Below are 55756 nucleotides of genomic sequence, written 5' to 3'. Positions count from 1 at the left end.
AATACCAGGTAACAACCCACAAAAACCAATGACCACGCACAGCATAAACCGATATTGCTGCCGAATGTGGGATCACCTATTTACTAAGTATAAAATGCCCAAGTTCCTGCCACATGATGCCCGCCGATCACTATCAACATTACTAAGTGAAAATGGTGTCGCACCACACGTAACCGAAAAAATGTTAGGTCATACCATGCGCGGAGTAATGGCCGTATACAATAAGCACGACTGGATAAAAGAACAGGCGCAAGCTTACGACCAATACTGTCAGCTGATTGAAGATGCAATTAAAAGTGAACTTAATAAAGCTGTATAAATCCCCAGCTTGTTAAAACCTGAACGAAAAATTAATCTATACCTTTGTAACATTATGGAAAATATAAGGATAAGGCATGTCAAGAGAGTCAAAGCACGTAGTTAAATTTAAAGAGTCGCACCTTAAGCAAAATGAAAAAGTAATTGCATGGAGTGAAGGTTATATTGGCAGCGCAATGGGAAACGGTAGTGATAGGCAGCACAATGGTGTTTTGCTAGTAACACCAGAGCGAGTAGTATTTTACCGAAAAGGCATAATGGGTGAAGTGATAGAATCAGTACCATTAAAAAACATTAATTCATTAGAGCGCCAATCAGGATTAATGAAACACACAATATTTATTTACAGCTCAGGTAATAAAATAGAATTCAAGAGCGTGAATAAAGCAGATAATGAAAAACTAGTAACAGAAATTGAAAAAGCACAAGAAAACGCAGGCAGCGTACCAACAAAGCCTATAGCAAGCGCAGAAACAGCAGAGCCAAAAGAAGACGTATATGAGCAGCTTAAAAAACTCGGAGAACTAAAAGAGCTAGGAATATTAAGCGAACAAGAGTTTAACGATAAAAAAGCAGTGTTAATGCAAAGAATATAATAACTAAAAAGCCCGCATTTAGCGGGCTTTTTTTGTGTCTGTTTTTTATCAGTAATTAGCTAAACATATAGCGTGCGGCAGTAAGGCCAATACCAACGGCAGAAAACACAATACCAACGCCCCAAATAAGCATTTTAACTTGTAGTTGTGGGATCATGACCTTGATATCAGTTAAGTCTTTTTTTATGTCTTTAATATCAGCTTTAACATCAGTCATATCACGTTTAATATATTCAACGTCTGATTCAAGTTTTGCAATTCTGCTTTCCATATCTCCACCGCCACCGTTGCCTGACCTGTTTTTTATACTATCACTAATTTCAGATAAATGCGTAACATTAGCTTTCATTATCACTTCCTTCAAAATCCATTTTCTTAATAAGGAAAGCTGCATTTATAGTCTGCTGACTAGAGCAATTCTCACAAATAAGTGTATAAACAGGGAATGAGTAGCTTTCTAGTGCATTACTGGTATTGATATACATAGCATCCTGCAAACTAATTGATGGAAAGTTATCCTCTGTAGCTAGAAATGTAAGCTTGCCTGTTTTGCAAATAGGGCATAAGGCGTTGTTAGTTCGCTTGTTGTAAAACTCACTTATCTCGTCAACAGGGACTTCAGCATAAAGTTTAATTTTAGTTGGTAGATTATCCATTGTTAAAGCGCCTTTCCTGTAAATATAACTTTTCCAACTAACGTGCAATTACCATTAATTGGTATAAGTTGTTCAGGCCAATTGGGGTTGGCGGCTTTTAAAAACTTTTGGCCGCTTTCAATTATTAGCTGCTTAAAGGTTGCTTCGTTATTATCGTCTAAACGAGCGACCACATAAGAACCGTGTATGCACTCAGCTTCAGGGTCTACAAATATTAAATCACCGTCATAAAATTTAGGTTCCATGCTTACGCCTTGCACCTTCAGCGCAAAGGTTTTATCACTGCATTTTACGGGGCATAAGTAACGGTCGGCTTCAAACTCGCGTATCTCGTTTATTTCAGACCACGCACCTGCTTGCACCCAACTGATTAATGGCACCGACGCTTTAAGTGTTGGCCCTGGTGCAACGTTACTGTTTTCGTTTTCACCAATTCCAAACAGTAAAAACTCTGGAGCACAATCCAAAGCATTGGCTAATGCCTGTATGTTTCGTGGGTTTTTTGTAGTGCCGTTTTCAATTTTTTGAAGTGACTGCTGAATGATCCCTGCTTTCTCAGCAAGCTGAACTTGAGTTAAGTTTAATTCTTTTCTTCTTTTTTTAATTCTTTTTCCAATACACATAAATATCCTTATTACTTATAAAACAATGAAATACATAAACTAAATAGTACAAACGTTACTATTTAGGACAGTATTACTGTTTTTAACGGTGTTGACAAACTGTTATTGTCAGTATTTAATACTGTTATAAACAGTTTGGAGCTTGGAAATGAAAGATTCTCACATCAAAAAAGCAGTAAAAATTATTGGAGGGCAAACAAAGCTCGGTAAAGAGCTTGGTGTGTCTCAAGGTTCTGTTTGGGATTGGATTAATAAATTTGGCCAAGCCCCAGCGAAATACATACCGCGTATTTCAGAACTAACAAACGGTGAAGTAACGGTACATGAATTACTGGCCGATCATCAAAAAGCAAACAAGGACGATGCAGCATGAGCACAGAGCAACAAATAATCTTGCTAGACATTCACCCAGACGCAAAAGCCGTGTTGTTTGCACTACTGCAAGAAAACAACCAGCTACGCGCTGAGCTTGAAGAGCAAAAAGACCGCCTAGTAAAAACCGACGAAGCCTGCGAAGTGCTTGGGTGTGGCCGTGCAAAAATGTGGAAACTTGCCAAGCGCGAAGACTTCCCAAAGCCAGTGCAGTTTGGCAAAACCAACTACTACCGCATTAACGAGCTAATCGCGTTTAGAAAAAGCTACCAACAGCAAGTTAATAACTAGGAGCAAAGGCAATGAGCACATACAAAATATTTAACCAAGCCACGTATAACGCATTACCTAACTTAGCCGCCAAAGCTGAGTATTTACTTACGTGCCAAATAAGCACCAAAGAAGCCGTTAATTGTCAATCAGTTGAATTTGAACCGTGCTTACAAGCCGTTGTTGGCGAGTTGCCATTACCTATTTACTGCCACGGCAACGAAAACCAAACCATACAAAAAGCCGTGTACTGGTTAAAAACGCAAGCCCTATCTAAACCACAACATGCACAAGGAGTATAACCATGGCTAATGCACTTGTTAAACACACCAATAACGCACAACCAGCGCCATTAAAAGCAGTAGAAGGGCGCCACATACCAAAAGGCCTTGCCGAAATAAAAGCGCTAATGGGTAGCGAACGCCACACACCAGAGTACGTATATACTAAAGTGTTGAGCGAGCAAGAGCGAACAATAGTGTGTTTTGCTGCAGGCCTAAAACGCCATGATCTTGAAAAAGGCTTTGCCAATTTTAACGCCGATACTCGCTTAAAAATTCACAAAGCCATTTTGCAGTTACAAGAACTGGTTAAAGCATTCACCGATGCCAACGCCATGGCTCCGGCTAAGTTTTTGCAAAACGCCCCGCGTGAAAATACCAGCACCGACTATTCACACTTAACCGTTAGTTCACACTAAGGATTGATCATGAGCTCAACTAATCGCGGAACCCAGCGCAATGCAGATGATTACTACGTAACACCGCATTGGCTAATTGAAGATTTTTTAGCAGCATTTAGTGAAAACTGCCGCTTTAACTTTGACGAACAAACATACCCAAGAATACTCGACCCAAGTGCGGGCGGGTGTGAGCAATATCCAATGAGCTACCCAACCGTATTAGAAAAGCACGGCTTTACTATTGTTGATAGCTGGGATATTCGCGAAGACTCACGTGCTCTTATTAGAGGTTGTGATTTTTTGAAAACGAATCCAACGCCAAATTATCACGACGTAATTATCACTAACCCACCGTTTAACGTAGCGCAAGCGTTTACAGAACATGCCCTTGAAATGGTTCCTAATGGCGGTTTGGTCATTATGCTGCAACGCCTTAATTGGTTAGGTAGTCAGAAGCGCAAACCCATGTGGCAAAATCTGCCATTAGCGGCGGTTTATGTGCATAGCAAACGCCCAGGCTTTGACCCGCAAAAGCCAAGTAAAACCGATTCAACCGAATACGCCCACTTTGTATTTTGCAAAGGCTACGAGCTAGCCCCCGAACTTTTTGTAATTTAACCCCAAGGACACTAAAAAATGAACACAATCAAAGACCAAGATCTATCTAAAAAACAGTTAATACTAAATATTGTTTTACACACTATTGAGCAAGTAAATTTTACAATTCGCCTTTTAAACAAGCGTAGCACTGTACACATGCTAATGCAGTGCGAAGACACGCTAACCGACTTGCTACCAATCGTAAAAATGATTGCTGACGACGACGTTAATTTTGAAAGCGTTTATAGCCAAATGAGCATTGCATTAAATGCTGTGCAAATTGGTGGCGAGCCAATGGAAATAGAGCTGTCAAAATGAGCATATGGCCCATTGTAAACTTTGATGTATGTAAAGCGGCTTTAACATTGGTTAAGGCCGTTGACGACATTGACCACCGCACAACATTAGTAAACGGCCTTGGCCGTTTTACTGCGTACAGCCAATATAAAATGGTTAAGCAGTACCTTGCTAAAATTACCCCACCGAGTGATGCCTGGTATAAAAACGAGCCCATAAACCCAAGCGAAAAAGCAAACGCTTGGCTTTATGATGAGCTTAAAAGTATTGAACACCGCATTGATGTAACAAACTTAAAAATAAGTGCAGCCGCTAAAGCCGCGCTTAAAAAAGTGCATAACAATAATATTCATAATTACATTGTAAAAGACATTATTGAAAGCGGCCGCGCACCTAGCATACAAGCCAGCTTTGTGCGCCAAACAGCCCGCAATATGGAATTTGCACACAAACAACGCAACGTAAAAAAGCCACAACCTGCCCCAAGCCAGCATTTACAGCAGCAGGTTGGCGAGCAGGTGTCTAAATCGGCTATGTCGGTTATTAATGCAATTGATGACGCAGAAGAGGTCGAGTTTGTTTACGACTGTTTAAGCAAAGTGCCTAAACCGCTGCAAATGCGTGTAGCTAAGCGCTTTATTGATAAATACAGCGCCAACCTTAAAAACGCAGGCCAAACACAAAACGAAACAAACGCGCAATATAACGAGCGGCTCATTAATGCCAGCCGTAAACATTACGACTTTACAGGCAACAACACAGCACAAAGCAAAGCACAACTTACCGTAACGGCAATTCGCAAACAGCAAAAAGCAAACAGCTGGTTACGTCGTACAGTAAAAACATTAGCGCCACGCTTAAAAATACTTAAGCACATTACCGACACCATGCCATTACCTTGGCACATATTAGCCAATGCCGATAAAACCAAAAAACATGCAAATGTATTGGCAATGCAAGTGGCCGAAATTATCGCCGACCTTGCAAAAGAGCAACCCTCGTGGGATGCAACCGATATACACGCAAGCGTTAACGAATACGCCGCACAATTTACGGTGCAATTACAGTTTGCCGAAAAGGGCGATTACTTAACCGTACCCGATGCCGAAGTAGCGCTTTTAAAAGCGCAAGATCATAAATGGTGGGCGCGTAAGCTTAAAACTATTCGTAGCCGTTACCTTGAGCACCTAGAAATTGCCACCGGTGAAGTGGGCCGCGATTTATTTACCAGTACCGATAAAAAAGGCGCTAAAACCACCAAGCGCCGTGGCATAAGTGCGTACTGCTCTAAACAAGCCGTGGCCGAATACACCACAAACCGCGAACGCGGCCAGCGCTACCTAGAAAGCCTAGAATTAGTAAACGAACAAAGCGATGTTATATCGCTAATGAAAGCGGTTGAAGCAGGCGTTGCCAACCCAGAAAACATGCGTAACGAGCTAATGCTACGCATACGCGAAACCGAAGAACTCGCCGATGAAATGGGTTACACAGGTGGTTTTTATAACATTACAGCGCCTAGCCGTTTTCATGCAAATTCACGTAATTGGGATGGCTCAACCCCAAAAGATGCAAGTAATTATTTAAATAAACTTTACTCACAAGCACGCGCTAAATTAGACCGCGAAGAAATACCGTACTTTGGTATTCGTGTAGCTGAGCCGCATGCAGACGGTTGCACTCACTGGCACATGCTTTTATGGATGCCAGCACGTTACTACGACAAAGTTAACCACATACTACGCCGCTACTTTACCCGCGACGACCGTGAGGTATTTTTTCAGCGTTTTAAAAACCGCAAAGCATTACGCGCACGCTATACAAAAGCGCGCCGTATTTGGGGTTTAAATAAATCAAAAGGTATTTACACCCGCGAACCTAAAAAAGACTACACACCAAGCGGGCCACGTTATACCGCCATTAAAATGTTACCTGCTACCGTAGATAAAGACGGCAAAAAAACAGGCGGGGCAGCGGCTTATGTTGCTAAGTATGTAAGTAAAAATATAGATGGCTTTGCACTGGCAAATGAATACGACGCCGAAACAGGCGAAAAGCTAACCCAAGCGGTTAACCCGGTTAAAGCATGGGCCAGCACGTGGGGCATTAGGCAATTCCAGTTTCAAAAATCACCTTCTATTACCATTTGGCGCGAGTTGCGCCGAGTGCGCGAAGAGGTACAAGGCAACGAGCAATTAGAACAAGTACGCCAAGCCGCCGACAAAGGCGACTTTAAAACTTTTGTTACTTTAATGGGTGGCTTTGGTATTGGTCGCGATGCGCGCTTTAAACCTGCCTACCAGCATACCGAATACGGCAACCAATACGCCGAATTTACTAAAACCCTAAAAGGCGTTGAAGACACCTTTGGGCTTTGTACGTTAGTGACTCGAGTTCATACCTGGTCTAAGCAAACCATAGGCACCGCAGCTAATAACAACACCACCGTAATTGGTGGGCAGGATGCTAACAACGTCGGCACAGCCGACCTATCTTGGACTAGTGGGAATAATCGTACGCCTTTAGCTGTAGGGCATACAGACGAATTATTGCTAGATATGATCGGTTTTACAAAAAAACAGATCGCAAGCGTTAAGAAGGATCTGTTAGCAGGTAAGCGGGTTAAAAATAACGGCCTTATTTACCTAATAAAAGACGGCCATTTAGTCACATTAGACGAAAAAGCGCAGCGCCAAGAGCAGCGCCGCCTAGCTATTGACGAAATAGCCCGCACCGAAGCCAAAAAAGCCACCCCAGCAGACGAGCAAACATCAGTACCGTGTAAAAATAAGATCAGTGACTTTACCCCTGCACAAATAAGCACCCTTAACCAAGGCGGTATTGTGGTTATTGGTAACCGCGTTTACCACCTGCAAGAGCGCGAACTGCACAGCTTTGAAAAGCTCGATATGGAAAAACCTAAAAAGCAAATAACGCTAAACCCAACAGAGCAACAAATTGCATATGCCCGTGAGCTATACGACTTAGCAACAATGTATGCCGAACTTGATGGCCGAACCGCGCCATCAAGCACCCAATTTAAACACGGTCACGCTGATGTAATTGGCGACCTTGAAATGGCTAGGCTTGTTCTAGCTGGTGAAGCATCAGCAATCAGCGATAACGATTGGTGGTCAATCGACTTAATGGCGTAGGAGAAAATATGACTATTCAAATTTCAAAAGTACTCATGCCAAAGGCATGTATTAGTTGCCAGGCGTTTTGCCCAAAAGGGTATGCAGAGGATCAGCACAGCCCATTTATTACTAAATTCGATAAGCCCGCGCCTAAAACCCAATACGGCCAATGCGGTAAAACCGATAACAGCGTATTTGCCACCGAAATTTGCACCGGCTATCGGCAAGAACCTAACGCCGATGTGTTTGCAGTAACCAACAGACCACAACCAAAACAAAAGGAGAACAGCCATGGCCACAGGTAAAGTAAAAGCGGGTGACGTTTTCAACAACTGGACAGTATTAAACGAAGATCGCCGCAACCGCGGGGTGCAGCATTTTATGTGTAAATGCGTATGCGGTACCACTCGCGTAGTACGAAAAGATAACTTAGGCCTAGTTCAAGGTTGTGGCTGTGAACGTAAAATCTATAAAGCTCGCACTGGTGAAACTAAACCACGCACTAAAAAAGCGCGCATTGTGTCACCTAAAACAGTGAGCGCCCCTGCAAAAATACCGCACCACGAAAACCAAGAACCACGCCCACAATATCAGCAGCGCAGCAAATCAACCCGCGAGCTGTTAGAAGAGCGCTTAGCACAAAAGCAGTTAGAAAAAGAATTAAGCGAATTATGGTGAACCATGAAACCAACCGTTAAGCGCCGCAACTGGGTATTTCACTCAGTTGTTAAACCAAAGCAAAGCGAGCAGAAAAATGTCAAATAATCAACTAACCCAAAAGCAAGAACTTGAAGTAGCAGCAGACGTAATTGAGTACTTAAAAGGCCGAGGAGTTGAAGGTATTCAAGCTGCATGCATTTTAAAAACATCAGCTACACATATTGAAAACAGGATAGCAGCTCAAGCATTTTTCAACGCGCTGCAAAAATCATTAACTTAACGATGCAATTAGTTATTGAATAAACTTGCAAACCTATCAAATCCAGCTAAGTTTAAAAGTGCCGAAAGGCAAATAGATTTTCATTTGTAAACCCACATTTGTGGGTTTTTTCATGCCTGTAATAAAGTAAGGGCTAAAGGCCAATAAGTTCTAATTGTTCTTCACGCGGTAATGTTTTAATTAATGAAGCGGCTAATTGTGCGGTGGTTTTACAAGGCGGGTTTAAGAAGTGATCAAACGATTGGGTAATACGAAACGTAGCCCCGCATTCTTTAGTATTAGTACACGAACAATATAAATTAACAACATGGGCGCTTTGCTTTTCGCGTGATGTAACTGTTGCTTTAGCTTCGCAATTTGGACAAGTAACCCGCGCCATAATATTCACCAATCGTTAATAAAAACACACTGTTATTATATACAGTGCTTTTATGCATAACAAATAAGCATTTACAAATAGTGGGTATAATTCTAAAATAAATTAATTATCACTTAAGTGATAAATAATTTAAGGGTTTTACATGCAATATTTATATAAAGGATCACAAACACAAGAGCGATTAAACTTGTTATTTGCTATGTGTAAAATTAAAAGCGACGACATAAAAGCCGCAGCAAGTGATCATCTAGTAAAAGGGCTAAGTAAAAACAACGCTGCACTGTTAAATAACGTGCCCGCGCCAAATTTATCGCGGGCATTAAAAACCTTAAATACCTATGCCGAATTAGTCGAAAAAATTAAAGAACACGACGCCTCACCAATCCAATATTAAGCACTCGGCTCTAAATCAAAATTAAGCTGCAACTTACTGCCTATTTCAGGGTCGCGCGCTACTTCATCCATCATTAATTTAATAAGCGGTTTTGTCTCGTTTTTAAAATACATAGCATCGTATTTGGTCGGGTCGCCAAGGCCTGCATTGTTAGCTGGAATAATTCCCGCTAAGCCCGGCGGGAAACGGTGAGCATTTAATATATCTTGCGCCGATACGTTTTTAACGTTCATGAATTCATCTTTACTTTCAAAATTACCCACGGGTATTATTTGTAAGCCTTTTTCTTTACCGTTGGGTATGTTTACAAACAGCGAGCGGAAGTTACCCACGCCTTTACTGTCTTGTATTTTTTCTTTTATATCGTCTTCAATGTCAGGGTCTAAGTTAGGATCAGTCGCGTACATAATAAAGCCCATGTGCGCGCCGTTTAAAAAGTATTTACGGCGGAACAAGGTCGCGTCTTCATTTAATAACGTAGCCTGTAAACCACCTAAGTAATCGGCTAAGCCGTACACTTGTTGCACTGGGTCGTACTGGCGAACCCAAATAATGTCGCGCTTTTTATATTTTTTAACTTGGCTATTGCGCTCAAGCACCACTGCGCCACCATCACCGCCAACGCGGGTACGATAACTAGGCAGCGGAAACAGCCTTACAATTTGCCCAAAACCATTGCGTATTTTAAGTAGTGCCACATCACCAAATTGCACCAGGTTTAAAAAGCCTGCTTGCACTTGCTGCGCACTCATACCACCACTAATAAAACGACTTGCTGCCATATTGGCACGGCTTTGCACTATGCCGCCGTGCTGGGCATTTCGGCGGGTTAAGTTGGCTAATAAATGGCGGTCTACAGGTGGTTCCCAATACTGGTCGGTATCGTTATAAAATAGTGAGTCATAATCGGTTAGCCACATGTCGGGCATTACTTGCTCAGGCAAGCCAAACACAACGGGCGCATTTTGTTTTGTTGATTGCTGGGTTAACTGCTCAGCGTTTTGGTCTAATTCTGCATGGTCCATCGTGATTTTCTCTTATGTGCATGGTTAAGGGGTTCGTTAATAACAGCGTGGCTAATAGCAAAAAATACGTCTGCATGGCCTATGGTGTTATCGCGGCTGGCTTTAAAGGTTATGGCGCCGCCCGAGTCGGTACTGGTGCGGCGTATTGAAAGGCAGCTCATAGCAATGTCTTTATGGGATGCATCCCATTCAAGTCGGCCACCTTCAATAAGGTCTATCATTTTAAGTACTAAGCGGGTTTTACTGCCCACGCTGTAATGTATGGCGGTGGCTTCACGTGGGTACAGCGTGCTTATTGAGTCAAACACCCCCGCGCCAATGCCTGTGGTATCTACACCAATATAAGTAACGCGGTATTTGGCATAAATTTTTTGAATTTCACTCACATGGTGCGAAAAGTTCATACCGCGCCAATAGTGTTTTTCAAGTATTCTGAATTTTTCACCGGCTTTTTCAGGTGGGGCAACCACCACTAAAGCGGCGTTATCGCGGGTGCGCGAGGGGTCGTAACCCAGCCATACCTCACGGTTACCAAATGGTTGTGCGGCATTGGGTTTGTGATCTTGCCAGCGGGTGGCATCCACCATGGCTTTTTCAAGGTCGCTGAATTTAAATATACTGTCGGCATCGTCCACAAAAATGCACATAAACAGGTTATTAAAATCATCAGCGTTGTATTCGTCGCGCAACTCGTCAATGTCGAACAACTCACAGCCGCCGCGCAAAGCATCTTCAATGGTAACTACAAAGCGCCATTGTTTATCGGGGCACAGCCTGCCGTTATCGCGTAATTCATCAAAGCTGGGAAACTCAATCTCTTCGCGTTCGGCGCGGCCTTGTCGCCAATGATCACCCGTCCAAAACGTATAAGCAGGGTGCGCTTTAGTCGATGGGGTTGAAAAATACGTTTTACGCCACTTTTTGTGCGTGGCCATTGCGCTGGCTAATTTGTTTAGCTCGTTAAACTTACCAATCCAAAAGTACTCATCTACATATACATGGCCGTGGTAACTTTGTGCGGTTTTGCTGTTAGTACTTAAAAAGCGTAATTCGGCATCGCCATGGGCGGTGTGTAAAGTAATGGGGTTACCGGTTAGCTCTATTTCAAAAAACTCTTGCGCAATGGCAATGATATAACTGCGGAATACCTCAGCTTGAGCGCGACTCGCTGAGAGGAATATTTGTGGGTCGCCATTTAATACAGAATCTTTAAACGCTTCACCCGCTGCGTAATATGTAAAACCAACTTGGCGGCTTTTTAAAATATTACGAATACGCTGATGCAAATTTTCGTGCATCGTTTTTTGGTATTCAAATAACGAGTCGTACCAGGTGCCAAAATCCTCAGCGGTTAAATGACTAACATCATTTTTACGCTTACGGCCTTTGCTTTTTTTACTGTCGGTACCGCCGCGATTATTGTTTTTATTACTGGGTTGGTTTGTGCCGTGGGGTTGCTCTGCCTGCGCTGCTTTTTCTTGCTGGGCGCGTTGCTTTTTAAGCTTCACATGCTTTTCTATTAGCATGTCGAGCTCTTTTATTTGGTTGCCTGTTTTATCGCTTACATCGGTAAGTATTAAAATGCGGCGTGCAATAGCTTCGTCTACGTCTTCCTCGCGCAGCATATCGCGCCAATTGTATTTATCGGCCCAATAGTAAATAACACGGTTATTTGGTAACCCCAGTTCCGCGCGTATTTCGTCGGGGGTATGGTGGCGCAAATAAAGCCGTTTTGCTGCTTCGCGTATTTCAGATGAATAAGCCATTGCTTAATATAAGTGCTCATATAATTGATAAGTGAGCACAGTGTATTGGTTTACAATAAGCTTATAACCGCTTAAAAACCCTCATGTTTCCTAAAACCTCAATCTAGGAATTTGTAAAAAGCTAACCAATGTATTCAGCCTTTTTTTATGGCTATGCTGCGTTTAAATATTAAGTAACGCGGTAAGCAAGTAATGGCAAAGCAATCAGGTTGGGTAATTGCAGCAACAGAAGGCGCAACGGTAGACGGTCGAACCATTTCAAAAGAATGGATTAATCAAATGGCCGCATCGTATTCACCTGACGAATACACCGCGCTTATTTGGCCTGAGCATTTTCGTTCAAGCTGGGGCCCAAGCGAGGGTAAAAACTGGGGCACCGTTGACGAAGTAAAAGCTGCTAAACAAGGTGGCAAATTACGCCTGTTTGTAAAAATCACCGCTAACGACTACCTACTAGCTGCCAACAAAGACGGCCAAAAGCTGTTTATGTCGATTGAGCCAAACCCCGATTACAAAAGCGAAGGGCGCTGCTACTTACAAGGCCTTGCCGTTACCGACTCGCCAGCCAGTTCAGGCACCAGCCGCTTAAAATTCTCTATTGGTGATAATGAAGCTGATCACGAATATAGCCAACTCGAAACGCTACAACACAGTGACTTTATTACCACCGATAGCGAACCAAGCAACCCCACGCCAAGCGATAAACAATCAAAATTTATGAATTTGTTTGCCCAAATGGCAAGTCTATTTTCTAGTGATCAGCAGCCAGCCGATCAGCAAGATGAAATCACCGAGGAAGACACCATGAAACAAGAACAGTTTGACGCCCTAATAGGCAAGTTTGAAGGAATAGAAGCCAAGGTGACTGACCTTGAAACTAAATTCAGCAAGCCTGAAGGCGAAGAAACCCCGCCAGTTGAAGAGCCAGAAGACGAGCCAGAAGGTGATACACCCGCAGCAGGCGTAACCGCTGAGCAATTTAGCCAGTTAATGGAAAAAATGGACGGCTTTAGTAAAAAGGTAGACGGCATAGAAAACAAATTTAACGCCCTTAGCCAAGAGCAAAGCGGCCAAGAGCCTGACCCAGCAGGCGGCGAAACCGTAGACCTGGTTTAACCAAACGCATAACCACGTTTACCTTTATTAATGCATAACAGAGCGAGATAACGCATGCAATTAAATCAAATAGCCGCTGGGTTTTTAAAACAATACTCAGCGCAACTAGCTAAATCATTTGGTGTTGAAGACGTAACTAAACAGTTTGCAGTAACAGCACCAATGGAAACCAAACTACGTTCCGCGCTTTTAGAGTCGGTCGAGTTCCTGCGCATGATCAGCACTATCCCAGTCGATCAGCTAAGTGGCCAAGTAGTAAAAGTAGGTAACTACGGTATTGCGACAGGCCGTAAAGCCGGTGGCCGTTTTACATCGGAACAAGGCGTTGGCGGCTTTAAATACCAGCTTACAGAAACCGATTCATGTTCAGCGCTTCCATGGGCGCTTTTGTCTGCATGGGGTAATGCCGGTAACCAAAATGAGTTCATGAAAAAAATGAATGACAACGCAACGCACCGCTTTGCACTCGATATGCTGCGCGTTGGTTTTAATGGTACATCAATCGCCGCTACATCAGACCCAGTTGCAAACCCATTGGGCGAAGATGTAAACAAAGGCTGGCATCAAATTGTTAAAGAAGAATCGCCTGATCAAATCATGACAGACCCAATTTACTTTAACCCAGATGCAACACAAGCGCTTAAAGATGGCGAATACAAAACGCTAGACGCCATTGTTACCGAGCTTAAAAATACATTTATTCACCCATCATTACGTAACGACCCGCGCCTAGTGGTGCTAGTTGGTAGCGACCTTACGGCCACTGCCCAAACCAAGTTAATGAACCAAGCTGACAAGCCAAGCGAACGCGTGGCCGCACAGCAAATGGATAAAAACATTGGCGGCATGCGCGCCTACACGCCGCCGTTCTTCCCGGGTAAACGCATTGTAGTAACGATGCTAAGCAACTTGCATATTTATACGCAGCGCGGCACATCACACCGTAAGTCTGAAAATGTTGAAGACCGCAAGCAGTACGAAGACAAGTACTGGCGTAACGAAGGCTACGCACTCGAAGAGTTTGAAGCGTATGCAGCCGTTGACGAAAGCGCCATGAACATTGGTGCAGCACCAGACGCTTAAGCGCGATTGGAAAACGCATTGCTAGGCCTAACCGCCTAGCAATTAACTCATTCATTAAAAGGTAAACGCCATGAGTGCCATTGCTAATTTTAAAAAACGCCGCCTAGCTTCAAAAGCCAAAGGCGGAACCAAAGCAACAACGGGTAATGCGCAAATCACCATTACCCAACAAAACACCGCGCTTAAATTGCTCGCGCAGTTGCTAGGTTGCGACGAATCAAAAGCCATTGAAACCGCCCAACAATACGTTGACCAAAACATTAAATTTTTTGATTTAGGTTTTGATCCCGCCGCTGAAAGCGAAGGCAAAACCGCCTTTGCAGACGTCACCCTTGATGAAAAAGGCAGCATTGAAGACATTGATGTTTTCCCCGTTATAGATGCAACCGACGAGCTAAACGAAAGCATTAACAGTGCAAGCAATGCCGCAGGCGACATTGAAAGCGCCGCAGATAAAGCAAGCGATGCTGCCAGCGATTTAGCCTACCAAGCCGATGATATTAACGCCGCAAATAGCGCCTTGGCCGATACGGTTGAAGAGCTAAAAAAGCCGTCGGCGGCGCCAAAATCCTCCAATTCAAAGAGCAAAACCAAGCCAAAAAACAGCTCGAAAAAGTAAGCTTAACAGGCAAAGGGCAATACGCCCCAAGCCTGCACTTACAGCTCATTGAATTAGAAGACGACTTAAAGCGCTTAAAAAGCTTTGTAACTCGCGCCGACAAAATAGCCCACAAACGTGATGTGTTATTGCCAAAGTGGTTGCCAATAGTTGACGAATACTTGAATAAAAAGGGTAAACAAAATGAAGACAATCCTATTTTTGCTTATTGCACTGTGTGGTTATTTGATATTGGCGACCTCAGCCGTGGCATTGAGTTTGGCTTTAGAGCCATTGAACTCAATCAGCCCATGGCTAGCAGCATACGCCGCCAGTGGCCTGGTTTTATTGCCGACACTGTTTTTGATTGGGCAGACACCCAAGCTGAAAAAGGCAACAGCATTGAACCGTATTTTGGCCAAGTGTTTAAGTGCGTTGCGAACACGTGGAAATTACCTGAGCAACTTACCGCTAAGTACTACAAGTTTGCGGGCCTTGCGTTACTGCGCAGCAAAAACGGCGATGTTTCGCCATCGCATGTCGGCGACGTGCAAAGGCTCCAACAAGCAGATGGCTACTTAGCCAAAGCCGCAGAGCTACATAAACACGCAGGCGTTAAAACAGTACGAAACAAAATAGCCATGAGATTAAGAGCCATTGCCGAGCTAAATGCTCAGTAATAGCCATTACTCCCAACCCTCCAGTGCACTAGCCGAGCGTTTAACGGGCGATCGTTAATAACCGCGTCGACGCTAACTGCACTGAACCTAATTTATTGAACAAGGTATGCGGTATGTCATTTGGATTTGAAGCAACAGCACAAAACAGCATTGAAATAGATGCTGCAAGCGGCTGGCCAGCGCTAAGCACTGGCGAGTTTCGCGATCATCGACGCATACCAGAGTTTTACGAAGAAACGGTAATAGCCGACTCATTAAACCGCAGCGCACTAGAAGTACAACAGCAAATACTTAAATACATTATGAAAGACAACACGGACGTTGCTTTCACCCAAACAAACGGCGTACCTAACTTTAACGATAAACAGCAAAGCGTTTACCGTGGCGCAGTGTACGCCCGTTCGCATAGCGATTTAATGGGGTACTTTTCAGCGGTTGACCAAAAAGACGCAGGCAACAACAAAGCCGATAGCGTTGATCAGCAAGACGCCATATTAGCGCAATCAAACCGTAGCATTCGTTTACTGCTTGGCCTTGGCCGCGCAGGAGTGCACACGTTATGAGCCAAACCATTACCCAATTGCAGCAATTAACCGACTTTTTAAACTTAAGTTTAAAAGGCGCTATTCACACCAACAACATAGACGCCTGGCAAGAACGCGGCACACTAATTATAAGCGGCGAAGACAAAGGCCAAGACGGCTACGCAGTTGCTAAATGGAAACACACCGCCGTAATCGCAATAGAAAAATTCCCGCACCGTAAAGTAAACCCTTACAACTTACTTGCCATGGTGGGCGCATTTTTAATCGATAGCAGTTGGCCACGTGACGAATACGGCCTAGACGACCCCGAAATAGACATAGACGTAGTAAGTAAAGATAACGCCACCGTATTAATTGACGTGCAACTAATTGACGACATAGAGCTAATACCCGCCGACAACGGCCCTGTTTTATTTAACGGCGCGCGCTATTACGTATCGCTTGCGCCAATCAGTGTGGCCGAAGACGTAGACGTAAATATTAAGGGGCAATCGTGAGCGGCTTATATTCACCAATATTAGCCCAAGCAGGGTTTGCAAAGCGCAAAGCAGCTGTTGTTGTTGAGCAATGGGTAGCGCAGTTAGATAGTGCGACTCAGTATTGGCAGCTAACACCACCCATAGCACTCGAGATCGGTGATGAAATTTCATTTCACACAGCAAAAGATGCTGGAGCAGCCACATCTAAGCAGTGGTTTGCAAGTGGTTCAGGGCTTAGAATAAACGTTCAAGCAAACAATGCAATAGAAGAGGTCGGTGGAGATTTGTATCTTGACGGTGAGTTTGTAACTAATTACGTCACAAACTTTCCGACAGGCGGTATTGAACATAATCTTAGTTATATAATTACCAGCACTGATAGAACGCTGTCTACTTTAGGCGCTAGTGAGTCGGGGTTTGAAAAGCTCAGTGGTTACATTAAAAAATTAATCATAAAACGCAATGGCATTGTAATTCATGAAATCCCCCTAACTAACAAGGCCCAAGGAGCAACACAGCTTGCCACAGTCGGCAACGTCAACGCATTTATGCCAAATTACACAGATGCAGTGTGGAGGAAGCCATGAGAAACCTATACCAATTATACGCCTTTGTAACCGCTGCTGGCTGGGAACAGTCATTGTCAGTTCGTTGGCCCGACGCGCCATTAGTAGGCAACTATCGCTTACTCGTTTTTACAAACGAAGACTTACCCAAGCTTAAAACCGAATACTCAAGCGCAACATTTAAAACGCTAACGGCAGAGCAAACACTAAGCGCCATGCAAAGCAATGCAGTAGGCCCGTTTATTTGCGACCTAAAAACAGCCAAAGCAATAATAAACACCTTAAACCCACAGGAAGAACAGCATGCAATATAGGCCAAACATAAAACTGCAGCCAAACGTTGAAAACAATGTTTTTGAACTGTTAAACCAGCAAGCAGGGTTCGACCCGTTAACGCCAGGTGTTGCACTGCGCATTCAAAACAAAGCAGGTGTGCCTATTTTTGTACACGAAACCGACGGTCCAACAAGCTCGTTCGACGGTGGCGAAGGTATTTACTACACAGGTTGGACAACCGACACCGACGAAAACGCACCCGGTGTAAAAATTACCTTTAAAGGCACAAGCGAAATAACCGTAGGTGTAAAGGTACTTTAATGAGCCAAACAATAAGCAAGCTACAGCAATTATGTGACTACCTTTTCCAAGGTATGAACCCATACGTAAAAACTAACGATATTGATGGGTGGCAAGGTGGTGGGCAGTTAATGATCAACACCGAAGATTTAGGTCTTGATGGTTGCTTGTTAGCAAAATGGAAGTACGACGCAGTTATAGAAATTGAAAGATTCCCACACCGAAAAGTTAACCCTTATAACCTACTTGGCATGATAGCAGTTTGGCTAATTGAGGAAGATTCAGACCGTGATGACTACAGCTTATCAGACCCAGACTTGGACATTACGATTATCAGCAAAGATCACGCACAAGTAACCATCGAATTAGAACTGATTGACGATATTGAATTAGTGCCAGACGAACAGGGGCCGATTAGATATTTTGGTGAGCGTTACCGTATTTCATTAGTACCAATAAATATAGCGGAAAGCGCAGAGCTTCAAACCAAGGACGCTGATTAATGAGTATCAGCATTGAAGTCAAGGGCATCGAAAGTATAGACATGCAATTGGCAATGGCATGTATGCCAGCTAAAAAGCGGAAACGCTTCATGATAAGAGTCGGTAATGAAATAAGAACAAAATCAAGAGCCAATGCTAGAAAACAAGAGAGCCCTAAAGGAGAAAAATGGGCACCAAAGAAAAGTAAAAAAGGCGGGAAAAAAATGTTTAAAAAGCTGCCGCAGACGATAGCGGTAGATGGACAGCCTAATTATGTAAATGTGTATTTTTCCAGAAGGTACAAAGGGAGAAGCAATTTCCACTCGGGTGTTATAGCAAAAATGCACAATGAAGGAAGAACCATTACTAGAGATAAAGCAAGGCATAAAATGGCTATGCAGAATTATCAGGAAAGAAATGGAATCGACCAGAAATCACCTGCAACGGATGCCCAAGCTAAATTTATAGTAAAAATGAAAGCTACCAGATTTTATTCGCTTAAAGAGCAAAAAGAAGGAAATTTGGAAAAAGGTAAAACGCTGAGAATCACAAAAAAATGGGCGTTGAAACACCTTACGTTTGCCAAAGCTGGCGCAATAATTAGCTCATTACAAGGAAAAAAAACAAGTGGTTCGGGAACTTGGCAAATAAAGCTACCGCACCGTGAGTTTTTAGGTGCAACACCTGTAGATCAAAAGAAAATATTTGAACGTGTATTACAAGGTATCAACTACGGTTGGACAGTCAAAAAACAAGATATGAGAGGATAAACCCATGTCACTAGGTAAAGTGCAAGTTAACAATCTGAATTTAGGGCAAGGCGACATCCAAGGTGTTGAACGACACTTCTTGTTTGTTGGCCGTGCAGGTTCAGTAGATGAAGAAAGCCAATTATTCAGCGTAGGCGCGCAAACCGATCTTGAAGATTCATTTGCCGACAGCCCACTACGTGAACAGCTCATTGCCGCGCAATTAAACGCAGGCCAAAACTGGACGGCAGCAGTTTACCCACTGGCTGACGATGAAACAATTATTGATGCCATTGACCGCGCAAACGAAGTACAAAGCTTTGAAATGATAGTTGTATGTGATGAGCAAACAACTAGCGGTGGCTTAACAGATATTCATGATCATTTAACGTCATTGCAAGCCACATTAGGCCGTTTTGTATCGGCATTGGTTGCTGTGCCAGGTATTGATGTAGCCACACAAACATGGTCGCAATATGAAGCCGCAACCATTGCACTACAAGCCGATATTGCCGCGCACTTAGTCGTACCCGTACCGCAATTACACGCCAATAACGTAGGCATATTAGCAGGGCGACTATGTAACCGCAGCGTAAGCATTGCCGACAGCCCAATGCGCGTAGCAACAGGCAGCGTATTAGGGTTAGGCGAAGCACCGGTTGATACGAACGGCGACCCGCTATCACTTGCCACATTAGAAACGCTAGCCAATGCCCGCATGAGCGTGCCGCAGTGGTACAGCGACTTTGAAGGCACCTATTGGAGCGACGCCCAAACGCTAGACGCAACAGGCGGCGACTACCAATACCTTGAGCACCTACGCCCAGTGCACAAAGCCAGTCGCGAAGTGCGCGTACTTGCCATTCGCCGTGTTGCCAATCGCGCCCTTAACTCAACGCCAAACAGTATTGAGCTAAACAAAGCGTATTTTATGCGCCCACTACGCGCCATGAGCAAAAGCACCACTATTTTAGGCACGCAGTTCCCAGGTGAAATACAGCCACCGGTAGAAGGCGACATAACCATTGAATGGACCAGCAATAAAAGCGTGGTTATTTACATGGTGCTGCGTCCGTACAACAGCCCAAAAGAAATTACCGTAAACATTTTGCTTGATTTAAGCAGCAACTAGGAGCACTCACCATGCGTTTATCAGGAATGAATTTTAACGTGAACTTGGGCGACATTATGGTCCAAGTTGACACCGCATCACTGGCTATTACCGACAACAGCGCCGTAAGCCAAACCAGTGGCGTACCCGACGGCTTTGTTGATGGCGACGTAGCAGCAAGCGGCGAGCTATCGGTTAACGCAAGTAACTTTGCGCTTATATCGGATGCTGCAAAAAGCGCCGGTTCGTGGCGTGGTATGGAACCGTTCGACATTATGTTTTACGCCAAAACCAGCCAAGACGAAATGAAAGTAGAAGCCTTTGGTTGCCGTATTAAGCTCAGCGATATTTTAGACATAGACAAAAAAGGCGGCAGCGCCAGCCTGTTTAAAATTCCGTTTGATGTAACCGACCCCGACTTTGTAAAAATTAACGGTGTGCCATACCTGCGCAGCGAAGAAATAGAAAACATAGTGCAATAAGGTAGTTAGTAAATGGACTTTATAGACCACCTAACCATTGCACAGGAACGTGCTGAACAACGCTTTGTTGATCAGCGCCTAAAAGGACTTAAAAACAGCCGCGTTATCAGTGCAACGGAGTGCATTGAGTGCGGCGACCCAATACCCAAAGCACGGCAACAAGCCATAAAAGGTGTACAACGTTGTGTACCGTGCCAATCGTTAAGCGAGTAATTATGAACAATATCAAAGTGAATTTTAAGTTTATCGCCGCACTGGAAGGTGGCCCACAGCTAACCGGCTATGTGCCCGATGCTAAACATTCTAATTCGGGGGTTACTATTGCCACCGGCTTTGATATTGGCCAATGCGATGAAGCCGCACTTAAATACTTATTACCCGACTTTATCGCTAACAAATTAAAGCGCTTTTGCTTATTAAAAGGCGAGCAAGCACTAAAAGCCTGCAACCAAAACCCGCTTAACATTAACGAAAACGAAGCAACCATCATTGATTTATGTGTAAAGCAGCAATCAACTGATTACCTAGTTGCTACTTACAACCAGCACTCAACGGTTGAATTTGCACAGCTAAGCGAACCTATGCAAACCGTTATTGCATCGGTGGCGTTTCAGTATGGCAATTTAGCAAAGCGTTGCCCTAACTTTTGGCGCACGGCCATAACGCAAAACACGCAAGCCATGATCAGAGAACTTGTTGATTTTGGCGACCGATACACTACGCGCCGCTGGCGTGAAGCAAGTTACTTAAAACAGGCAGGGCACTAGTTATGGGCTGGTTATCAAACTTAGTGGGTGGCAACCCAATAGAAGCGATTGGCAAAGCGGGTGATGCGTTATTTACATCAGACGAAGAACGCCAGCAGCTAAGCAACGATTTAGCAGAAATTAAGCAAAAGCCAATGCTAATGCAAGCACTGGCTAATACCCATGCAGCACAACACCGCTCAACATTTGTAGCGGGCGCTCGCCCATTTTTACTGTGGGTATGTGGTTTTGGCTTTCTGTTCACGTTTTTAATTAACCCTATTCTGCAATGGATTATGCCAGACGCTGGCACACCAGAGCTGCCAACCGATGTAATGATGGAATTAACCCTCGCATTACTTGGCCTAGCAAGTTTAAGGACAGTCGAAAAAATTAAAGGAGTAGCAAAATGACGCAGTGGATAATGGTTGCAATATCAACAGCCACCTTAATTTTGAGCGTGTTAGTGCCCATTATTGTGTCGCTAAGCCGAGCTAATAAAGATACAGCCAAAGAGCTAAGCGATCATAAAACCCATGTGGCCGAAACCTACGCCACTAAAACCGATTTTGACAAATTAACCGAACGCATGGAGCGCCAATTACAAAACGGATTTGAAACACTCGAAAAACTATTAACCAAATCTAAGGATTAACCATGAAACAAGCAATTGTACTAACCATCGCCGCGACAGATTTTACGTTTAACATGACAGTGCAAGATCACAGCGACTTTGTAGACCTTGTTGCCCGCGGTGGCTCAATGACAGCAGCGTCACACAATATGGTAATGCGCACCATCGACGACAAACAAAAAGCCGATCTTAAAAAAGTACTTGAAAGCTCACCAGGTTCTGAGCTGCAAATTGCGTCAACGCTTAAAGCTGAGTTTTCGCCTGTGCTGGAAATTGCCGTAAAAAAATAGAAGGGCTGATTGATTCAATCGACTCGAATCAGCTTGAACAACTGTTTATTTTACGCCGTCACTTTTTGCCACATGAGCAAGACGACGAGCAAAACCTAGCCCGCGCTGGTTGGTTGTATAAAAACCAGCGCGAAAACCTAGAAAACATAATAACCAATGCTGTGTGCAAGGCCTTTGGGGGCAAGTAAATGAGTTTACCGCAACCGCTAATGTTTACCGTTGGCATGATTGACCAAATAACAAAGCCTATTGCCAAAATAAGCAATAGCTTAAATGGGTTAACCAACGACTACCAACGCGGCACCATGAAAATGGCGTCGGGCGTTGCGGGTATTGCCGCCAGCGGCTATGCACTACAAAACGCACTCATGCCAGCCATAGAAATGGACCGCGCACTAGGCGAGGTTAGTTCGTTAGGTGTACGCGAATCAGCATTAAAACAACTAAGTGATACCTCTTACGAATTCGCCCTTAAATACGGTAAATCGTCTACCGAATTTGTTAAATCAAGCTACGACATACAAAGCGCCATAGCAGGGTTAAACGATGCCGACCTATCAGCGTTTACCATGTCGAGTAACGTATTAGCTGCAGCCACCAAAGCCGACGCAGGCACTATTACCAATTATATGGGCACCATGTATGGCATATTTAAAAACCAAGCCAATGACATGGGTAAAAGCGAGTGGGTTGAGCAGCTAACAGGGATGACGGCCACCGCCGTACAAGCATTTAAAACTACGGGTAGCGAAATGTCATCGGCGTTTACATCAATTGGTGCTGAAGCAACAAGCGCCGGCATTGGTATGAACGAGCAAATGGCCATACTCGGTACATTGCAAGCGACTATGTCAGGCAGTGAAGCCGGTACAAAATATAAATCGTTTTTAGCAGGTGTAGGTAAAGCCCAAGATGCGCTTAATTTAAGCTTTACCGACAGCCAAGGCGCTATGTTGCCAATGGTTGACATACTAAACCAAATTAAAGGCAAGTACGGCGAAACCATAGACGTAGCCGAAGGCGACGAACTTAAAAAAGCATTCGGCTCAAGTGAGGCCGTCGGCACTATAAAATTACTCATGAGTGACATTGACGGCCTAGGAAAATCAATAAATGACCTAGGCGACGTTACCGGCATGCAACAAGCCGAAAAAATGGCAATGAGCATGACCGACCAAAGCGAGCGACTAAGCCAAAGCTGGTTTGTTATTCGCGCTGCGTTTGGTTCAGCAATACTCCCAGCCTTTAATGACTTTGTTGGTTTAATTGCGGACATGGGTTCAGGCGTTTTAAGTTTTACAGAAGAGTTTCCAACATTAACAAAATGGCTTGGTTATGCCGCTGTTGGTTTGTTGGCATTCGTAGCCGCAGGCGGTTTAATTTCGGTCGTCATGGGAGCTTCAATAATGGCCATGACTGCATGGAATACGGTAACAATGATTGGCCGAGGAATAACCACAGCGTGGAATGCATCATTAGCATTTTTAAGAGGAACTATGTTAGCGCTTAATATTGTGATGTACGCAAACCCTATTTTATTAATTGTTGCGGGAATTACTTTAGCAATAGCGGCCGTGGGCGCTTTGATTTATTACTGGGATGACCTAAAAGCCACCTTTGCAGATATTAGCTGGGTAAGCGTTTTGCTTACGGGCCTTGAATACGCATGGAAAGCCGTTGAACTGCTATTTGCGCCAATACTATGGGCCATTGAACAGCTGGCCGACTTAGCAGGCATTGAAATAGATACCAGCTTTGAGGGTATAAAAGGCTCGTTAGGTATTGAAGCGCCCGAGCAGAGTAATTCAGCATCAACCTTACCTAGCATTGCCGCAATAGAACCCGTTAAAAGCAGAGTTGAGCGCGGCGGTATCACTCAGCAAATAAGCAACGCGAATCAGCAAAAGTCGACCAGCGTTGGCACGGTTAACGTGTACCCAGCCAAAGGGGAAACCAACTACATGAACTTTGTTGAGATGCACTCATGAGTATTTACCGCGACTTACAAATATTAAATGGCGATGTGGTATTAGATGCCGGTAACAATCCAACGTATTTAACCGATCGTGACGTAATAGCTCAAGACATTGTGCACGCCATTTTAGACACCGGCCTTGCAAACTTATTAGTGAGCGACCGAGGAACCAGCGTTACTAACGATACCCAAACAAAAATAAAACTATTGGTAGAAGACGACGTTCGCATTATGCCAGGCACGGTTCAAGTTCAGCAAAGCGACATTAACAAAGGCCAGTGGTGGGTGTACGCACAAACAATAGACTTCGGTGAAATTTCATCGTTATTAGTAGAGGCACAGTAAATGGCTGATGAATCCCCAATAATTGATTTTACCCGCATTGTAAAAAACGCAGGCATACCAACAACCGAAGACGGGTGGAAAACCCTATTTAAGCAAGAGGTAGATGCACAAGGCAGCATTATAGCCAACGACTCGCCGTACTCACCTTTTTGGCGATTGATTAGCGCCATTGTGGCAAAGCCTGCAACGTGGATAGTCAACAAAGTATTAATTGAAAAAATACTCCCTAACTTATTTTTGCAAACCGCCACCGACAGCGACTTTATTGAAGCTAAAGCATGGGAGCACGACCTAACACGCAAAAGCGAAGAGCGCACACAAGGCAAAGTACGCTTTAACCGCGCAGCTAATACAGGCCCAAGCTTACTAATTAGTGCAGGCACAATAATACAAAGCGATGCCATAAACGGCACGGTTTACCGTGTACTTACGGTTGACGATGTAATCCTGCCAGAAAACCAAGCCAGCGTATTAGTAGATGTGATAGCTGAAACCGCAGGTGCTGCACATAACTTAGGCGCGGGTTATTATCATATTTTACCTGAATCGGTGACCGGAATTAGTAGCGCAATAAACGATAGCGACTGGATTGACGTACTTGGCGCAGACGCCGAAACAAACCAAGATTTAAAACTACGCACCCGCAATGCATTTACCGCTGCAGCACCTTGGCACATTGACGCTGTTTACCGCGCAATGCTTACCGAACGCAGCGGCCTAAATACCGATAATATATTTTTTGAACACGATGCACCGCGTGGACCAGGTACGGCTGATGCATATATTTTGTTAGATACAGGCGAGCCAAGCCAAAGCCTAATTAACGATTTAAACGAATACGTTATGGCAAAAGGCTACCACGGCCTCGGCGACGATTTACTTGTACTTACTATGCCAAGTGTTGATGTAAGCGTAGGCCTTACGGTTTACCCACATGTTTACTTACTTGATGATGAAGTAACCGCATTAATTAGCAATATAGAAAACTTTATACGCAGCGCATTTAGAGAAAACACAGACTACGTGGTAACACGAACTGAGCCGCAAACACGCTTTAGCTTTAGCCGCTTAGGTCAAGAGCTTCATAAAGAATTTAACGGTATCGACTCATTAAGCTGGCATCAAACCGACATTACTAACCAAAATAACGTACCGCGCTTAACTGCCTTAACCATTGAAAACGGTAACGATGTATGAACATTGACTGGGAAGCCCTAACAAAAATGCCGTACTGGTTGGCGCGCCCAGCCAGTGAGCTAGACAAACTACGAAAAGGCACGGTGAGTTTTTGGCAGCGCCTAAGTGACATGCTTGCATGGCCCGCTAAACAGCTTGACCCAATGACTGCAGAGCTAGAAATTTTGCACCTGTTGGCATGGGAACGCGACATAACCCAAATACCAAACGAAACCGAACACACTTACCGCATACGCGTTAAGTATGCACTGCAATTTGCCAAAGGCGCAGGCAGTAAAAGCGGCTGGTATTACATGTTCGAAAAACTAGGCACGCCATGGATAACCATTGACGAACGGGTAAGCGAAACAGATTGGGATGTAGTGAGCTTGCAATTACTTGACTCAGATTTAGCTGAGCGAAACAAACTTATAGACAATATTTGCAGGCAATACGGGCGAACAACACGCCGCTACCAATACGACACTATTGCCAGCATGCCATTAATTGCACCACCAAGCGATTTTGCATTAGACAGCCTAACCGGCTTTGCAAAACTCAGCGACGACATGAGCCCAAAACTAGGCTTAGCGGTTATGGACAACGAATCACATTTTATTATTGCAACAAATAAACAGCTTATTAGCTAAGAAGAGGAATTAACATGGCTTCAGTAATTACAATCGCAGGTGAAAAACTTTTTGCTGCTAAAGCGCAAGCTAATGAGCAACTAGACATCGACACGTTTATTTTTGCAAACGTACCCGATCAAGACGCAACAGCTCCAATAAACCGAGAAGAGGGTTTACCAATCGATCACGTAGTGCACCAACAAATAGTGCAACAAGTTGGCCGCATAAACGACAACGTAGTTGTTTACTCAACCGTACTCGACAGCATTACAGGCCCGTTTGAATTTAACTGGGTAGGTTTGTATTCATCAATTAATAATACCTTGGTAGCAATTAACCACATACCAACCACACCAAAAACAAAAACTGAAGCAGGTGTTGCAGGTAACACCCTAAACCGTAACTTTGGTATTGAGTACTCAGGCATTGCCGACCTAACAGGTATTGATGTAGCCCCCGAAACATGGCAACTAGACTTTACCGCTCGCTTGCAAGGCATGGATAAACTAACTCAACAATTGGCTAAAGATTTAAACGGAAAAGACAGTTTCATTGATGATGGATTTAAAGTAGTTCCGCGTGAAACTTTGAATACATTTGCCATTTCACCAGGTGTAGGATATGTCGGTGGTTTAAGGATTGAATTTAAACATGAGCATATAATTGCTATAGAAGATTATGAAAAAGCGATATTTGTTGATGTTTGGTTTGATGGAGATGCAAGTAGTAAATGGTCTCCAAGCTTCACTTTCCATATAAGGGACGATGAGCTAGAGGATTATGTAGATGGAGCAGGGAAAAGCCATTTTGTAACAAAACTAGCATTAATCAAATCAAACGATGATGTGGAAGACTTTAGAGTATCTTTCACAGAGAAGTTCGATAAAAGCACAATAAATTATAAAAATGTTGAAGAATATAAAAACAGTGATGAAATATTCAAAGAAGGAAAGAGAATTTTCATAGAAGACCGAGCAGCTCACTTTATTGTAAAAAATGGTATTGGTGAAAATGATGGTTTTCATATTATAGGAAGTGAGGTATTTGAACAGTATATAGAGCTCGAATTTAACGGAAATTCAGTGACTGCTAAATCATTTGGTGCAGTCAATATGGCTGAATGCACAGAAGCAATTCAGGCATGGGTTAACTATGCAAAACAATACAATGTTGATGCCTATAATTCATTAGAGCTGCACTTTACAAGTTTAACAATTCCAAATGAAGTAAACTTCTCAGGTGCTGGTTTATTAAAAGGATCTGTAAGTGGTGAGAAACCTAATGCAGCCGATTTAACTAATACAAACTCTTTAGGAAGGCTAAGCCTTTTAAAAGAGTATTATCAGTCGGAAATTAATATAGAAGATCAGGCGACAATTAGTGGCTCTTTGAAAATAGTTGATGCCTTAACTTTGTCTGGTAGCAATACAAAAGTTTTAGGTGTATTAGAAATGGAAAACTGTGCAGCCTATGGAGCTGGTTTTTCTACTAGTTTGGGAGGAACGATATCGGCACCTAATTTAATAGTTTGTGATAGTAAAGGTACTGGTGCACACACCATTAATGGAGGATTAATTGAAATCCCTGATTCAATTATTATTGGCAGTGCGTCAAGGGGGTTGTTTACGCAAAATGGGGGGACTATAACTGCTCCAAATTCTTTTATTGTAGATGGAGCCGATGAAGGTGTTTTCACATTATATGGTGGTGTAATAAATATTCCTAACTCTATGATTTCAAGAAATGAAAGAAACGGTCTACTAGTCAATTATGGTGGAAACATTAATGCTTTTAAAAGTGTAGTGAGTGCTAATGGTAGATCTGGTGCGACATGTGAAAGCAATGGGGCGATTTACTTAAAAGAAGGTACTATTGAAAACAATGGGACACAAGGTGTACAAACTGTTTTTGGGGGATTCATTCAAGCGCTAGACAGTAAAATTTTAAATAACGGTACATTCGGAGTTCAAGGTAATGATTCTGGATTAATTCAGATATCTGGTGCTTTGATAGATGATTCTAATAATAGTGGCAAAACAGTCATCAGGGCTAACGGAATAGCTGGGATTCTAGATGATGAGGGGCCAGGCGGGATAGGGAAAGAAAGCTTGACGAATGAGCATTATTCACCAGGTTATAACAGAACAGGAAACGGAAACGCATATATTGGCTCAGGTTCACAAGATAACGCGCAGGTAGGTACTCCAGTCCATATATTATCTAACCCAAATACGCTAACAATTAAAGACGGCAGTGTGCAGGCCAATAGATCATTACATTATATCGATACAGAAGGAAATAATGCCACCGATGATTTAGTCGAAATACGAGGTGGAGTTATTGGCAAAAGACTTATTCTTATGGCTGAGCACTCGGCTAGAACAATAGTTTTAAAAGATGGTGTTAATAACTTAGCATTAAGTAATGGCGATTTTATGCTTGAGCATGAGAATGATGCCATTGAACTAATCTATAATAGATTGGGTATGTGGGCAGAGTTATCAAGAACCAATAATAACCAGCCTAATGAAGTATCTTAACTGATGGGTAAAATAGTAATTTATATAAGGTAGTTTATGCTTATACTTAATTCGTCTGCCATCATTCTTAAATCACTTCGCATTACGGCAAGCCTTGAGCTTGCCAGCGAAGATGCAAGCGGCCAATCATCCAGCACCGACCAAGCTGAAACGGGCACCAAGGCTAAAAAGCTTACAGTGAGTGGTTTATTGCCATTCACTAAGGCTGATCATTTAGCTGAACTATTTACTTTAGCTGAAGCAACTGAAAGCGGTGCGCGCTCTATTTATCGAATAAGTAACCACACGGCCAGTGCGCTGGGTGTTAAGCAAGTTCGCTTTAGTAGTAAAATTGAAGCGGTGGAGCAAGAAGCCACACGCCAATGGGCTGTTAGTTTTACGCTGAGTGAATACCGATCAGTGCCGCAAAAGGTTGAAGAACGTACGCCCGATGCAACGGCCAATGTGCAAGGCGGTGATACGGGTGTTCAATATGCAAATATTAGCCAGCATCTAAACGAAAACTTTGCCGCACTGAGAACAACATAATGACGACGGCTAACGCGCGTTTTATATCACGTGCTTATGTCAACGATTCAAAAGTTGATATGAAAGAGCACTGGATAGTATTGCAATCATCAACGCCTGGTACATGCCAAATTACGGTTAATCAAAAGGCTGATAAGCTGGCACCGGTTGCGGTTGATCTAGGCTGGGGTGATATGGTTGACCGTGTATTTAGTGGCTATGTTGAACGTGTAATGCCTGCAGTAAATGGCTGGTATACATTGTTTTGCCGTGAGTGGGCGGCATCACTTGCTTATAACTTGAGTGTAATGCTGCGCCACCCAACCATGCGCCAGGTACTTGACGAAATCACTAATCAAACAGGTATAGAGTATGTCATACCAAACGCTGCTTATGTGGATACGGCTATCCCGTGTTTTTACTCTGATTGCTCAGGCTATGCCATGTTAAATAACATAGGCCGCGCATTTAAGATTGATGATTTTGTGTGGTATCAGCAAGGCAACGGTAAAGTTTATGTGGGCAGTTATACCGATTCGTTTTGGTATGATAAACCAATTACCATAGCGAATGGCCTAATGACTGATCATCAAGCAGGAAAAACCGCCACTATGCCAGCCGCGCCAATGATACGCCCAAACGTAACTGCCAATGATGAACGTATAACAGCGGTTGAGTTTAAAGGCACTAACATGCAAATAAGTTGGTGAATATGGATAAATCAATTCAAAGAATAGTGAGCAGGTTGTTTCCAGAACTAACTGGACAATTACATTTACCGCGCTGGGGTAGAGTAGTTGCATTGCCTGAACTGCCAAGTGATGATGGCGAGCGCGGTAGCGATGCATTCTATCCACGCTATGCTGTTAACGTTCAACTTATTGACGAAAACGGAACTGATACCAAATCAAAACCACTTCAAGCCGTGCCGTTACCATTACCAGGTGCGGGTGATAAAGCTGGCCGATTAGAACCGCCGGCTATTAATTCTATTGTAGAAATTGGCTTCGCCTACGGCCGAGCAGATAAACCATTCATTAGAACAGTATTGCCTTTTGGCTGGGACTTACCTGCAATCAAAGAAGGGGAAACCCGTACCCAAGTACGTGAAGGGGTTTATCAACACATTGATGACGCTGGTAACTTTGAAAACAAAACCGACGAATCATTAAAAGACATCATCGGAAAACTAGCCGACCTACAATGTGAAACCCGCAAAGTAATAGCAACCAAAGAGCAAGACCACCGCAGTCCTAAAACATGGATAGGCAGCGAAGGCGAAAACGTACTTAAACTGCTATCAGAACTAATGGCAACAGTAAGCGCATTAGCAAACACATGCGCAAGCCACACACACCCGGGCGTTGCTGCAGGAACAGCAAAAACCCAAGCGCCAGAACAAGCCGGAGACTTTAGCGGGCAAGCATCCCAAGCCGACAACCAAAAAGGCAGGCTCGACCCAATAACAAAGTAACACACAAGCCCCACAGTCAAACCCAGCCACCCGCTGGGTTTTTTATTGCCCACCACTCACTGCAGTAAAGTTATCGCCGTCTATGTTGGCCAGTGTAGTTTCACCCACGGAAAACAGACCCACACAGAATGTATGCCACGAAATCCGCACTCTTCCTCACCCTCCTGCGCGCTCTTTATCGTTAAATTTTTACAGTTTTAAAGTACTTCATTTAAAGCGCCATCCAGCGCCCTATATAAGGTTCTTAGCAGATCAAAGATCTGAAAAGATCGTGATTAATTTCACTGTTTTACAGTTTAACCGCCTGTAATTTATAAGAAATAAAACAAAATAGAATTGCTAAACAATAACTTAGCTTGTTTACGTGAGGTTTCAAAGATCAAAAGCGTTTTTAAGGGTTATTAAAAGGTATTATAAAACAGCAACTTAAACAAAAACAAAACTGAAATTTAAAAACGGTACTTCTAAAGTAGGATTGGCAGCGCCAAAGGTGGAGTAAGTGAATTGATTACGAAACGGTTTGAAATGGTTGTGTGTATAAATGTGTGTATAAATTATTTTAACTGGTCAATTTAAATAATTTAAAACAATAATTTAATTAGATTTGAGTATAGTCGTGCCAGTAGATTGTTGCTTGATTTTGCTCTTGATATGCCATGCTGAAAACCCTGAGTAGTTAACTTAAAGGCGCCTAAATACACGCCAAGTTACTAAAATAATGAATTATTTAGATTATGGCATATGGGCGAGGGAGTTTATAGGTTTGGGTGATAAATGTGTTCGCGGAACTTTGGAATAAGATCCACGGCTAGAGCTTAAGTTTATGCGATACAATGCCAAGGGTTTACCCACAATGACAGGTATTGCAGCAAAGTGGCTAGATAAAAAGTACCTAGCATAAAAAACCAAACGTTATACACAAATCAAGTCAGAAAATAGATTGTTACAATACTAAATGATTGGTTTTAATTTCATCTCGTTAGGGTTCTCAGTATGAGTAAGCGATATCATAAGCTGTTAACGCAATTTTATTTGAGCAAGCATGTTATAGGGCGCGTTCGCTTAACACCGTTGTTAAAGGTTTTATGGCAGCTTGAAATATGATTGCTTATTAAAAGTTGCTCTGCTTATAAGAATCAGTTACCCATAGAATATGAAAACTTTCTAAGATAAGGTGTCCAGCTAGAGTGCAGCAGTTCAATTTGATATCACAGCTTATGACAAAGCCAAATCACCCGCCCCATGATAGGCTGGTGATTTTCTGTGTAGTGTTAGTATTAAGTTCCACTGCCAGTAACTACGGTTTTAGTGTTTGATTGCTCACTAAAAGTAAGTGCCTCATTAAGTTTTTCAAATGGAAATACTTTAGGTGGATCAGTGATTAGGGTTTGGTTATCTAACAGGTTTATTAATGCTTCACCCTCTTTTATGAGTTCAGCCCAGTCTTGCTCATCGCCATAACTGTGCAACGCGCCAAGAGCAACTTCATGATAAGAGATTGAGTTGGTAAATGCAGGAAACAGCGGTTCCTCAATTCTATCTTGAATACAGACTAAGTGGCCGTTAACTTTAAGGTAGCTTGCAAATTTAGTAGCACTTTGCTGGCCTTTAGCATCAAATACGGCGTGGTATTGTTGCTGGCATTGGCTTTGCTCCCTCAGCACTTTATTTACACCAAGTGATAAGGCCTCTATTTTATTCGCACTTGGGCTGAGTAAATCGATTTTAACGCCATTTTTATGAAGCAGCTGTATAAGAATTTTGGTGACTGCACCAAAACCAGAGACCAACACCTTTTTATTTTGCATGCTTGGCACTTTATTAAATGCCTGTATTGCAGTGAGCATGGGGCACGGTAAGCTTGCAGCCATAGATAAAGAAAAGCTTTGCGGGAGTCTCATTACTCGTTGAAATTTTAACACTGTGTATGTTGCAAAACTGCCAGGTAAAAGCAGCGATTGATGATAACAAACCGAGCTGCCTATAAACTCTTTTGGTACGCTTGCGCCTATTTGAATAACAATTCCTGCGCCATCCACACCGGGTGTAAAACCGGGCGGCCAAACTAGTGGATTGGCTTTTATAAATTTCCAATCAACAGGGTTTATACCCATTGCTTTATTTAAAACAACAATTTCATTTTCGTTTATGTTTAAAGGTGGCGCAATTGAAGATAGAAGCAGGGGGGAGCCTGCCTCTTCAAACTGCCACGCTAAATCGCAGCTGTTCATTTTAGTTATCCCACAGTGGAGAAAAGTCAGGTGATGCTTGGCGATCGTTTTTATTTAATTGATCAATCGCGGTTATTTCTTTAGCACTAAGTGTTAAATCAGGGCCAGCTAAATTTGTAATCAGATTACTTCTTTTAGTTGATGAAGGAATCGTTGTTAATCCATTCGCAAGTGCCCACGCAATAACAACCTCAGAAGGCGCCTTATTATGACTATTGGCAATCTCAATAATGGTTTCATCTTTGAGAACTTTACCAACAGCAAATGGCATATAACCTGTCACATGAATGTTATTTTCACTGCAAAATTCGCGTAATGACTCGTTTGTTAAGTAAGGGTGTACTTCTACTTGGTTAGTAAAAATTTCACAGTTAGGTAAAATAGCCATAGCTTGTTTAAGCAAATCAATACTGAAATTTGATACGCCAATATTTTTAGCAAGGCCTAGCTCTTTAGCTTTAACTAGCTCACCTAAATATTCTTCCATCGGTTCATTGTTCTCTGGAGATGGCCAGTGTATCAATAACAAATCTACATAATTAGTTTGCAGTTTACTTAGGCTTTCTTTAACACTATCAATGAATGATGCTTTATTTAAGTTAGCATTCCATACTTTTGTAGTAATAAAAATATCGGCTCTATGTATGCCACTGTCGCTAATAGCTTGGCCTACTTGCGCTTCGTTGCCATAAATTTGTGCAGTATCTATATGCTTATACCCAACTTCTAACGCCATTTTTACAGAGTTGTAAGCTACTTCGTCTTCTAAGCGAAAAGTACCCATACCTAATTTTGGCATTGTGTTTAAATTTATGTTCATTAGTTGTCCTTTATTTATGAAAAACGGGTAAGACATTTTTTGCTATGTCTTCCATGCTTTGTTCGATATTTATTTCATTGCGTCTAAAATGAAGACCAATATGATCTACGCCAGCAGCCTTCATGCTGTTTAGCTCTTTTATTAAGCCATTGACTCCGGTTCTAACCCCAAAGTGGTGTCTCTCAATTGGTGCGTCTGGGTTGTCTACAAAATCTAAATGAATAAAGCTTACATAAGGTTTGTCACCTGCAACGCTTCGCCATAGAGCTACACGTTTTACATGATCGTCAGGTGTACCTGGATACGCTAACCATCCATCGAGGTTTTCACCTATAAATTGCGGCGATTGTTGTGCAAGGCCTGCGGCGTAAATAGGGTATTGCGCTACTTGAGGGTATATTTTTTGCCCCGGTTGTAATTGAGAGTCAGACTCATCCTTTAACACCTCAATAGCTTCTCTAAAAAGCTGGCCACGAGCGGCGTAATCAACATTAAATAAAGGATATTCTGAGGGTCTATCACCACTTGCTACACCTAAAATTAAGCGGTTGTTGCTTAGCTCAGCCATTGTGTTCGCTGATTTTTTCACAAGCCAAGGCTGTCTTAATGGCAGAACAACAGCCGCAGTACCTAGTAAAATATTGTTTGTAATACCCGCTAAGTAGCCTAAGTATGTAAATGCTTCAAATACTTGTGCAGCATCGCCAAAGTTAGGGTCGTACAGTGGCACGTCTCTTACCCATGCAGTACTAAAGCCAAGCTCATCGGCTAATATAATGCGCTCTTTATGCTGTGACATATCAGGCACACCAAAAGGCTTGCCTTCTTTAATGCGTTTTTCTTGGCCATCTCTTGACCAGTCATTGTCTAATGGCAGTTCAACACCAATTGAAAAGCCCAAGTTTTTTAATTTATCAATAGTCATAATCAGTCTCTTTCGAAGAAAAAATTCGGGATTAAATTTAAATAGCTTTCACTTGTTCGCGTGAATCTAGAAAACCCGATAGTCGTGTTAATACAATGGCAAATATAACAATTGATGCGCCCACCCAAGGGGTGTCCATTAACTCCATGTCTTCTACAACAACACCGCCAATGATTGAGCCAATTGCAATACCGACATTAAAGGCCGCTATATTTAAACCTGATGCAACATCTACAGCATTAGGCGTATGTTTTTGTGCTAGCTGCACAACATAGACTTGCAGACCTGGTACGTTACCAAAAGCGAAGGCGCCCCAAATAAGTAGTGTTAAAACAGCGCCAATTTGATTGCCTGCCGTAAATGTAAATACAAAAAGAATGATAGCGAGTGCGCTAAAAATACCTGTTAACGCTTTTACTGGTCCCATGCGGTCAGCTAGTTTTCCACCCCAAATATTGCCTATTGCAACTGAAATTCCGTAAACAAGCATAATTAAGCCAATTGAACTGGATTCAAAACCAGAAACCTGTTCTAAAATTGGGGCTAAATAGGTAAAGGCCACAAACGTGCCGCCGTAGCCGACAGCTGTAATGGCGTACACTAAAAGTAATCTAGGCTGTGTTAGCACTTTTAGTTGCTCTGAGATTTTTGCGGTTACCGCTTTTTTTAAGTTTGATGGTACAAGAATTGCGCTACCAATAAGCGCGATTAAGCCCAATATAGAAACGATTAAAAATGTTGCTCTCCAGCCCAGCTCTTGCCCAATCCACGTACCTAAAGGTACACCGGTTACTAGGGCTACAGTTAAGCCAGTAAACATGATTGCGATTGCGCTGGCTTCTTTTTCTTTGGCAACTAAGCTCGTTGCAATAGTTGAACCAATAGAGAAAAACACACCATGAGCCAACCCCGTTAGGATCCGGGCCACTATCAAGGTTTCATAACTTGGTGCTTGCCAAGCAAGTAGGTTACCTGCGACAAATAAAGCCATTAAAACCAATAAAACAGATTTACGATTCCAACGACCGGTTAATGCTGTTAGCACTGGCGCACCAATAGCTACACCGAGTGCGTATAAGCTGACTAATAAGCCTGCTGATGGTAGTGAAACACCTAAATCTGCTGCAATAGTTGGTACTAGACCAACTATTACAAACTCAGTTGTTCCTATAGCGAATGCGCTGAGTGTAAGCGCCAATAATGCTAAAGGCATTTGTAGTTCCTCAAATAATTAATGTGGGGTAATTTTCATCTAATTTAAGGAGAAGAAACACAGCGTATTTCTCAAAACAATTTTGTTAAAAATGCAAAAGTAAAAATAATGGCTTGTTATCTTTAATAAAATAAGGGGCCCAGTAGTGGGTTTAATAAAGCTGTTAAAGCGGCAGATTTCATACAGGTTCAGAGTATGGGGTATTGGCTAGTATAAATGGGGGAGGGAAGCCACAAAAAAACGGCAAACAAGGTGTGGTTGCATCTCGTTTGCCGTTAAATAACTATGTCTAAATGGGTTTTACAAAATAGCGACAGGATTAATTTGTACCTGAGTAGAGCCTTCGTATAGAGGGTGGCCAAGTACGAACATAAATTCCCATGCTTGATCTTTTGCTAGGTCGTCACACAAAATGTTTTCAAGCACGTGCACGCCGTAATTAGTGGCCATCATTTGGTTTACAGGAAATGAAAGACTAGGGTCTTCATGCGGAACGGCTTCAGATGACCAGTTATCGGCACCTACTGCAATAACGCCTTTTTCGGCAAGGTACTTACCACCTTCAACGCCAATACCTGGGCCGCCCGCAAGGTAACGTTCGTTATCTTTACCCATTAAGTCAGACCAACCGGTACAAAATAAAACAACATCGCCTTTTTGAATATCTACGCCTTGTTGTTTGGCTACTGCGTCAATTTCTTTTTTATTAAAGGTGGTGCCTTCGCTCACTATATCTTGGTTAAAATAAGGACGCATGTCTAATAATACACCACGAGAAACCATTGGTGGGACTTTCTCTAGACCAAGTTTTTTAACGCCTGTTACAGTCATAAAATCAGATACTTTATGGCCGTTATAATGAACGTTGTCGCGACCATAGTGGGCAAGGCCATTAATTTGAGAGCCTACACCGGTCCAGCCAATAATTTGGTCATCAACATAGGTAAATTTATTTGTACCAAACGTTTTCTGTTCAGGCTGCGACGTATGAACTTCAAAGTAACGGTGACGAAACGCTGGGGTATCTTTATTTACCGCCATGCCTAAACCGTACACTTTACCTTGTTTTATTAATTTTGATGCTGTTAATACAGAGCTTGGAGTAATGTAATTCATTGCGCCAATTTCATCATCTGCCCCCCACTTTGAAGTAGGTACTTGATCGGCCGCGTTAACACCAGCCGAAAGTGTAAGTATTGCACTTAGAGCAGTGGCTATTTTCAATTTTTTATGTGCTTTCATATTGCTATTACCTTGTATTTAATTTTAGAGGTGCAAAGCATATTTGCTATGACGTGGCCTACTATATTTAAAACAACGTGAATAATTGATAGTTGAAAACACAAAACTCTTTTTCACTTTTTGCAATTAACGAGCATATTAAAATAATAGTGAATACACCTAATAAAAGCTTATGCAATCACTATAAATAAAAATCAGTTTAATTTTATTATTTCATTTTTAACAAAATAGATTTAACAACAATAGCGTTTTTAACATTTCTAAACCCTCACATAATCTCCCTGCTTTAAAACAAGAGGGCTCACAATAGAGCTTTCTAAATAATTAATTTAGGAGATACACAATGAAAATGAAAAAACACGTACTTGCTATTGCTGCAATCGTTTCAGCCTCACTTAGCTCAGCATCTGTAATGGCAGCAGATTTAGAGTTAGTTGCTAAATTTGAAGACGCTCGCCCAGGTAACCCAACACTTACTGTAGATGGCAAATTAATAGTGACTATGTCTGCACTAGTGAACCCAGATATACATGTGCGAGAAGTGCTGGCTGATGGCTCAACCAAACCCTACCCAAATTTAGAATGGGCCGGAAAAGCGGGAGATCATGGTAAAGGCATCGCATCTACTATAGGTATAAAAGCCGATACAAATGGTATTTTGTGGGTGCTAGATATGGGCAACAAGCTACATACACCAAAACTAATCGGTTGGGATACGTATGCTAATAAGCTACATCGTTCTATTGTTTTTCCAAGTGGTGTAGTAGATAAACACTCGTTTATTCAAGATATTGCTATAGATACTAAACGTAATCGTGCTTATTTGGCCGATATGACACTTGATAAAAAAACAGGCACTACACCAGCTCCCGCTATTTTAGTCGTGGACCTAGAAACAGGTGAAGTGCGTCGCACATTAGAAAACCATGAGTCTTTCCAATCAGATGGTAAACCTATTTTTGTAGAGGGCAGAATTGTTGCTCATTCAGATAGTAAAGGTGACGCTGTTTATCATCAATACGGCTTAAACCCTATCGCTATCGACCCTCAACAAGAGTGGGTATATTTTGGCCCAATGGGGGGCACCACTATTCACCGTATTCCGGCAGATGCCTTGGCTGATGACTCACTAAACTACGACCAACTCAGTGGCTTTATTGAGTTCTACAGAAATAAACCACGTACAGACGGCTTTACTGTTGATGCGCATGGTGATGTTTACGTCACTGACGTTGAAAATAGCGCCATTGGCGTTGTAAAAGAAGATGGCTATCACGTGGTGGTACAAGATGAAAAGCTTTCGTGGCCTGATGGCGTTGCCTTAAGCCAAGATGGTTGGCTATATGTGGTAGCTAACCAGCTTCATAATTTACCGGGCTTAAACCAAGGGAAAGACGCTAGTAAGCCTCCGTTTACTATTTACAAAATCAATGTAAATGACGTTGAGTAAATACGCTTAAACCGTCGATTAATCAATTCACCCCTTTTATTAATTATCAGCGCTTAACCTAAGCGCTGTCCTTATTAACGACAAAGTCACTTAATAAGTCTCTTTGTCGCGGTATTTATGAACTATTTAAAAATCAAACCAACACTGTTAGCTACACTTACTGCATTAGTTACTTCAAATGCTTATGCATCATCACTTAACCAAACAGACATTACGATTGGTGGTTATATAAAAGCAGATTTAATGCTTAGTCATTATAGTAATGGCGCGCCAGATACTAATTCGATTTCTAGGCAATCATATATTCCAGGCACCATTTCAGGTGATTCAAACAATGGTAAAAATGTTTTAGATTTTCATGCGAGAGAAAGTCGTTTCAATATCGCAGCGCAAAATGATATTGATGGCGTAAAAGTCAGCGGCTTTATAGAGCTAGACTTTATGACGCACTTTGATGGAAGTGAAAGAATTGATAATGGCTACTCTCCACGGCTGAGACTCGCTTATTTAAATTATGATAAATGGACCATAGGGCAAAATTGGTCAACGTTCCAAAATCCATCAGTTTTACCTGATAATTTAGATTTTTCTAGCGCAGCAGATGGCTCGCCATTTATACGCCAAGGGCAAGTACGTTATACCAATGGTAAGTTTCAAGTGTCATTAGAAAACCCTGAAAGCACGTTCACGAGTGTAGAGACTGAATCAAGGGTAACATCGGGCTCTGGCTGGTTACCTGATGTTGTATTGAGATACAATTTTCTTAATGAAAATAATACTCAACTTAACCTAACATCTATTCTTAGAAAAGTTTCTTTGGACTCTAAAGTTAACCAAGACAAAATTAAAGCAGATGAATTCGGTTATGGGGTGAGTTTGGCCGGTAAGTTACCCGTAGGCAATATGGATGACTTTCGATTTACTATTACAGCGGGTGAAGGGCTAGGTCGCTACGCAGCATTAAATTACATTAATGCGGCAACATTAAACGCAGAAGGGGATACCAAACGCATTAGAACGGTGTCTGGTTTTATGGCTTATAGGCATTTTTGGAATGAAAAACTTCGCTCTAGTTTAACTTTATCGGGTATTACGGCAGATAATCCAACGGTGATTGCTAATAAAGCGATTAATAAATCAAGCTATTCTAGTTATGTAAATTTACTTTATTCACCGACTGTAAATACAACCTTTGGCGTTGAGTTAATGCATGCAAACAATAAACAAGAAAATGGGTCTGATGTAGAGCTGACTCGATTAATGTTTTCGGCTAAATATAGTTTTTAATAGAAAAATGGGGCAAAGCCCCATTTTTTATAGGCTTATTTTTGTAGAGAAAAAATCAATAAAAGCGCTGATTCTGGACGAGAGAACTGAGTTTTTATTATAAACAGCATGGACATCTTCTCGGGGGTTAGGGCTTAAAATAGAATTAGGCAGTATTTCAACTAAAACTTGTTTTTCAATATCTTTTTTAACCATAAAATCTGACAACACTGCTATACCATTTCCATTTATACACAATTGCCTAATTGCTTCTCCACTGCTGGCAGTAATTGAAGGTTTTAAACTAATAGGATCTTTTAAGAACCAGTTATTCAGTTTTGGGGAGTCTGCAAAGCCAATAATTTGGTGTTCTTTTAAATCATCAATACAAGTAGGCGCCTCTTTTTTGTTCAAGTAGCGAGGGCTTGCAACAATACGAAGTTTGCTTAGTCCGAGTTTTTTAGCGTACAGGTTAGAATCACTCAGTTTTCCTATTCTAATCGCTATGTCTGTCTTTTTTTCGATGAGATCAACAATACTTTCATTAGACAATAGCTCAAGTGTAATACCAGGGTAAGCTAGTTGAAAATCTTCTATATACGGAATAAGCTGGTGATATAAAAATGGGCTTGCGGCATCGACTCTCAACTTACCAGCGGGGTTACTTTGTAAGTTATTAAGAGCTTCTTCCCCTCTACTAATTATATCCAACCCTTCTGTTACATATTCTAAAAACAGCTGTCCTTCTTCAGTTAAGTCAATTCGCCGAGTACTTCGATTAAATAAAGTGACCTTTAAATCACACTCTAACCGTGTAATGGCACGAGAAACTTTTGCGACTTGTGTATCTAACTGATTGGCTGCACTTGTAAAGCTACCTGTATTAGCAATAGTGATAAATGTTTCAAGATCTTCGTTTTTTGATTTGATAAGCATAATTAACATACAAAAATGTAAATGTTTGGCTAGTTTAGTTTACTGATTTATTAATAAATAGAGGTTATTGTTGTTGTTTTTACAAAACAGTTTTGTAATTTTTGTGCTCGATAATGTCTTAATTCATGCTATGTGTATAAGCAATACTTACTGCACGTTAGGTGCAACTTAATGCGGGTTTAAGAGTTTATTTAGCCACTGTACTACTAAAGATTTATTAACCCTGTAGGTATAGTTGCGTATTAGACTAAAGTCTATAAGTTAATTTTCTTCACTTATTGGTTTTGTTTTAATCGTTTGTCGTTTTTATGGTAATTCTCTAAAGTTCAGTTGTCGGCAACAAGCACGACTAACTCAACAGGAATATAATCATGAAAAGCTCACTAATCAAAACCATCGCTCTTGGCTCTTTATTAACTTGCTCAGCTGCTGTAATGGCTGATACAAGTGACTATAAATTAATGGTTATTGAACAAGCCACTGCACCACAGCCACTAGAGCAGTCATTTAACAGCTGTGCTCTTAATGTTAAATCTAAGAATTATGCTGAGGCTGAAGCAATTTGTACAAAAGCAATTGCACTTTTAAAAGATGCAGACGGCCCTAAATTTAAAGTACGCCAACTTACGTCATTCGCGTTAAGCAACCGCGGTGTTGCTCGCTTAAAATCAAATAATGACACAGCAGCTATTGCTGATTTGTACGAGGCAGCGCAAATGTCTAACAGTACAATGGTATCGCATAATTTAACACTTGCTAAAGAAGAGCTTGCGCTATAAAAAGCATTAAACATGCTTTAATTAAGCCAGTGTATAAAAAGCCCATGTTAGGTTTATTCTTAACGTGGGCTTTTTGCGTTGCATGGTTAAAAAGTGCAAATCATAAAAGTGGAAACTACCTATAAGGCTTTAAATTTAAGAGAGCTAGATTATGGATGTCACGAACACGTTGAGTATATTTGAAATTAGCGTCGCGCCGAGGGGCTTACTAGTTTTAATTTATGCGATGGTGTTTTTTCAATTTTAGAGCAAGGCTTGAGCGTAGGAAAAGTCGCTAAAAGCATAAAAACAAAATAAATTTTAAAGACCGATTTTTGCACAGTTCACTGGCTTGTATACGTAGCTACTGCATAAGATTCGTTTTAAAACCTTTTTAAAAACAAGCAGTAATTACGCTGGTTTACACGCTGTTAAACATTTAAATTTGTACGTATATTAGACTAAAGTCTATAAGTTAATTTTCTTCACTTATTGAGTTTGTTTTTCTCGTTTGTCGGCGCTGAGCTATTACTCTAAAGTTCAGTTGTCGGCAACAAGCGCGACTAACTTAATTAGGAAAGACAAACCATGAAACGTACACTTTTAAAAACCATCGCTCTTGGCTCATTACTAACTTGCTCAGCAGCTGTAATGGCTGATTCAAGTGACTACAAACTTATGGTTATTAAAACCGAAACGGCTCCAATGCCTCTAGAAGAGTCATTCAATAGCTGTGCATTAAATGTTAAATCAAAAAACTACGCTCAAGCTGAAGAAATTTGTACTAAAGCTATTGCACTATTAAAAGATGCAGAGGGCCCTAAATTTAAAGTACGCCAGCTTACATCGTACGCTTTAAGCAACCGTGGCGTTGCACGTTTAAAAGCGCATAACGATACCGCAGCATTAGCTGATTTATACGAAGCAGTTCAGGTTTCTGAAAACACATTAGTGTCTCATAACTTAACTCGCGCTAAAGAAGAGCTTGCCTTATAAAGCAATTTAATTAGCGAGAGTCACAAAAAAGTCCCTACCGATTTATATTTGGTAGGGGCTTTTTTGTGCGTGTAATAAAATTTTTTTATAAAGATCTTATAAAAACTACATGTAAAAATTTTATGCCTAGTAACGGTTTTATTTATCGGTTGCTATAAGTGGCTCTTCAGGCCTAATTCCATAGGGCACTTAATTTTGAGACATTAACGTCAATAAATTAAGGAAACGGTATGAGTTTAAAAAATCACACAAGAGTTACCCTCAAGCTTTTAAAGATGAAGCAGTTTTGATTGACCAGAACAGAGGAATAACTTAACAAGATTGATATAACTCAAATAATACTCACAATGCGTTCAGGTATTGTAATTAATAATTTAATGACTATTCACAGCAAAGGTAATGCATTGAAACTACTAAAGTGGACTTTGGCCGCAATCATTATTTTATTAATAGTAGGTTTACTAATACCCGAAAAAATGACGATTCCAGTAAAAGGCGCTACAAGTAAGGATTGGAACCATAATACGTTTTGGTATGCGCCGTGGGGGCGCTCGGGTGTGCATAAAGGAATTGATATTTTTGGCGCTAAAAATACGCCTGTGGTTGCTGCAACAAGCGGTATTGTTATTTTTTCAGGTGAACTAAACCGAGGTGGCAAAGTGGTTGCGGTATTAGGTGCAAAATGGCGAGTGCATTATTTTGCACATTTAAATGACTACAATGTAAATGCAGGGGATGTAGTTAGCATAAACAGCCAAATTGGCTTACTAGGTGATACAGGTAATGCTGCAGGAAAACAACCTCATGTGCATTATTCTATATTATCGCTTATGCCTATGCCGTGGCTTTTTACAACACAAAGGCAAGGGTGGAAAAAGATGTTTTTTTTAAACCCACATAAAAAGTTGACTGCTAACTAACTCAGGTTCTATGTACAGATGGCCTCTACCAAATTAAATGCCAAAGTAGGTAACTTACTTGTTTTTACTGTATTTTTTAAGAGTAAAAGAAATGCTATTTAAAGTAAGTGTTAGACTAAAGTCTATAGGTTAGATTTTCTCACTTATTAGGTTTGTTTTTATCGTTTGTCGGGGCAAGAGGATTTATCTAAAGTTAAGTTGTCGGCAACAAGTACGACTAACCAAACAGGAAGATAATCATGAAACGTACACTTTTAAAAACCATCGCTCTTGGCTCATTATTAACTTGCTCAGCTGCTGCAATGGCTGATCAAAGTGACTACAAATTAATGGTTATTGAAGATTCTGTAACCGCTGCCCCAGAGTTTGAACAGCCATTTAATAGCTGTGCACTTAATGTAGAATCTAAAAACTATGCAGAAGCTGAAGCCATTTGCACACAAGCAATTGCCTTATTAAAAGAAAGCCGTGGCCCACGTTTAAAAGTACGCGAACTTACATCGTTCGCATTAAGTAACCGCGGTGTAGCCCGCATGATGGCCAAAAAAGACACTGCAGGTCTTTCAGATTTATACGAAGCGTATCAAATCTCTAAAAACTCACTGGTATCTCATAATTTAACGCGTGCTAAAGAAGATTTATCTTTATAAACTTATTACTTAGCACTTAAAAAGCCCTCGCTAGTTTATAACTAGTGGGGGCTTTTTAGTTTTTATTTTTGAAATTAACCAATGTAAGTTGTTAATTTTAAGCTGATTTAACGTGTGTTCTAACTTAACCACCTATTTTAATGAGGGTTTTAACTTTAAATATGGTAATTACACCATTGCATGTAAGGTTAACCGAGAGTTATAGGGTTAATTTTTAAAAAAACGGGATATTTTACAAACGGCTATGCGTATATAAAATGCTCTAAGGGTATTAAATTTCTTTATATTTGCGCCTATTTTCATTAAAGTACTTAAAATATAGTAAATTCAGTTAATATTAATTTTTGTAAACAGGTTTATGTTTAGTGGCATTTAGCTGTTTTGTGCATTTTTCTAATTAAAACTAAAAATAAATAAGTAACTGCACTTTTTAATGGAACTGCGTGATTTTAGCGCAGATAAAAGGACTTAAAATGAAACTTACCTTCAATCGCATTGTTGCATCTTTTTTTGCTGCATCTATTAGCCTTTCTGTAACCGCCGAAGATATAGAGTTATACGTAAATCACAATGTAGAAACCGATGAAAACCCCCGTGTCGTAATTATTTTTGATACCTCCGGAAGTATGGGAAGTAAGCTTCCTAATAATGGGCCTAAAAAAATAGATGCAGCTAAAGATGCTATGACCCAACTGGTTAACGATAATAGCGCCATAGACTTTGGTTTAATGCGCTTTAATGGTAACAATGGTGGTTATATTATGGCTGGTTTAGGCTCATCACATGACACTATTTTAGGGCAAATTGATAAGCTACCTGCTAGTGGTAATACCCCCGTTACAGAAACCTTATGGGAGGCCTATCTTTATATGACAGGGCAAACCGTTTGGTATGGACAAAATACCATTCTGCGTGACTTCAGTGTAGAGACCAATGACAACCCTTTAACGCCCCCTGATTATATATCGCCGTTTAAGCAGGCATATGGTTCAGCCGAGCGCTGTGATAATTCTATAAATTTAATATTAATGACCGACGGCGACCCTACTCAAGATAATAACCGTAATGATGATATTAAAGACTTATACAAGCAAAAGTTTGGTTACAACCCAAGTAAAACAAGTAGTAGTTATTTAGCGGCATTAGCACAAATAATTCATGGTACAGAAGATGTTGAAGTAGATCTTTACGAAGAAACACCAGAGGTGGCAGACACAGGGCGCGTATTTACTATTGGTTTTGGAAGTGGCATGAGTAGCAAAGGTAAAACGCTTCTTGAAAAAACCGCTGAACTTGGGGGAGGCGAGTACCTTCACGCAGATACCTCAGCAGAACTCTCTGAAGCATTAAATAATACTATTTCAAGAATACGCGAAGTAAACGATAGCTTTTCATCGCCTACGGTTGCCAGTAATAACGTTGACCAAACCCGCAGCCGAGACGCAATTTATTTTGCTATGTTTTACCCTGAGACCGGTGCTCGTTGGGGAGGAAATTTAAAAAAACTAGCTATGTCGGGATCTACCATTGTTGACTCTACAGGCCGAGAGGCAATAGGTGATGATGGCTTAATTAAAGAAGATGCTCGCACGTTTTGGCTACCATCAAATAAGCCTGCTGATGGTAATTTAGTGGCGCAAGGGGGAGTAAACTATTTACTTTCAAGCTTAGATTCTCAAAGCCGCAAACTGTATATAGATTCAGGCGGTAAAATTGTTGATTTTACCTTTGATAGAGTTAAAGAAATTTTAAATATAGTGTCAGACGCCATCGGTGGCATTATACCGGGTACTGATATTGCTATCTCGAGCACTGATATTAGCTGGGCAAGAGGCATGGATGTAGATAATGAAGATGGTGATGCCTCATCAGTAGATCAGCGTGCTAATATTTTTGGTGACCCTTTGCATTCTAAGCCAGTATCTATTGACTATGGTGATGGCAACATACGTATTTTAGTGGGCACCAATGCGGGCTTTTTGCATATGTTTAACGATAAAGGTGACAGCATTGAAGAAGAGTGGGCGTTTATGCCAGCTGAACTGCTAAAAAACATACCTTCGCTTCGTACAAATCAGGCCAATACTAAAGTGTATGGCATGGATGGGCCTATTAGTGTGTTTTTTAATAATAAAAGTTTAAACAGTGATGGCTTAAACGACGGAGTAATAGATGCCAGCAAAGGTGATGAAGTATGGGCATTTGCTGGTATGCGCCGCGGGGGTAAAAACTATTACGCCCTTGATATTAGTTCGCCAGATAAACCAAAACAGTTATGGAGTAAACCTATTGTTGGTGGCTCGGATGGGTTTGAATACTTAGCTCAAACCTGGTCAAAACCTCAAATAGCCTATATTAAAGCGTTTGGTGATGAACCTTTACTGGTATTTGGTGGCGGTTACGATACAAACAAAGACAACGCGATTCGTAGCGAAGATGAAACAGGCACGGGAATCTACATTGTTAAAGCTAAAACCGGCGAAAGAGTATGGGCGTTAACGCCCGAAGATAACAATTTTAAAGGTAAGCACAGTATAGCTGCCGATATAGCAACGCTTGACTCAGATTACGATGGTTACATTGACCGCTTATACGCCACCGATACTGGGGGCAATATTTGGCGTGTGGATATGCCAGGCGCTGACAAAAATAGTTTTTCTCATTACAAATTAGCAGAGCTGGGCAGTTCTTTAGCAACGCAAGACCGACGCTTTTTTTACAAGCCACTAGTGGCACGTACTATGTTTAGTAAAGTGAGCAAAACGAGCTATGGCGGTGAAGAAATAACCACAAGGTTAGATACGCCTTACGATGCAATCGTGATAGGCAGTGGGAATCGCTCAAACCCGCTTGCAACTAATGAGCAAGATCACCTTTATATGATCCGTGATGAGCATACCGTGACTCAAACTTTCGATTCACAAAATACGCCTGATCCCATAGTGCCAAGTGATTTAATGCTTATGAATGACGACCCATTTGGTAATGCACTAGATAATGTTGATGAGTTTGTCGAACTTGAAGCCGATTTAGCTGGCTTTAAAGGGTGGCGATATGAGTTAAGTAATGGCGAAAAATCATTGGCTGCAGCCACCGTGGTAGGAGGTGTAGCTTATTATACATCGTTTACACCTGCACTAGAGTCTGATAAAAATCAGTGTTCTTTAACCGGGGGCGGAGGTGCAATGTACGCTTTTCATTTGCACTATGGCACAAAAGTGTACGACCAACTTAAATTTACTACCAGCTACGATGTACCTGATACCGCCCAGTTATATTTTGGTGAAGGCGAGTCATGTATAGACGCTAATAATAATGGGTTATGTGACGTTCCAACACCTGATGATGGTACTCCAGGTGATGGCTACGAGTACGAAGAAACGATACCTGTAAGCCAAGTAAGCCAGTTTTATTTAATCGGCCCGAGCCTTACTGGTGAAGGTGCAGTAAACCCAATCAAACCGCCTGAAATTAACGGCCCAGGGCTAACTGTTGTCGATGGTAAAGTTAAACTAGTGAATGACAGTGATACATTAGGCTTTGGCTTTAAAACGCAGCAAACCTACATATATAAACGTGAAGAAAACGATTCTTCATCTGATTAAATTAAACCAGGCTTTTTTGGGAGTCACAGTCGTTATTATTTACCGCGCATGCCTTTAAAAGGCATGCGCTAACTTTTCTAGCTAATACTATTAGAGCTCAAAGCAAACCTTGCTACGTTAAGATATTCTGCCGAAGAAAGCTCAACAATAAAATTTTTGCCTAAAATTCAACACGCCTCCTACCTAAAATAGACTGCCTAACCAAGCGAATTTGTATTAATAAAAGCCAACATTGCTTTACGCTAAGCCACGTTTATACGCAATTATAATGATTGAGCATTATTAAAAGGGGGCTTATTATCCCTATATTAAAAATAGATATACGAGTATGAATAGGTTTATGAACTGTACGTAAATAAACCAATTAATGTGTAAGTAAATATTAAATAAGTCACTAAATAGTAAAGCAATATTTGCATAACATGGTTTAAAAAAAGTTTTATAAAACTTACCATTTTTAATGGTTGCTAGTGCTTAATTTTGCCGCTATTTTAAGGTTAAGTTGTATTAGATGGAATTAGTATGAGTTTCAAACTGATCTCTTTTTGCTATTGTATTCCCGTACTCTTTTTAAATGGTTGCGATGAGGAAGTGGGTGTATTTAGTAGCAGCAAAACGCCGTTAGTGGCAAAAAACGCAAACGCTGATTTACCTCCGACTGCTATTGAGCAAAAGCACCTTGTTGTAGAAGGCCTTATAGAGGGAATTGTACCGAGTCACTGTAAACGTGGTGAAACAGCGTATATAAATGCAAAAATGCAAAAGGTTATACGCAATCCAACCGCAAAAGTGACATATACACTAAAACCCACTGATAATATTTTGTCCGTGTGTGTGGCTAATGATAACTCAGCTATTACTTATCGTTATGGTACGGAGCAAAAAATTGGCCTAGAGTACACAGCCACAGCAGCGCAGCCATTTGGTAGCTACTATCGTCAAATAGGGAAAGTAGGCGAAAGTATTTTGTTTTTTAACAAAGGCAATTACTATTACTACATTATTAATGCCGGTGGTATGGGCAGTGGTGTTACAGTGAATGTATATAAAAATAAAACACTTATAGGAGAGTTTTTCTCTGGGAATGAAGCCTATAACGATTTTGTTATTGCCAGTAATTTAGATTTACCAAAGTCGTTAGCTAAAGAGCTAAAACCACATATAAACACAATGCAATGAAAGAACTTAGTAAAGCTCACATTAATATTATTGAACAAGGGCAGTGGTTTTCTGGTCGAGATGCACACTTAAAGCAGTTTTTACTAAGCCACGCAAAATGTTTAAGCCTTAGCGCGCACCAATCGCTTTTTTTACGCGGAGATAAACACGATGGTATTTATGCTGTATTAAGTGGTGTGGTGCGTATTAGTGGAGTAAGTAATAATGGTAAAGAAGCTGTTTTAAGCTTTGTTGACGCCTCGTTGTGGTTTGGCGAAGTTACTTTATTTGACCGCGGAATGCGCACGCACGATGTATATGCGCAAACCGATGTGACACTGTGTTTTATTGGGCAACGTGCACTTGAGCAATTGTTAAACCAGTACCCTCATTACTGGCAAGATTTTGGGTTACTCCTTGCGCAAAAATTGCGGGTTATGTTTACTAGCATGGAAGATCACGCACTATTAAGCGCTGAGCAGCGCGTTGCAAAACGCTTACTCATATTGTGTGCACACTTAGCGCAAAGTAATGGCCATACGTTTACTCTGTCGCAGCAACAATTGGCTGATATGACATACCTTACACGGCAAACCGCCAATCAAATCCTCAAAAAATTAGCAAAGCAGCAACTCATCGAACTTGGCTATAACAAAGTAACCATTTTAAACCAATCAGCTTTAGAGCAACTTTGTAGCCAGTAAATGTCGGCAACCCGACAGAGTCATATTTAAAAAGCCTGATATAGTGTAAAAAAACACAATAAAAGGCACACACATGAAAACCCTACAGCAACAACTTGGTACATATGGTTTGTACCATCGCTCTAAGCGCAATGTTTTAACTCATTTTTTTGGTATTCCACTTATTGTATTTGCCGTGCTGTGCTTGTTAGCACGTATTCAAATACCCATTGGCAGCTTAATTATTGATGGTGCGCAGCTTTTTGTTTTTGCAAGCGTGGTGTATTACTTAATGCTGAGCGTGTCGCTTGGTTTAATAATGGGCGTACTGTTTACATTATTACTTTTAGCAGCGCAGCCTATCGCTGCAATGACTTTTTGGCCTTGGTTAAGTATTGGTGTGAGCGTATTTGTATTTGGCTGGGTGCTGCAGTTTATTGGCCATTACTATGAAGGTAAAAAGCCCGCGTTTGTGGATGATTTAATTGGCTTAATTATTGGCCCATTGTATGTAACCGTTGAGCTTTTATTTTTAATGGGTTTTTATAAAACCTTAGAAGATGAAGTTAACGCCATAGCTGGCCCAACTAAAGCATAATAATAAGCGACTTAATACGATAATTATTAGCACCAGAGAACATAAAAGGTAAATAACGCATGGACTATAAAAATAAAACCGTATGGATCACAGGTGCATCATCAGGTATTGGCAAAGAGCTCGCAACTCAGTTTGCCCAGCTTGGGGCTAACGTTATTTTATCCGCCAGAAGTGTTGATAAACTTAACGAACTAAAGCAAAGCTTACATGGCGATGGCCACATTGTACTGCCACTTGATTTGTCAGCGCCTGAAGCTGTATTGGCTCAGGTTACTGATTTAATTAGTACATTACCTGCAATCGATATTTTAATTAATAACGGCGGGGTGTCACAGCGCAGCCTATTTTTAGAAAACGACTTTAATGTTTATCGCCAATTAATGGAAGTTAACTATTTTGGCCTAATAGCACTAACCAAAGCGGTAGCGCCTAGTATGGTTGCAAGGCGCAGCGGCTCTATTGTTTCTATTAGTAGCGTTGCGGGTAAAGTAGGCTCTAAATTTAGAACGGGCTATTCAGGCACTAAATATGCGGTAGTAGGTTTTATGGATTGTCTGCGTGCAGAGCTTGCAGAGTATAACATTCATTGCTTAACCATTTGCCCCGGCTCTATTAAAACCGCCATTGCACATAATTCGTTAAATGAGCAAGGCATAGCGCAAAATAAGCCAGAGCACTCAATAGAAAATGGCATGGATGTAAGCGTAGCCGCTAAAAAAATGATCCTCGCAATTGGTAATAAAAAAGACGAAGTGATTGTTGGCAAAGGCTTAAGTGGCTGGGCACCAACCATTAAACGGTTTTTCCCTCGCTTATTTAATCGATTAACCGCTAGAACAAACTATAGGTAGCATCGGGCGATTTAGAGATATAAAATGCTGTAAATTCAATCAATTTAGACAAGGATTCTAAATGAAGTATTTATGGCTTGGCCTGTTTTTTATTGTATTAATTTGGTCCGGAATTAACCCAAAAGATCAGTTTACTTGGCTGCTTGAAGTTATCCCCGCAATCATTGGTTTAGTGCTTATGGCAAGCAGCTATAAGCACTTTAAACTCACCCCCATTTTATATGGCTTTATACTAGCGCATTGTATTGTGCTAATGGTTGGCGGGCATTACACCTACGCCGAAGTTCCTTGGTTTGATAACTTATTTGACAGTGAGCGTAACAACTACGACAAAGTAGGGCATTTTTTTCAAGGGTTTGTGCCTGCATTATTAGCGCGTGAAATATTACTACGTAAAAACGTAGTAAATGGTAAAGGCTGGCTAAATGTGTTTGTTGTATCGATATGTTTAGCGTTTAGTGCTTTTTACGAACTAATAGAGTGGTGGGTTGCAGTGTTAAGCGGTGAAAACGCAGAAGCATTTTTAGGTACGCAAGGGTACGTATGGGATACTCAATCTGATATGGGAATTGCCTTACTTGGGGCTATTTGCTCGATATTGCTGCTTTCAAAAGTACACGATAAACAGCTAAAAAATGTTAAAGATTATTGATTCAAATTTTATGATTAAAAGACAATAAATTATGACTGTAAATCCCCATAATTTCACGATAAGCACAGATAAAAGCAAGCTTAACTTTAACGTTATTTATAACTTTATTGCTAATAGCTATTGGGCTAAAGGAATACCTAATAGCGTTATGCAAAAAGCAATTGATAACTCAATGTGCTTTGGTGTTTATAGTGCCCAAAACGAGCAAATAGGTTTTGCCCGTGTAGTAACCGACAACGCCACCTTTGCCTATTTAGCCGATGTATTTATTATCCCAGATTTGCAAGGTAATGGCTTGAGCAAGTTACTGGTTAAAACGATAGTAGAGCACCCTGAGCTGCAAGGGCTTAGGCGCTTTTTATTAGCCACTGCTGATGCCCATGGCCTGTATGCGCAATACGGGTTTAAACCGATAGATAATCCAGCACTGCTAATGCAAATAAATCCTGAGAATGTGTATAGTAAAAAATAATAGTGAGACCTAATAAATGGGGCGAAGAGTTTAAGAAGTTTTCTGTGTGCCTAATTTACCAAGACTATATTGTTCTATACTACCAGCGGAAAAACAAATACCAACATAAAGCCAAACAGTACTCGCTACAATTTGCCAAGTATCTAAACCTGAGGGCGTTACAAATGTAGGAACAGCAATTAATCCCCGCAATAAGCAGATCATTGCAATGGTAATTAAAGCTGATTTGAGCAGAGGAACTTTGCGAATTAAACCAATTGCTGAAAAAGCAAAAATAGTACAAGCAAACATTAAGCTTGCAACGATTATTGTGCCAATTGGAGCAAGTAAAGTTCCTTGAATCGAAGAGTCGATTATTTGTTGAGGTGCTCGAGCAAATGCAAACCAACTAGGACCGGCCAAAATACAGAGTAGATGCCAGATCGCAGAAGCGGAAGCTATAACACCTGCACTAAATAATAATTTTGATTGAATACTAAAACTCAATGCTTACTCCATATTGCACTGGCACATAACGTCTTGTTATATTTCGTTAGATGATTTAACTGCTAATTCGGTTTCGTCTTTCTTCATCAAGCTTTTCTAATATATTAGGTGCAAAATTAGGCTTTAATACTAATTCATGTTCTCTTACATTACCTTCGAACAGCACCTGTGAATCATCTATTTCCATAAGAAATACTGGCCTAGCTTTAAGCGTGGATTTGGACATTCCAGATGAATGTTAAAAAGCATTAAGCCCTTCAATTTCCATTGCCCACGAGCAACCTAAATCCTGTTTAGACTCACCATCTCTACCTATTCGATATAAGGTTAAAGTTTGATTCAAAGGCGTGTAGCTTTGAGGAAACTTTGACAAATCAAAGCAAAAACAATCATAACTCCCTGATGTCACACTTGATGTATATAGCTCGTTAAGTGTTTCTGTTTTCCCTTTGCCTCCCATAATATTGATTATGCCCTCCTTATGAGCATTCAGAAACATTAGCAACACCTCCAATTTATCGCCATGTTCGTCAGTATAAAAAGTTCCTTCGAAATCTTTCTTAGATGCCAACAGCTTATCGATATATGTAAGTTCCTGGGGACTAAGATATTTGTTTTTTAAGTGTACGAAATCGATACCGATGGAACTAAGTAGTGTGGATAAATATTGATTCAAATAGATCTCTCTTAAGAAATACCAACGCCCTGTTAAGAGGTAAATAGTAGTTGGCTATAATGTGAGCGGAGCGAAACAGCCAACTGTTATTTGTCCCGCTTGAGCAGCTTGATGTGCCTGTTACCACGAACTACTTTTGCAAGATTTAAACTTGTCTTGAGTTAATGTATATAGCTTTTCACTTAAGTCATCCCAAGCTTTATCAATTGCCTTAATTCGACACTCCTTTGAGGCTGGAAATTGCTTACCGACTTGTACAAAATTTCCGTTAACTTGCTTAGTTGAAGATAGAATAAAGAAACGAAGACCATCTTTACATTGGTTATTGAAATCTCTTTCATATGGTTCAGAAGGCAAACTTTGTATTAATGATGAGACTTCAATAAGTTCACTGTCACTAAGATTAGTTTTACAAGGCATAGACTCAAAGAACATTGATGTACTCCAATAAAACTCACCTTTATCATTAACCCAAATCTGATCATTACTTCTCATAGTCTCAATTTTAGCTCTCAGAATCCAATCATGATCTTGAGCGATAGTTTTAAAAGAAGAAATGACAATAACCAAATATATTAGATATTTCACGACACCATCCTAGGCACCAACGCCCCAATCAGGGGCTTTTAATTGTTGGCTATAATGTGAAGCGAAGCGGAACTCAGCCAACGGTTAAAAGTCCCTGCCTGCATTGGTTTGTTAGGCGAATTACCATTTAAAAGTTACTCTACCTACAATATTACTCTCAGGTACAAACCCCCAATAACGACTGTCTAGACTATTATCTCTGTTGTCACCCAATACGAAATAATGATTATCTGGTATTAACCATTCATCTTGTTGGGTCCCAACTTGATAAAAATAACGATTGGCTAGCTCTATATGATTACTGTTCAATTTTATATCGTATGACACTTTGCCTAAAAATTCTTGATAATACTCGTGTTCAGAATCATCTTCGCTTCGAGTAAATTTATACTCTTTCTCCACTTCCTTAAAACTAGGGCAATTGGCTGATTCATCCAAACACGAAGGTTTAATAAAAATACTTTTGTTGCGGTAGACCACTTTATCGCTAGGCAACCCAATGACTCTTTTGACATAATCAATGCTGGGATTTTGGGGATATTGAAAAACTACCACATCCCCTCTTTGCAGAGCTTCAGATGGTTCTGTTTTATATATTTGTATTCCTAAGTATTTGTAGTTCCCATATCCGCTTTTACTAACTATTACTTGGTCACCGGGATTCAAGGTGGGACTCATTGACTTTGCAGGAATAGAAAATGGTTCAAATAAAAATGTTCTGCCCAAAAACATTAAAATAAAAACTACTACAAAACATACTAATGTAGCCCACCAGCTAGCGTACCACTTTCTAATCTGAGCTTTATCGTAATGTCGAGATATTAGAAATGCGTGCAAAGGACAAATTAAAAAAATTAGCCACGTGAAGTATACGCTTTGATACCAAGCTTCCTTATTTGGTATTGCATGTAGTTTTGTATCAATCAATGAAACTAATACTGTTAAGATTAAATAAAACCAAAACAGCTTGGCTTTATTGACATACAAAAACGTAAATGGCTGTAATACAAAACCGTATAAAATACTCAGCCAGCCTTTAGGCTTCCATGAATTTTCCAATTTATCTCCTATTCGCCTAACGCCCGCATAATGGGCGGATTAAGCTTGGCTAAAATAGCGAGGAACGAGCGCCAGCCAAGCTTTAGACGTCCATTCATTGATGCGCTTGTTATGTGTTAGTTGTTCGATTCCCTGCAATTGCCATAGTATTCGAATTGCATAGGTGAAGTTTCTTTTGACTTGCCATCTATATGAACTAATTCAGCTTTACAATATGACTCATGTGCTCCTAACTTACCCGACACGTTGATTTCATAGTTTTGATCAGCTTTAGGCTTGAATGAAGCGTAAGTTGTGCAATTACTCATGCCTGCTACTGACATAATCATGAAGGTGTATTTTTTGTCAGCAACAAGATTTACGCCATCTGGGTTTAATGGTGAAATTAAAGGATTGCTGTCATCCAAAATAACTAATTGAGCTGCACTTTCCTCACCAAACGATTTTCCACATGACTCCTCTTCAGAGTGAACATTCACAAATGTAGAATAGCCAAGCAGTGGTGCGTTGAAATCATGATTTATTTTTAGTGCCGCTGTAGGCTGGTTTGCTTGAGGAGCTTTATATTTAGGTAAACCTGCACAGCCACTTACAATAAACGGAATAAATAGAAAACCAATTCGTAAGCGTCTAGCTAACGACACCCAGCTTGTTTAATGTTCCAAGGTAACAGCGATTCA

70 protein-coding genes (1 of these 70 cut by a window edge) are annotated in these 55756 nt (G+C 41.2%); 53 read left to right on the top strand and 17 right to left on the bottom strand.

The features are described from left to right. Together WDB87_RS08815 and WDB87_RS08810 are read left to right on the top strand one after the other, a co-directional pair. Positions 1-319: the final stretch of a tyrosine-type recombinase/integrase gene (locus tag WDB87_RS08815; RefSeq protein ID WP_337849670.1), read on the top strand. The gene continues 902 nt to the left of window position 1, outside the view; only the last 319 of its 1221 coding nucleotides appear in the window; its start codon lies beyond the left edge, outside the window; the stop codon is at positions 317-319. Between the two features lie 76 nt (positions 320-395). After that, on the top strand, positions 396-914 hold the full coding sequence (locus tag WDB87_RS08810; protein WP_337849669.1) for a PH domain-containing protein: 519 nt from the start codon (positions 396-398) through the stop codon (positions 912-914). Between the two features lie 55 nt (positions 915-969). Here the strand turns inward: WDB87_RS08810 and WDB87_RS08805 are convergent, their stop codons facing one another. The 3 genes from WDB87_RS08805 to WDB87_RS08795 are packed head-to-tail and all read right to left on the bottom strand — an operon-like array spanning position 970 to position 2193. Then, entirely contained in the window at positions 970-1263 is a 294-nt protein-coding gene (locus tag WDB87_RS08805) for a hypothetical protein (protein ID WP_337849668.1), read from the bottom strand. Next, positions 1253-1570 (bottom strand): hypothetical protein, encoded by a 318-nt coding sequence (locus WDB87_RS08800; protein WP_337849667.1) that lies wholly within the window; start codon positions 1568-1570, stop codon positions 1253-1255. Before WDB87_RS08800 ends, WDB87_RS08805 begins: the two co-directional genes overlap by 11 nt. Before the next feature lie 2 nt (positions 1571-1572). After that, complete coding sequence (locus WDB87_RS08795; RefSeq protein WP_337849666.1) at positions 1573-2193, bottom strand: LexA family protein; 621 nt, start codon at positions 2191-2193, stop codon at positions 1573-1575. A gap of 148 nt (positions 2194-2341) precedes the next feature. Between WDB87_RS08795 and WDB87_RS08790 the strand changes: the two genes are divergently transcribed. From WDB87_RS08790 to WDB87_RS08745, 10 genes are all read left to right on the top strand, one after another. Then, complete coding sequence (locus WDB87_RS08790) at positions 2342-2566, top strand: helix-turn-helix domain-containing protein (protein WP_337849665.1); 225 nt, start codon at positions 2342-2344, stop codon at positions 2564-2566. After that, positions 2563-2856: a helix-turn-helix transcriptional regulator gene (locus WDB87_RS08785; RefSeq protein ID WP_337849664.1), complete on the top strand. Its 294-nt coding sequence runs from the start codon at positions 2563-2565 to the stop codon at positions 2854-2856. Before WDB87_RS08790 ends, WDB87_RS08785 begins: the two co-directional genes overlap by 4 nt. Positions 2857-2867: 11 nt before the next feature. After that, on the top strand, positions 2868-3137 hold the full coding sequence (locus WDB87_RS08780) for a hypothetical protein (protein WP_337849663.1): 270 nt from the start codon (positions 2868-2870) through the stop codon (positions 3135-3137). Between the two features lie 2 nt (positions 3138-3139). Beyond that, positions 3140-3535 carry a hypothetical protein gene (locus WDB87_RS08775; protein ID WP_337849662.1) on the top strand — a complete coding sequence of 132 codons (396 nt, stop codon included), beginning with the start codon at positions 3140-3142 and terminating at the stop codon, positions 3533-3535. Positions 3536-3544: 9 nt separating this feature from the next. Beyond that, positions 3545-4135 (top strand): SAM-dependent methyltransferase, encoded by a 591-nt coding sequence (locus WDB87_RS08770; RefSeq protein ID WP_337849661.1) that lies wholly within the window; start codon positions 3545-3547, stop codon positions 4133-4135. A gap of 18 nt (positions 4136-4153) precedes the next feature. Next, complete coding sequence (locus WDB87_RS08765; RefSeq protein ID WP_337849660.1) at positions 4154-4435, top strand: hypothetical protein; 282 nt, start codon at positions 4154-4156, stop codon at positions 4433-4435. Then, positions 4432-7569, top strand: coding sequence for a replication endonuclease (locus WDB87_RS08760; RefSeq protein WP_337849659.1), 3138 nt, complete (start codon positions 4432-4434; stop codon positions 7567-7569). Before WDB87_RS08765 ends, WDB87_RS08760 begins: the two co-directional genes overlap by 4 nt. A gap of 8 nt (positions 7570-7577) precedes the next feature. Continuing rightward, positions 7578-7856 (top strand): hypothetical protein, encoded by a 279-nt coding sequence (locus tag WDB87_RS08755; RefSeq protein WP_337849658.1) that lies wholly within the window; start codon positions 7578-7580, stop codon positions 7854-7856. After that, positions 7843-8229: a hypothetical protein gene (locus tag WDB87_RS08750; protein ID WP_337849657.1), complete on the top strand. Its 387-nt coding sequence runs from the start codon at positions 7843-7845 to the stop codon at positions 8227-8229. The genes WDB87_RS08755 and WDB87_RS08750 overlap by 14 nt, the downstream gene beginning before the upstream one ends. Positions 8230-8305: 76 nt before the next feature. Further along, complete coding sequence (locus WDB87_RS08745) at positions 8306-8491, top strand: hypothetical protein (protein WP_337849656.1); 186 nt, start codon at positions 8306-8308, stop codon at positions 8489-8491. Between the two features lie 133 nt (positions 8492-8624). On the opposite strand, the gene WDB87_RS08740 is transcribed toward WDB87_RS08745, so the two are convergent. Further along, a complete protein-coding gene (locus tag WDB87_RS08740) occupies positions 8625-8870 on the bottom strand; it encodes an ogr/Delta-like zinc finger family protein (RefSeq protein ID WP_337849655.1) in 246 nt (81 codons plus the stop codon). A 142-nt stretch (positions 8871-9012) separates the two neighbouring features. On the opposite strand from WDB87_RS08740, the gene WDB87_RS08735 reads away from it, so the two are divergent. Further along, positions 9013-9264 carry a hypothetical protein gene (locus WDB87_RS08735; RefSeq protein WP_337849654.1) on the top strand — a complete coding sequence of 84 codons (252 nt, stop codon included), beginning with the start codon at positions 9013-9015 and terminating at the stop codon, positions 9262-9264. Here the strand turns inward: WDB87_RS08735 and WDB87_RS08730 are convergent. Then, complete coding sequence (locus WDB87_RS08730; protein ID WP_337849653.1) at positions 9261-10289, bottom strand: phage portal protein; 1029 nt, start codon at positions 10287-10289, stop codon at positions 9261-9263. The genes WDB87_RS08735 and WDB87_RS08730 overlap by 4 nt on opposite strands. Further along, on the bottom strand, positions 10271-12055 hold the full coding sequence (locus WDB87_RS08725) for a terminase large subunit domain-containing protein (RefSeq protein WP_337849652.1): 1785 nt from the start codon (positions 12053-12055) through the stop codon (positions 10271-10273). The genes WDB87_RS08730 and WDB87_RS08725 overlap by 19 nt, the downstream gene beginning before the upstream one ends. A 192-nt stretch (positions 12056-12247) precedes the next feature. On the opposite strand from WDB87_RS08725, the gene WDB87_RS08720 reads away from it, so the two are divergent. The 27 genes from WDB87_RS08720 to WDB87_RS08595 all read left to right on the top strand — a co-directional run bounded on the left by WDB87_RS08720 (position 12248) and on the right by WDB87_RS08595 (position 30841). After that, positions 12248-13171, top strand: a complete 924-nt coding sequence (locus WDB87_RS08720) for a GPO family capsid scaffolding protein (protein ID WP_337849651.1) — start codon at positions 12248-12250, stop codon at positions 13169-13171. A 54-nt stretch (positions 13172-13225) separates the two neighbouring features. Further along, complete coding sequence (locus WDB87_RS08715) at positions 13226-14254, top strand: phage major capsid protein, P2 family (protein WP_337849650.1); 1029 nt, start codon at positions 13226-13228, stop codon at positions 14252-14254. Positions 14255-14324: 70 nt separating this feature from the next. Continuing rightward, complete coding sequence (locus WDB87_RS08710; protein WP_337849649.1) at positions 14325-14873, top strand: hypothetical protein; 549 nt, start codon at positions 14325-14327, stop codon at positions 14871-14873. Further along, the gene (gene gpM, locus WDB87_RS08705; protein ID WP_337849782.1) at positions 14822-15532 is read left to right on the top strand and encodes a phage terminase small subunit; all 711 of its coding nucleotides are present in this window, start codon (positions 14822-14824) and stop codon (positions 15530-15532) included. Before WDB87_RS08710 ends, gpM begins: the two co-directional genes overlap by 52 nt. A gap of 113 nt (positions 15533-15645) precedes the next feature. Then, the gene (locus tag WDB87_RS08700; protein WP_337849648.1) at positions 15646-16095 is read left to right on the top strand and encodes a head completion/stabilization protein; all 450 of its coding nucleotides are present in this window, start codon (positions 15646-15648) and stop codon (positions 16093-16095) included. Next, complete coding sequence (locus tag WDB87_RS08695) at positions 16092-16574, top strand: phage tail protein (RefSeq protein WP_337849647.1); 483 nt, start codon at positions 16092-16094, stop codon at positions 16572-16574. The genes WDB87_RS08700 and WDB87_RS08695 overlap by 4 nt, the downstream gene beginning before the upstream one ends. After that, on the top strand, positions 16571-17143 hold the full coding sequence (locus WDB87_RS08690) for a hypothetical protein (RefSeq protein ID WP_337849646.1): 573 nt from the start codon (positions 16571-16573) through the stop codon (positions 17141-17143). The genes WDB87_RS08695 and WDB87_RS08690 overlap by 4 nt, the downstream gene beginning before the upstream one ends. Next, positions 17140-17436 carry a hypothetical protein gene (locus tag WDB87_RS08685; protein WP_337849645.1) on the top strand — a complete coding sequence of 99 codons (297 nt, stop codon included), beginning with the start codon at positions 17140-17142 and terminating at the stop codon, positions 17434-17436. The genes WDB87_RS08690 and WDB87_RS08685 overlap by 4 nt, the downstream gene beginning before the upstream one ends. After that, positions 17426-17719 (top strand): hypothetical protein, encoded by a 294-nt coding sequence (locus WDB87_RS08680; protein WP_337849644.1) that lies wholly within the window; start codon positions 17426-17428, stop codon positions 17717-17719. Before WDB87_RS08685 ends, WDB87_RS08680 begins: the two co-directional genes overlap by 11 nt. After that, positions 17719-18201: a phage tail protein gene (locus tag WDB87_RS08675; protein WP_337849643.1), complete on the top strand. Its 483-nt coding sequence runs from the start codon at positions 17719-17721 to the stop codon at positions 18199-18201. The genes WDB87_RS08680 and WDB87_RS08675 overlap by 1 nt, the downstream gene beginning before the upstream one ends. Beyond that, a complete protein-coding gene (locus WDB87_RS08670; protein ID WP_337849642.1) occupies positions 18201-18950 on the top strand; it encodes a phage virion morphogenesis protein in 750 nt (249 codons plus the stop codon). Before WDB87_RS08675 ends, WDB87_RS08670 begins: the two co-directional genes overlap by 1 nt. 4 nt (positions 18951-18954) lie before the next feature. Next, positions 18955-20061: a DUF2586 domain-containing protein gene (locus WDB87_RS08665; protein WP_337849641.1), complete on the top strand. Its 1107-nt coding sequence runs from the start codon at positions 18955-18957 to the stop codon at positions 20059-20061. Positions 20062-20072: 11 nt separating this feature from the next. Continuing rightward, positions 20073-20522, top strand: coding sequence for a phage protein (locus tag WDB87_RS08660; RefSeq protein ID WP_337849640.1), 450 nt, complete (start codon positions 20073-20075; stop codon positions 20520-20522). 12 nt (positions 20523-20534) lie between these two features. Further along, positions 20535-20735, top strand: a complete 201-nt coding sequence (locus WDB87_RS08655; protein WP_337849639.1) for a TraR/DksA C4-type zinc finger protein — start codon at positions 20535-20537, stop codon at positions 20733-20735. 2 nt (positions 20736-20737) lie between these two features. Beyond that, positions 20738-21289, top strand: coding sequence for a pesticin C-terminus-like muramidase (locus WDB87_RS08650; protein ID WP_337849638.1), 552 nt, complete (start codon positions 20738-20740; stop codon positions 21287-21289). A gap of 2 nt (positions 21290-21291) precedes the next feature. Then, entirely contained in the window at positions 21292-21681 is a 390-nt protein-coding gene (locus WDB87_RS08645; RefSeq protein WP_337849637.1) for a 3TM-type holin, read from the top strand. Further along, positions 21678-21923 carry a hypothetical protein gene (locus WDB87_RS08640; RefSeq protein ID WP_337849636.1) on the top strand — a complete coding sequence of 82 codons (246 nt, stop codon included), beginning with the start codon at positions 21678-21680 and terminating at the stop codon, positions 21921-21923. The genes WDB87_RS08645 and WDB87_RS08640 overlap by 4 nt, the downstream gene beginning before the upstream one ends. 2 nt (positions 21924-21925) lie before the next feature. Then, a complete protein-coding gene (locus WDB87_RS08635) occupies positions 21926-22192 on the top strand; it encodes a putative phage tail assembly chaperone (protein ID WP_337849635.1) in 267 nt (88 codons plus the stop codon). Next, entirely contained in the window at positions 22189-22380 is a 192-nt protein-coding gene (locus WDB87_RS15740; RefSeq protein ID WP_377110213.1) for a DUF6890 family protein, read from the top strand. Before WDB87_RS08635 ends, WDB87_RS15740 begins: the two co-directional genes overlap by 4 nt. Continuing rightward, on the top strand, positions 22381-24180 hold the full coding sequence (locus WDB87_RS08630) for a phage tail tape measure protein (RefSeq protein WP_337849634.1): 1800 nt from the start codon (positions 22381-22383) through the stop codon (positions 24178-24180). Further along, complete coding sequence (locus tag WDB87_RS08625; protein ID WP_337849633.1) at positions 24177-24512, top strand: DUF2590 family protein; 336 nt, start codon at positions 24177-24179, stop codon at positions 24510-24512. Before WDB87_RS08630 ends, WDB87_RS08625 begins: the two co-directional genes overlap by 4 nt. Then, entirely contained in the window at positions 24513-25709 is a 1197-nt protein-coding gene (locus WDB87_RS08620; protein ID WP_337849632.1) for a baseplate J/gp47 family protein, read from the top strand. Further along, positions 25706-26338 (top strand): hypothetical protein, encoded by a 633-nt coding sequence (locus tag WDB87_RS08615; RefSeq protein WP_337849631.1) that lies wholly within the window; start codon positions 25706-25708, stop codon positions 26336-26338. Before WDB87_RS08620 ends, WDB87_RS08615 begins: the two co-directional genes overlap by 4 nt. Before the next feature lie 14 nt (positions 26339-26352). After that, positions 26353-28860: a phage tail-collar fiber domain-containing protein gene (locus tag WDB87_RS08610; RefSeq protein ID WP_337849630.1), complete on the top strand. Its 2508-nt coding sequence runs from the start codon at positions 26353-26355 to the stop codon at positions 28858-28860. Between the two features lie 36 nt (positions 28861-28896). Further along, positions 28897-29388: a baseplate complex protein gene (locus WDB87_RS08605; RefSeq protein ID WP_337849629.1), complete on the top strand. Its 492-nt coding sequence runs from the start codon at positions 28897-28899 to the stop codon at positions 29386-29388. Next, complete coding sequence (locus WDB87_RS08600) at positions 29388-30077, top strand: hypothetical protein (protein WP_337849628.1); 690 nt, start codon at positions 29388-29390, stop codon at positions 30075-30077. Before WDB87_RS08605 ends, WDB87_RS08600 begins: the two co-directional genes overlap by 1 nt. A gap of 2 nt (positions 30078-30079) precedes the next feature. Further along, entirely contained in the window at positions 30080-30841 is a 762-nt protein-coding gene (locus WDB87_RS08595) for a hypothetical protein (protein ID WP_337849627.1), read from the top strand. Between the two features lie 1277 nt (positions 30842-32118). Here WDB87_RS08595 and WDB87_RS08590 read toward each other — a convergent pair. The 5 genes from WDB87_RS08590 to WDB87_RS08570 form a co-directional block, all read right to left on the bottom strand. Continuing rightward, entirely contained in the window at positions 32119-33072 is a 954-nt protein-coding gene (locus tag WDB87_RS08590; protein WP_337849626.1) for an alcohol dehydrogenase catalytic domain-containing protein, read from the bottom strand. A 1-nt stretch (position 33073) separates the two neighbouring features. Then, positions 33074-33892 (bottom strand): 2,5-didehydrogluconate reductase DkgB, encoded by an 819-nt coding sequence (gene dkgB / locus WDB87_RS08585; protein ID WP_337849625.1) that lies wholly within the window; start codon positions 33890-33892, stop codon positions 33074-33076. A 10-nt stretch (positions 33893-33902) separates the two neighbouring features. Beyond that, positions 33903-34817 (bottom strand): LLM class flavin-dependent oxidoreductase, encoded by a 915-nt coding sequence (locus WDB87_RS08580; protein WP_337849624.1) that lies wholly within the window; start codon positions 34815-34817, stop codon positions 33903-33905. A gap of 37 nt (positions 34818-34854) precedes the next feature. After that, a complete protein-coding gene (locus WDB87_RS08575) occupies positions 34855-36030 on the bottom strand; it encodes an MFS transporter (RefSeq protein ID WP_337849623.1) in 1176 nt (391 codons plus the stop codon). A 300-nt stretch (positions 36031-36330) separates the two neighbouring features. Then, positions 36331-37272 carry a cyclase family protein gene (locus WDB87_RS08570; RefSeq protein WP_337849622.1) on the bottom strand — a complete coding sequence of 314 codons (942 nt, stop codon included), beginning with the start codon at positions 37270-37272 and terminating at the stop codon, positions 36331-36333. Positions 37273-37615: 343 nt separating this feature from the next. On the opposite strand from WDB87_RS08570, the gene WDB87_RS08565 reads away from it, so the two are divergent. Together WDB87_RS08565 and WDB87_RS08560 are read left to right on the top strand one after the other, a co-directional pair. Beyond that, positions 37616-38722 (top strand): L-dopachrome tautomerase-related protein, encoded by a 1107-nt coding sequence (locus tag WDB87_RS08565; protein ID WP_337849621.1) that lies wholly within the window; start codon positions 37616-37618, stop codon positions 38720-38722. A 117-nt stretch (positions 38723-38839) separates the two neighbouring features. Beyond that, entirely contained in the window at positions 38840-40009 is a 1170-nt protein-coding gene (locus WDB87_RS08560) for a DcaP family trimeric outer membrane transporter (RefSeq protein ID WP_337849620.1), read from the top strand. A 27-nt stretch (positions 40010-40036) separates the two neighbouring features. Here the strand turns inward: WDB87_RS08560 and WDB87_RS08555 are convergent, their stop codons facing one another. Continuing rightward, positions 40037-40924: a LysR family transcriptional regulator gene (locus tag WDB87_RS08555; RefSeq protein WP_337849619.1), complete on the bottom strand. Its 888-nt coding sequence runs from the start codon at positions 40922-40924 to the stop codon at positions 40037-40039. Positions 40925-41295: 371 nt separating this feature from the next. Between WDB87_RS08555 and WDB87_RS08550 the strand changes: the two genes are divergently transcribed. The 11 genes from WDB87_RS08550 (at position 41296) to WDB87_RS08500 (ending at position 52267) form a co-directional block, all read left to right on the top strand. Then, complete coding sequence (locus tag WDB87_RS08550) at positions 41296-41703, top strand: hypothetical protein (RefSeq protein ID WP_055015177.1); 408 nt, start codon at positions 41296-41298, stop codon at positions 41701-41703. Positions 41704-42270: 567 nt separating this feature from the next. Then, the gene (locus tag WDB87_RS08545) at positions 42271-42678 is read left to right on the top strand and encodes a hypothetical protein (protein ID WP_337849618.1); all 408 of its coding nucleotides are present in this window, start codon (positions 42271-42273) and stop codon (positions 42676-42678) included. Positions 42679-43082: 404 nt separating this feature from the next. Further along, a complete protein-coding gene (locus tag WDB87_RS08540; RefSeq protein WP_443197905.1) occupies positions 43083-43598 on the top strand; it encodes a M23 family metallopeptidase in 516 nt (171 codons plus the stop codon). A gap of 239 nt (positions 43599-43837) precedes the next feature. Further along, positions 43838-44248: a hypothetical protein gene (locus WDB87_RS08535; RefSeq protein ID WP_286743376.1), complete on the top strand. Its 411-nt coding sequence runs from the start codon at positions 43838-43840 to the stop codon at positions 44246-44248. 473 nt (positions 44249-44721) lie between these two features. Next, complete coding sequence (locus WDB87_RS08530) at positions 44722-47853, top strand: pilus assembly protein (RefSeq protein ID WP_337849617.1); 3132 nt, start codon at positions 44722-44724, stop codon at positions 47851-47853. A 522-nt stretch (positions 47854-48375) separates the two neighbouring features. Then, on the top strand, positions 48376-49032 hold the full coding sequence (locus WDB87_RS08525; RefSeq protein WP_286244641.1) for a hypothetical protein: 657 nt from the start codon (positions 48376-48378) through the stop codon (positions 49030-49032). After that, positions 49029-49715 (top strand): Crp/Fnr family transcriptional regulator, encoded by a 687-nt coding sequence (locus WDB87_RS08520; protein WP_337849616.1) that lies wholly within the window; start codon positions 49029-49031, stop codon positions 49713-49715. Before WDB87_RS08525 ends, WDB87_RS08520 begins: the two co-directional genes overlap by 4 nt. A 73-nt stretch (positions 49716-49788) precedes the next feature. Then, the gene (locus WDB87_RS08515; protein ID WP_337849615.1) at positions 49789-50292 is read left to right on the top strand and encodes an Mpo1 family 2-hydroxy fatty acid dioxygenase; all 504 of its coding nucleotides are present in this window, start codon (positions 49789-49791) and stop codon (positions 50290-50292) included. A gap of 59 nt (positions 50293-50351) precedes the next feature. Next, on the top strand, positions 50352-51143 hold the full coding sequence (locus WDB87_RS08510; RefSeq protein WP_337849614.1) for an SDR family oxidoreductase: 792 nt from the start codon (positions 50352-50354) through the stop codon (positions 51141-51143). A 61-nt stretch (positions 51144-51204) separates the two neighbouring features. Next, entirely contained in the window at positions 51205-51795 is a 591-nt protein-coding gene (locus WDB87_RS08505) for a DUF2238 domain-containing protein (protein WP_337849613.1), read from the top strand. A gap of 31 nt (positions 51796-51826) precedes the next feature. Further along, entirely contained in the window at positions 51827-52267 is a 441-nt protein-coding gene (locus tag WDB87_RS08500; protein ID WP_337849612.1) for a GNAT family N-acetyltransferase, read from the top strand. 30 nt (positions 52268-52297) lie between these two features. Here the strand turns inward: WDB87_RS08500 and WDB87_RS08495 are convergent, their stop codons facing one another. The 5 genes from WDB87_RS08495 to WDB87_RS08475 all read right to left on the bottom strand — a co-directional run bounded on the left by WDB87_RS08495 (position 52298) and on the right by WDB87_RS08475 (position 55720). Then, the gene (locus WDB87_RS08495; RefSeq protein WP_337849611.1) at positions 52298-52753 is read right to left on the bottom strand and encodes a hypothetical protein; all 456 of its coding nucleotides are present in this window, start codon (positions 52751-52753) and stop codon (positions 52298-52300) included. A 238-nt stretch (positions 52754-52991) separates the two neighbouring features. Next, positions 52992-53429, bottom strand: a complete 438-nt coding sequence (locus WDB87_RS08490) for a hypothetical protein (RefSeq protein WP_337849610.1) — start codon at positions 53427-53429, stop codon at positions 52992-52994. 120 nt (positions 53430-53549) lie between these two features. Then, the gene (locus WDB87_RS08485; RefSeq protein ID WP_286244634.1) at positions 53550-54017 is read right to left on the bottom strand and encodes a hypothetical protein; all 468 of its coding nucleotides are present in this window, start codon (positions 54015-54017) and stop codon (positions 53550-53552) included. Positions 54018-54137: 120 nt separating this feature from the next. Then, on the bottom strand, positions 54138-55076 hold the full coding sequence (lepB, locus tag WDB87_RS08480) for a signal peptidase I (protein WP_337849609.1): 939 nt from the start codon (positions 55074-55076) through the stop codon (positions 54138-54140). A gap of 116 nt (positions 55077-55192) precedes the next feature. Next, a complete protein-coding gene (locus WDB87_RS08475) occupies positions 55193-55720 on the bottom strand; it encodes a hypothetical protein (protein ID WP_337849608.1) in 528 nt (175 codons plus the stop codon). Positions 55721-55756: the final 36 nt, after the last annotated feature.

The sequence above is a fragment of the Pseudoalteromonas sp. C12FD-1 genome, assembly GCF_037414265.1.
In the GTDB taxonomy this organism is placed as follows: Bacteria; Pseudomonadota; Gammaproteobacteria; order Enterobacterales; family Alteromonadaceae; genus Pseudoalteromonas.
The sequence above is the reverse complement of the archived record's forward strand: the minus strand, read 5'-3'. Positions and strand labels throughout refer to the sequence as shown.

Excerpts from the sequence above, each read along its gene's own strand:
- WDB87_RS08810 (WP_337849669.1), top strand. The coding sequence starts at position 396 with ATGTCAAGAGAGTCAAAGCACGTAGTTAAATTTAAAGAGTCGCACCTT.
- WDB87_RS08805 (WP_337849668.1), bottom strand. The coding sequence starts at position 1,263 with ATGAAAGCTAATGTTACGCATTTATCTGAAATTAGTGATAGTATAAAA.
- WDB87_RS08800 (WP_337849667.1), bottom strand. The coding sequence starts at position 1,570 with ATGGATAATCTACCAACTAAAATTAAACTTTATGCTGAAGTCCCTGTT.
- WDB87_RS08795 (WP_337849666.1), bottom strand. The coding sequence starts at position 2,193 with ATGTGTATTGGAAAAAGAATTAAAAAAAGAAGAAAAGAATTAAACTTA.
- WDB87_RS08790 (WP_337849665.1), top strand. The coding sequence starts at position 2,342 with ATGAAAGATTCTCACATCAAAAAAGCAGTAAAAATTATTGGAGGGCAA.
- WDB87_RS08785 (WP_337849664.1), top strand. The coding sequence starts at position 2,563 with ATGAGCACAGAGCAACAAATAATCTTGCTAGACATTCACCCAGACGCA.
- WDB87_RS08780 (WP_337849663.1), top strand. The coding sequence starts at position 2,868 with ATGAGCACATACAAAATATTTAACCAAGCCACGTATAACGCATTACCT.
- WDB87_RS08775 (WP_337849662.1), top strand. The coding sequence starts at position 3,140 with ATGGCTAATGCACTTGTTAAACACACCAATAACGCACAACCAGCGCCA.
- WDB87_RS08770 (WP_337849661.1), top strand. The coding sequence starts at position 3,545 with ATGAGCTCAACTAATCGCGGAACCCAGCGCAATGCAGATGATTACTAC.
- WDB87_RS08765 (WP_337849660.1), top strand. The coding sequence starts at position 4,154 with ATGAACACAATCAAAGACCAAGATCTATCTAAAAAACAGTTAATACTA.
- WDB87_RS08760 (WP_337849659.1), top strand. The coding sequence starts at position 4,432 with ATGAGCATATGGCCCATTGTAAACTTTGATGTATGTAAAGCGGCTTTA.
- WDB87_RS08755 (WP_337849658.1), top strand. The coding sequence starts at position 7,578 with ATGACTATTCAAATTTCAAAAGTACTCATGCCAAAGGCATGTATTAGT.
- WDB87_RS08750 (WP_337849657.1), top strand. The coding sequence starts at position 7,843 with ATGGCCACAGGTAAAGTAAAAGCGGGTGACGTTTTCAACAACTGGACA.
- WDB87_RS08745 (WP_337849656.1), top strand. The coding sequence starts at position 8,306 with ATGTCAAATAATCAACTAACCCAAAAGCAAGAACTTGAAGTAGCAGCA.
- WDB87_RS08740 (WP_337849655.1), bottom strand. The coding sequence starts at position 8,870 with ATGGCGCGGGTTACTTGTCCAAATTGCGAAGCTAAAGCAACAGTTACA.
- WDB87_RS08735 (WP_337849654.1), top strand. The coding sequence starts at position 9,013 with ATGCAATATTTATATAAAGGATCACAAACACAAGAGCGATTAAACTTG.
- WDB87_RS08730 (WP_337849653.1), bottom strand. The coding sequence starts at position 10,289 with ATGGACCATGCAGAATTAGACCAAAACGCTGAGCAGTTAACCCAGCAA.
- WDB87_RS08725 (WP_337849652.1), bottom strand. The coding sequence starts at position 12,055 with ATGGCTTATTCATCTGAAATACGCGAAGCAGCAAAACGGCTTTATTTG.
- WDB87_RS08720 (WP_337849651.1), top strand. The coding sequence starts at position 12,248 with ATGGCAAAGCAATCAGGTTGGGTAATTGCAGCAACAGAAGGCGCAACG.
- WDB87_RS08715 (WP_337849650.1), top strand. The coding sequence starts at position 13,226 with ATGCAATTAAATCAAATAGCCGCTGGGTTTTTAAAACAATACTCAGCG.
- WDB87_RS08710 (WP_337849649.1), top strand. The coding sequence starts at position 14,325 with ATGAGTGCCATTGCTAATTTTAAAAAACGCCGCCTAGCTTCAAAAGCC.
- WDB87_RS08700 (WP_337849648.1), top strand. The coding sequence starts at position 15,646 with ATGTCATTTGGATTTGAAGCAACAGCACAAAACAGCATTGAAATAGAT.
- WDB87_RS08695 (WP_337849647.1), top strand. The coding sequence starts at position 16,092 with ATGAGCCAAACCATTACCCAATTGCAGCAATTAACCGACTTTTTAAAC.
- WDB87_RS08685 (WP_337849645.1), top strand. The coding sequence starts at position 17,140 with ATGAGAAACCTATACCAATTATACGCCTTTGTAACCGCTGCTGGCTGG.
- WDB87_RS08680 (WP_337849644.1), top strand. The coding sequence starts at position 17,426 with ATGCAATATAGGCCAAACATAAAACTGCAGCCAAACGTTGAAAACAAT.
- WDB87_RS08675 (WP_337849643.1), top strand. The coding sequence starts at position 17,719 with ATGAGCCAAACAATAAGCAAGCTACAGCAATTATGTGACTACCTTTTC.
- WDB87_RS08670 (WP_337849642.1), top strand. The coding sequence starts at position 18,201 with ATGAGTATCAGCATTGAAGTCAAGGGCATCGAAAGTATAGACATGCAA.
- WDB87_RS08665 (WP_337849641.1), top strand. The coding sequence starts at position 18,955 with ATGTCACTAGGTAAAGTGCAAGTTAACAATCTGAATTTAGGGCAAGGC.
- WDB87_RS08660 (WP_337849640.1), top strand. The coding sequence starts at position 20,073 with ATGCGTTTATCAGGAATGAATTTTAACGTGAACTTGGGCGACATTATG.
- WDB87_RS08655 (WP_337849639.1), top strand. The coding sequence starts at position 20,535 with ATGGACTTTATAGACCACCTAACCATTGCACAGGAACGTGCTGAACAA.
- WDB87_RS08650 (WP_337849638.1), top strand. The coding sequence starts at position 20,738 with ATGAACAATATCAAAGTGAATTTTAAGTTTATCGCCGCACTGGAAGGT.
- WDB87_RS08645 (WP_337849637.1), top strand. The coding sequence starts at position 21,292 with ATGGGCTGGTTATCAAACTTAGTGGGTGGCAACCCAATAGAAGCGATT.
- WDB87_RS08640 (WP_337849636.1), top strand. The coding sequence starts at position 21,678 with ATGACGCAGTGGATAATGGTTGCAATATCAACAGCCACCTTAATTTTG.
- WDB87_RS08635 (WP_337849635.1), top strand. The coding sequence starts at position 21,926 with ATGAAACAAGCAATTGTACTAACCATCGCCGCGACAGATTTTACGTTT.
- WDB87_RS08630 (WP_337849634.1), top strand. The coding sequence starts at position 22,381 with ATGAGTTTACCGCAACCGCTAATGTTTACCGTTGGCATGATTGACCAA.
- WDB87_RS08625 (WP_337849633.1), top strand. The coding sequence starts at position 24,177 with ATGAGTATTTACCGCGACTTACAAATATTAAATGGCGATGTGGTATTA.
- WDB87_RS08620 (WP_337849632.1), top strand. The coding sequence starts at position 24,513 with ATGGCTGATGAATCCCCAATAATTGATTTTACCCGCATTGTAAAAAAC.
- WDB87_RS08615 (WP_337849631.1), top strand. The coding sequence starts at position 25,706 with ATGAACATTGACTGGGAAGCCCTAACAAAAATGCCGTACTGGTTGGCG.
- WDB87_RS08610 (WP_337849630.1), top strand. The coding sequence starts at position 26,353 with ATGGCTTCAGTAATTACAATCGCAGGTGAAAAACTTTTTGCTGCTAAA.
- WDB87_RS08605 (WP_337849629.1), top strand. The coding sequence starts at position 28,897 with ATGCTTATACTTAATTCGTCTGCCATCATTCTTAAATCACTTCGCATT.
- WDB87_RS08600 (WP_337849628.1), top strand. The coding sequence starts at position 29,388 with ATGACGACGGCTAACGCGCGTTTTATATCACGTGCTTATGTCAACGAT.
- WDB87_RS08595 (WP_337849627.1), top strand. The coding sequence starts at position 30,080 with ATGGATAAATCAATTCAAAGAATAGTGAGCAGGTTGTTTCCAGAACTA.
- WDB87_RS08590 (WP_337849626.1), bottom strand. The coding sequence starts at position 33,072 with ATGAACAGCTGCGATTTAGCGTGGCAGTTTGAAGAGGCAGGCTCCCCC.
- dkgB (WP_337849625.1), bottom strand. The coding sequence starts at position 33,892 with ATGAACATAAATTTAAACACAATGCCAAAATTAGGTATGGGTACTTTT.
- WDB87_RS08580 (WP_337849624.1), bottom strand. The coding sequence starts at position 34,817 with ATGACTATTGATAAATTAAAAAACTTGGGCTTTTCAATTGGTGTTGAA.
- WDB87_RS08575 (WP_337849623.1), bottom strand. The coding sequence starts at position 36,030 with ATGCCTTTAGCATTATTGGCGCTTACACTCAGCGCATTCGCTATAGGA.
- WDB87_RS08570 (WP_337849622.1), bottom strand. The coding sequence starts at position 37,272 with ATGAAAGCACATAAAAAATTGAAAATAGCCACTGCTCTAAGTGCAATA.
- WDB87_RS08565 (WP_337849621.1), top strand. The coding sequence starts at position 37,616 with ATGAAAATGAAAAAACACGTACTTGCTATTGCTGCAATCGTTTCAGCC.
- WDB87_RS08560 (WP_337849620.1), top strand. The coding sequence starts at position 38,840 with ATGAACTATTTAAAAATCAAACCAACACTGTTAGCTACACTTACTGCA.
- WDB87_RS08555 (WP_337849619.1), bottom strand. The coding sequence starts at position 40,924 with ATGCTTATCAAATCAAAAAACGAAGATCTTGAAACATTTATCACTATT.
- WDB87_RS08550 (WP_055015177.1), top strand. The coding sequence starts at position 41,296 with ATGAAAAGCTCACTAATCAAAACCATCGCTCTTGGCTCTTTATTAACT.
- WDB87_RS08545 (WP_337849618.1), top strand. The coding sequence starts at position 42,271 with ATGAAACGTACACTTTTAAAAACCATCGCTCTTGGCTCATTACTAACT.
- WDB87_RS08535 (WP_286743376.1), top strand. The coding sequence starts at position 43,838 with ATGAAACGTACACTTTTAAAAACCATCGCTCTTGGCTCATTATTAACT.
- WDB87_RS08530 (WP_337849617.1), top strand. The coding sequence starts at position 44,722 with ATGAAACTTACCTTCAATCGCATTGTTGCATCTTTTTTTGCTGCATCT.
- WDB87_RS08525 (WP_286244641.1), top strand. The coding sequence starts at position 48,376 with ATGAGTTTCAAACTGATCTCTTTTTGCTATTGTATTCCCGTACTCTTT.
- WDB87_RS08520 (WP_337849616.1), top strand. The coding sequence starts at position 49,029 with ATGAAAGAACTTAGTAAAGCTCACATTAATATTATTGAACAAGGGCAG.
- WDB87_RS08515 (WP_337849615.1), top strand. The coding sequence starts at position 49,789 with ATGAAAACCCTACAGCAACAACTTGGTACATATGGTTTGTACCATCGC.
- WDB87_RS08510 (WP_337849614.1), top strand. The coding sequence starts at position 50,352 with ATGGACTATAAAAATAAAACCGTATGGATCACAGGTGCATCATCAGGT.
- WDB87_RS08505 (WP_337849613.1), top strand. The coding sequence starts at position 51,205 with ATGAAGTATTTATGGCTTGGCCTGTTTTTTATTGTATTAATTTGGTCC.
- WDB87_RS08500 (WP_337849612.1), top strand. The coding sequence starts at position 51,827 with ATGACTGTAAATCCCCATAATTTCACGATAAGCACAGATAAAAGCAAG.